Origin of the sequence: Colwellia marinimaniae (genome assembly GCF_002207865.1) — a bacterium.
Classification (GTDB): domain Bacteria; phylum Pseudomonadota; class Gammaproteobacteria; order Enterobacterales; family Alteromonadaceae; genus Colwellia; species Colwellia marinimaniae.
Map to the genome: position 1 here is coordinate 1 of NZ_BDQM01000027.1, position 50,186 is coordinate 50,186.

A 50,186-nucleotide genomic window follows, 5' to 3' on the forward strand; every position below is an offset into this window, starting at 1 on the left:
GTTAAACCGCCCAAACAGCAAGTAATTCAAGCGGTATTATCACTTAACGAAGTGGCGGCGATTATCAATACCACCCGTAAATTCCGCTATCAGGTATTTTACCTCACTACCTACAGCTTAGGTTTACGCTTAAGTGAATCGCTCAACTTGACCATTGCCGATATCGACAGTGAATTAATGCAGGTGCATGTACGTAATACTAAATCTAAACGTGACCGACTAGTGCCTTTACCGCAAACAACCTTATTGGCCTTACGACGCTATTGGCAAACTCACCGCCATCCAAGTTTACTGTTTCCTGGCAGGGTGGACCCTAAGAATAACGCCATTAAACCTTGGCTGATGGACAAGGGGGGCGTACAAAAAACGATTAAAATTGTCGCGAAAGACTGCGGTATTAGTAAGAATGTTCATGTCCATACCCTGCGCCATTCCATTGCGACACACCTGTTTGAGCACGGTTTGAGTTTACGTGCTATTCAAGTGTTCCTGGGTCACGCAAGTCCAATCACTACCGCCAGGTATACCCGCATGACCCAAGAAGCCAAACACAACAGTGCGATAATGCTTAATAGCATTATCAATACGTTGAGTATTCATTGGCAGGAGCAAAACCATGATTAACTTAGCAACCATTGCCAATAAATATCACGTTATGTTTGAACAGCGCTACGGTAAAAAGTTACAAGCCAAACACCACTACGCGCTTAAACAAATTATAGCCTGTCATACACCTGCTGCGGGAGCGATGTTATACCACTGCGGTGATTGCCATGAAGATAAAACCCTTTTGCCCTCTTGCGGTCATCGTCATTGCCCATCGTGTCAACATAAGTGCAACAGTCATTGGTTAGCGATGCAGCAACAAAAACTATTGCCGATCGATTACTACCTCGCCACCTTTACCTTACCAGCACAGTTACGCCCTTTTGTTTGGTCTCATCAAAAGTGGGCGTATCAGGCCATGTTTCTTGCGGCAAAAGAAACGCTGGATGCGTTCTTTAAGAACGATAAAAAACTCGGTGAATGCAACGGCTTAGTCGCGGTATTACATACGCATTCTCGGCAGCTTGATTTTCATCCCCACGTGCATTTTATTGTGCCCGCTGGAGGATTAAGTAAAAACAAAATGTGTTGGCTAACCAAAACAGGTAAATACCTTTTTACTGCGGATAACTTAGCAAAGGTCTTTCGCGGTAAGTTTATAGCAATGATGAAAGATGCCTCGTACTACCTACCAAACAAAACGCCTACCGAATGGAATGCTGACTGCGAATATGTCGGCAAAGGCAATGAAGCATTAACCTACCTCGCTCGGTATTTATATCGCGGCGTGATTAGCGAAAACAATATTCTCGCACTTGAAAATGATGAGGTCAGTTTTCAGTATAAAGACAGTAAGAGTAAAACGTTTAAAACCATCACCGAGCATGCTTGTAAGTTTTTGTGGCGAGTAATACAACATGTTTTACCCAAAGGATTCAGGCGAGCGCGTAATTATGGTTTTTTACACGGCAATGCCAAAGCAACATTAAAACGTTTGCAGCTGCAATTAAACGTTAACTTGCCACCGCTGCAGCCAGTGATTAAAAAACCGGTGTGTTGTGACAAATGCCATCAACCGATGGAGCTTTACCTAATGCGCATTGCCAATAAAATCATCTTAGATGGAACGAGATAAAACAAGGATGTGTATTAACAGAGGGATTTGTGTGCGTAATGCTGTTTATTCACCAGCATCAATATGAATGAATTGAGGGTTAGCGATGTAAAAACAACCAGGTTTTGTACCGAAAATTGCAAAGGGTTATGTTGCGATTGTGGCGGTACTCGCCCTAAAAAAACACCAACAACCATGGCATTAAAAGCCACCTACCTCAGTATTTATATATTTCCTATAAAGAGTACAGCTAATCGACCGAGCTTGTTCAACAACAGGATAAAGTTGCGGCTGCGCGCAACCTATCCTTGTTTATTAGCTGTATATTACGCTGAACCAACTTGTACTAGCAATACCAAAAAAGAATAACCATGACAAGTGCTTACCGCGAGAAAATAATAGAGAAACAATTCCGCTTATAGAAAACACAACCGTAATTGTTATAAGAACTTCTGACCGAAGATCCCCGCTTGGGCTGGACAAAAAATACAATATTGCAGCAAAGCCCCACCAAGCCAATGTGGTTAGATGCCAAGCAAACCTTAAAACTCGTTTAGTAAACCAATCACTACCGTGTAATTTAGGAAGATTATCACGTCTAAATAAACGTATAAGAATATACTTTTCACCGAAATATGAATGAATAAATCCGATGAATATAAGTAGAAAAGAACCGATAAGTAGCATAAGTGCCTCTATACAGCTAACGCCCGCTTAAGCGGAAAAATACAGTTGGCTATAATTTGTAGCGTAGCGGAAAAAGCCAACTGTATTTTTTCCGTTTGAAGCGCTTGTTATATATACATTAACACCAAACTATGAAACTATGAAACTATGAAACTTTAGTGTTTACCCAAGCTTCAAAAGATGGGATTACAATTAGCGAATTTTGGTTTAAAACATTTGCATGTTCTTTTATAGCTGGATGAATCGAGTTGATTTTTGAGGTAAGTAAGCTTCTATCAATAGCATCAGGATCTGTTTCTTGCTCAGGCTCGAACCATTCTCCATATCCGAAGTCACAACCAGAAGCTAAATAACGCAGAAAAAAAGTTAGCGTTTGAGCTACATTAAAGAGCTCTCCCTCGGAACCCAAAAATACAACGGCAGGAGGAAACTCATTAGCATATTGCCACAGTAAAAAAGAAGACCCCGTACCATCGCGACCAAACTTGATAAATATATCAGTCTCAGTTTTCCAATTTGAGTTAAGCCCCCAAGACGATAAATCTTCATCTGCTTCAGATTCTGATAAAGGAGATAATTCAAAATCTATAGGCCAACCAATTATTCCTTTTTCACATAATTCGGAAAGTAATTCATAAGAGCTTTGCGTTTCTGTATCCATTTGAGAATTAAACTCCATACTAGGGATTGTATATATAACGCCCAAATAACGGGCTAAGTAAGACTTGCTAAACTGTGAAACGAAGTGGAACCGAGCAAGTGTTACGTGTCCCAGTTGATTTGCTTGTTAGTTGCAACATACTTTCACCAAGTACAACAATAACTTAAACGCACCGTAATGAAAATACCAAACCGTGAATTTGAGCCATTACACTCACTATTTAGAGTGAATAGTTACGCTAATACACCTTTCAGAAACGTGATAAAAGTGACTAACTTATTCGCGGTAAAACACCAAACAGTGAATTGGTGAAACTGAATTATTTAGCACTTAGACGATATTTTTTATTAGCCAACTAACGCTTTGCTAAGCGGAAAATAATGGTTGGCTATAATCGCGAAGCGATGGCCAACTGTTATTTTTCCGTTTGAGCAACTTGTTATATGCAATTATGCACCTAAATATTAGATGTGTTTTTATTTGAAACATCATTTTTAAGCGCCAATACTGCAACAAATATTAAGCCTAATGGCGGCATAAATGACAGTAGAAAACCAATAAAGGTTGTTGTTTTAACATTTTGGGTTTTACGTTTACCGAGATAGTAACTTAAGCCACTTATTACGATAACTGATAGTAAAATGAATTGGCCGAGCAATGTTGCATTGATATTCATACGAAACTCCTTTTTGCATATAACGCCCAATTAACAGGCAAAAAATAGTTGGCTAAAATAAGCGACGAAGGAGCAAAAGCCAACTGTTTTTTGTCCTTGTTTAATTTCTTGTTATGTTTTGATCGCCTCGGTGCGTGAACACCGAGGACTTGGTTTACAGTAATCCGATAAAGTGCAAGGTATCTAGAAGTTCGGAAACAGCTAGGATAACCAAAGCAACATTAAAAGTTACTTTTACAGTGGTTTGCTTTTTCATGGCATGAGCCTTAAAAATGCAGCCACATCAGCGCTGAGTGACTACGTTATTAACGTGATCGCTCTTTGGTGGTTACTACAATGCGCATTCATTACCATATGCGGCTATGGCTCGTTCGCTATATATTGGCCACCTAACGGAGTATGTGCCCATGCTCCGGGGAGTTTTTCTAGTCTGATTTCTGCGCCGCACTCAGATTGTTCAGGCTAGATTCTCCCAATACTTTTAAAAACATAACGCCCACTTAAGCGGACAAAAATTGTTGGTTATAATGTGTAGCGAAGCGGAACCTAACCAACTGTTTTTGTTCCGTTTGAAGTGCTTGTTAGCACTACTTACCCTTGTTCTTATGCTTTTCTTTGCTGTTTGTAATAATTCCTCTGCGATCAGATGTTATCGGTTTTGATGGTGCAGGTACGCTTGGTTTTTTATCAGTCATGTTTAAGCCTTTAAGTAATAATTAAATGAAAATATAATAAATCCGATACCAGCAAAGGTAGCAGACAAAATGGTTAGAATTGAAGATATACGTAGTTTTAAGCCTCTTGCAGCATTTGTGGTATTCCCTTTAGAACAAGCGGCATCTAAATTGGTTAATAAGTCATTTAACGTGTTCATATAAATAGAATCTTGACCACTTAGCAGTTTTTCATGTGCGGAGTTGGAATAGTCAGCCCAGCTATTATTGTATAGAGGTTTATAGCCCCCGAATGCAGGTATTGCAATTGCTGAAAACGCAAAGGCTAGGACACCAAAAATAATAGAAAAAATAACAAAGAAATAGCAAGGTGTAAGGATAGGGACAAGATCGGGTAACTTTGAGGCCTTAGTATAAGCCCATTCAATTATCGCTATATCGAAACCAATAAGAATAACCGCAAGCCATAGTAATGTTCTAGCAACGACTACTTGATGCCTATTTATGTCAACGAGATGAACGTAATACTCCTTCTCTGACATAGCAACAAGCTTATCAAGAGATTTTGAATATCCATCTGAGTCATAACTTATAGATTTTTCATTGCACAAAACTCGAAACCTCCTTGTAGTGCTAACAGCTTAATAGAGAGAATAATTCCGTGTTTAAACACGGACTTTTTCCGTCTATCATGATATTTAATGCATACTAAAATACTCTCTTTAATATTTAATATCAAAGACTTTAATAAAACTTTAACTTTTTCATTATTGCGTGCATTACGGAAATATTCCGTCTATCAAAGACACATTTACAATTCCAACTATACTGTATACAAACACAGCCATTAAATATTTATTTTTACTATGTCTGAATCGTTTTTTTAAATAGCATAGGTGAATTTTTGAACACACGTAGATTTGCTAAAAGGACTATTCAAACTTACATTTATTGGATCAAGCGATATATTATTTTCAACCAAATATAACAGACACCCACTAAATGGAAATAATGAGTGGGTGTCTGGTGTTTTATCCAACTTAATTTCACATAGTGAAAATCGCTACTAAACGTAGTGGCTAACAAAACGGCCTGAACAAAAGCATTTTTTTATCCAACGGAACTTGGTTGAAAGCGCTGTATTGCAAAGAATTCATTGCTAAAAAGCAACTATTTATCGCCATTTTAAAAAGTAAAAGACAAGCATAAGTTCACCTGTACCAATAACACAGTAACAAAAAAATCAAACCTGACACTTGTGTCAACTATTCATTCTGCTATAGTAAAATCATACGAATATTCAAATCGACACTAAAAATCAAAATTAAAGCGGAAAGAATAATGGTAGAAAATACAATAAAATTCCTGTTAAACAATAAGCTAGTAAATATTGAAAACCTAGATCCTAATACCACAGTTTTACAATACTTACGTGAAGAACAATTTAAATCTGGCACAAAAGAAGGTTGTGCTTCAGGTGATTGTGGTGCTTGTACCGTAGTTCTAGCCGAGCTTGATACTGAGAATAGCGGGCAACTTAAATATAAATCAATTAACTCATGCATCACCTTTGTCGGTAACTTACATGGCAAGCAATTAATTACCGTTGAAGACTTGAAAGACGGCGCTAAATTACATCATGCCCAACAAACTCTGGTTGATAACCACGGTTCACAATGTGGTTTTTGTACACCAGGTTTTGTTATGTCTTCCTTTGCTTTACATAAGCACAACAAGACGCCAAATCGGGCCGAGGTACTTGCAGCCTTAGCCGGTAATTTATGTCGTTGTACCGGTTACCGTTCAATTATTGCCGCTGCCATGACCTCGAGTGAAGCTGTTGCCGAAGATTCATTTGCTCAGCACTACCAAGAAACTGTGGCCGCACTGAGCGAATTAGAAAAATTACCAACACCTGCTTTAACGGGTAATGGTCATAATTTTATCGCGCCAAAAAATATCGATGAATTAGCCACTGCCTTAATCAATGAGCCTAAATCTACCTTAGTTGCTGGTGGTACCGATTTGGCACTTGCGGTTACGCAAAATTTAGCAATAATCGATAAGCTTGTTTACCTTGGTAATGTGGCCGAATTAACCACTATCAAGGAAACAGACACTGAAATAATTATTGGTGCAGCACTACCTTATAGTGACTTCATTGATACCTTACATCACTACTACCCTGAATTGGGTGAGATGATTGAACGTATTGGTGCTAAGCAAGTACGTAACACCGGAACTTTAGGTGGTAATATTGGTAACGCTTCACCCATTGGTGATATGCCGCCAGCGCTGATTGCTTTAGGCGCGACCATGACACTCCATGTTAATGGTCAAGAGCGTACTATCCTAGTTGAAGACTATTTTGTTGATTACAAGAAAACCGTACTTAAAACCTCTGAATTTATTAAATCTATTCAAATTCCAAAACCTACCGCGGGCCAAACCTTAAAGATTTATAAGATTTCTAAGCGTATTGATGACGATATTTCTGCGGTATTAGCTGCATTTTTTATCGAACAAGAAGTCGATGGCAAGGGTCAGAAAATTATTAATATCCGTTTAGCTTTTGGTGGTATGGCGGCTATTCCTAAACGTGCACCTGCTGCTGAAGCTGTACTGCTAGGAAAGAGCTTATCTAAAGAATTAGTAGCGCAAGCAAAAGCAGCGTTAGCGACCGACTTCCAACCCATGTCTGATGTTCGTGCTTCGGATAAGTACCGCATGACAGTGGCGCAAAACCTTATTGAGAAATGCTATTTAGAGCTACAAAGCGCCAATGCAAGAGCAGTTATTGAAACACGAGTGGTAAATTATGCGTAGCCTTATTAATGTAGAAAAGTTTGCTGTAAAGAAAGCCGATACCCTAAAAATACAAAGCAATACCAATAAAAGCCTTATTGATGGACAAAAAAATGTTGGCTTAGGTGGCGTAGGTCGCTCGAAAAAGCATGATAGTGCTGATAAACACGTCGCCGGTGAAGCTATTTATGTTGATGACCGTCCATCACTGCGTGGTGAACTACATGCGGCAGTTGGGCAATCGGCTTATGCACATGCCAATATAATTTCTATGGACTTATCAGCGGTTAAAGCTGCGACAGGTGTTATCTCAGTCATTACTGTTGAAGATGTACCTGGACATACCGATATCGGTCCAGTATTTCCTGGTGACCCAGTACTTGCTATAGGTAAAGTTGAATTTATCGGACAGCCACTTTTTGCCGTGGCAGCAACAAGCTTCGATTTAGCCAGACGCGCAGTTAAATTAGCAAAAATTGACTATGAAGAACTTGAAGCGGTACTAACGGTAAAAGATGCGCTAGCAAAACAAAACTTTGTCCGGCCACCGTTTACCATGAAACGTGGCGACTCTGATGCGGCCATTAAGGGTGCTACCCATCAATTATCGGGTGAAATCAACGTTGGTGGTCAAGAGCATTTCTATTTAGAAGGTCAAGTATCAACCGCCGAGCCAACTGAAGATGGCGGCATGAATATTTTCACCTCGTCACAACATCCCAGTGAAGTACAAAAATTAGTGGCTGAAGTTTTAGCTATTCCACTAAACAAAGTTTTAGTTGATATGCGCCGTATGGGTGGTGGTTTTGGTGGTAAAGAAACTCAAGCGGCTCAATGGGCTTGTATTGCGGCCTTACTTGCCAATGAAACTAAACGCCCAGTTAAATTTAAATTAGCTCGAATGGACGATATGATCATGACAGGTAAACGTCATCCATTTGAAAATAATTACACCGTTGGTTTTGATGCTCAGGGTCAAATCAAAGGTATTAACATCGAAGTTAATGGTAATTGTGGTTACTCACCCGATTTATCAGATGCCATTGTTGATAGAGCTATGTTCCACTCAGACAATGCTTACTACTTAGACCAAGCAACCATTACCGGTAATCGTTGTAAATTAAACACAGTGTCACACACTGCTTATCGTGGTTTTGGTGGCCCTCAAGGCATGATGACCATTGAAATGATTATGGATGATATCGCCCGTCATCTTGGTAAAGATCCCTTAGAAATTCGTAAAATTAATTTATATGGTAAGGATGATCGTAACGTAACCCACTATCATCAGACCGTTGAGCATAACAATTTAAGCGAGATCATTGATTCGTTAGAGACCAGCTCTGATTATCAAGCCCGTCGCCAAGCGATTACCGAGTTTAACGCCAATAACACTATATTAAAGAAAGGACTGTCATTAACGCCGGTTAAATTTGGTATTTCATTCACGGTACAGCATTTGAACCAAGCCGGTGCACTGGTTCATATTTACACCGACGGTACCATTCACTTAAGCCATGGCGGCACTGAAATGGGTCAAGGTTTGAATATTAAAGTGGCGCAAATTGTTGCCGAAGAATTTCAAGTTGATGTTGATACTATAGCCATATCTTCGGCCCGTACCGATAAGGTACCAAACTCATCACCAACCGCAGCCTCTTCAGGTACTGACTTAAATGGTAAAGCGGCACAAGCGGCGGCTAAAACCATCAAACAACGTCTAATTGATTTTGCTTGTGAGAAATATCAAGTCGAAGCAGGACAAGTTCACTTTGAAAATAGTAATGTTATTGTTGGTGAACAAAGCTTTAGCTTTGCTGAATTTACACAACTTGCTTATATGGGCCGTGTTTCCTTATCGTCTACTGGTTTCTATAAAACCCCTAAAATTCATTTTGACCGTGCTACCGGTAAAGGGCGTCCGTTCTTCTATTACGCCACGGGTGCTGCGGTATCAGAAGTTATCATTGATACCTTAACCGGAGAATATAAAACCTTACGTACCGATATCTTACAAGATGTCGGTCACTCCATTAACCCCGCTATTGATATTGGCCAAATTGAAGGCGCATTTATTCAAGGCATGGGCTGGTTAACCACGGAAGAATTAGTGTGGAATGAGCAAGGTCGGTTACTTTCTAACAACCCAGCGACCTACAAAATACCCGCAATTAATGATACCCCTGCAGATTTCAGAGTGGCATTAGTACCTGACGCACCAAATCGGGAACATACTATCTACAATTCAAAAGCCGTAGGTGAACCACCATTTATGTTAGCTATTTCAGTTTGGGCCGCACTTAAAGATGCCATCTCAAGTATAAATGATTACAAAACTAGCCCAGCACTCGATACCCCCGCAACACCAGAGCGCGTCTTGTTTGCTGTTGCAGCGGTTAAAGCACAAGCAGCTGCTGCGGCGAAGTAATTCGCCCTGTGAACCTGTAATAGCTATAGCTAGGAATAAATAGGAATATCATCATGAAAATAAATTGGACTGGTGCAGTACACCAACTAAACAAACAAGGCAAAGCCTATGTTGTCGCGACAATTGTCGGGGTAACCGGTTCAACGCCGCGTAATAGTGGCACCAAAATGGTGATAACCAATGACGATATTTTTGACACTATTGGTGGTGGTCACCTTGAACATAAGGTGATTAAACATGCCCATCAACTGTTAACGTCCGGTGAGGCTTGTCAACAACTAGAACATTTTCAATTGGGTGCTCAACTAGGCCAATGTTGCGGTGGTGATGCCAGCGTATTATTTGAATGTTTTAGCGCCAGTGGTGCCAATATCATCTTATTTGGTGCCGGTCATGTTGGTAAAGCCCTTATCCCTATCTTAGCGGGTTTGCCTTGTAGTATTACTTGGGTGGATAACCGCGCGGAGCAGTTTCCTGATGATATCGATAGTTACGGCAATGTCACTGCTGTTATTAGTGAAAACCCGGCGGAAGAAGTGGCGGCTATGCCGACAAACAGCTACTACATAGTGATGACACACAACCATCAGCTTGATTTTGACATTAGTCATAATATTTTAAAACGCGCTGATTTTAGTTATTTAGGTTTAATAGCCTCGGCTACCAAATGGCGTCGTTTTCAACAAAGGTTTCAACACCGAGATATCGAAAAGAGCTTAGTCGAAAAAATGAATTGCCCTATTGGCTTAGCACAAGTACAAGGGAAATTACCCATGGAAGTAGCGGTATCAGTGGCGGGTGAAATAATTGAGCTTTATCAAGCACAATTGACTGCCAATGCCATCGCCAACCCCAGCGCCAATAAACAAAAAAATGCCAAGCCTCAAAGCACTAAAAAAGGTATCGCTTGGCAAGAGCTGAAAAGTTTAATCAACGAAGAAGTTAACTAATTAGCTCTTGCCAATCAGTTAGCAAAGAAAACTTAAAGACCATGGCTCTTCGATCAGTAACCTCGAAGATACGCTACATGGATGTAGTTTATTAGACAATGCAGACGGTACAGGAAGTACCTTATACGGATAATGCAGGAGCAATTATCCTGAGCATATTGTCCTGACGTTTATCATGAGCTTCTGAGTAAACTGCATAGAGATAAATAAAGATATGCTCGCACATATTTAGCAATAAAAACACATGCCACACGTTCACGTTTATCAAATTTAGAGGAGAAGCAAGGTGTCCCATTTTGCCCTGCAAAGTAAAAAAGTAATTGTCCATGCTGGTGAAAAAAGCGAAATGATCGCGGCCTGCATCGAAATTAAAGATCAATTAATCCATGCCATTCACCCCTATGGCCAAGCCCTTACTTGTCCAATCACGGATGTCGGCGAGCAAGTGATCATGCCGGGTTTGGTCGACTCTCATGTGCATATCAATGAACCTGGCCGTACCGAGTGGGAAGGTTTTAATACCGCGACACAAGCTGCGGCAGCCGGTGGTATTACTACTTTAGTTGATATGCCACTTAACTGTATTCCGGTAACAACGACCAAAGCAGCCTTTGAAGAGAAGCTTGCCGCAGTGCATGACAAACTTTGGGTTGATTGTGGTTTTTGGGGTGGCGTTATTCCTAGCAATATCGATGACCTTGATGACTTACTTACCGCCGGTGTTTTAGGGGTTAAATCTTTCTTAATAGATTCAGGTATTGCCGAGTTTCCACCGGTGGAAGCCAAGGACATGCTGGCGGCTATGCCTATCTTAGCCAAACATGATGTGCCTTACCTTATCCATGCCGAACTAGATTGTGGTGGTTTTCATGATGTTGAAATAACCAAAGAATATAACTCTTTCTTAGCGTCGCGGCCAAAAAGCTGGGAAAACGATGCTATCTCGTTAATGGTAGAGATGGCGCGTGCATCTAAAAAAGCCGGTGATAACTGTAAAATTCACATTGTGCATTTATCTTCTGCTGAAGCCCTTGCAACGATTGCTCAAGCAAAAGCAGAAGGTTTACGCTTTAGCGCAGAGACTTGTCCACATTATTTAACGCTGGCGGCAGAAAACATTCCTGATGGCAAAACCTTGTTTAAATGTTGTCCACCTATTCGCGAAAATAAAAACAGAGAACATTTATGGCAGGCCGTTACCGATGGTCGTATTAGCTTTATCGTTTCAGATCATTCGCCTTGTACCCCGCAGTTAAAACATATTGATACCGGTGATATTGAAAAAGCTTGGGGCGGTATTTCAGCATTGCAATTTGGTTTACCCCTAATTTGGACTGAAGCCAAAGATCGTGGTTTCACCCTAGTTGATTTAGCCCGTTTAATGTCGCACGAAACCGCTAAGTTTGCGGGTTTAGATAAAATAAAAGGCCAAATTTCAGTGGGTCATCATGCGGACATATTGGTCTTTGATGACACAGCAAGTTTTGTTATCAGCAATGACATGATCAAACACAAACACAAAATTACCCCCTATGTCGGCCGCAAAGTAAATGGCCAAATAATGCAAACCTTTGTTCGTGGCCAGCAAGTTTACTGTAATGACCAATTTATCAACACGCCTATTGGCAAGCCGTTACTTAAAGGTCAGCTGTAAGCTGCTATCGCCAATGGCGAGAACAAACAAATAACTAAGAAAAATAATTAAAAAAACAAGAAGTCACGCACCTTTGCTACGCCGATAACCAGGCTGAGCAAACCTAGCGTTTACAGGAGATAAAGTAATGATTGAAGATTGGTTAGCACAAAATAAATTATCGGCAGAAGATGCGACTTTAGAACAAAAATTAAAAAATCAATATGTTGATTTAGCCAGCGAACGTGTTGGTGGCGAAACATTGTCTTGTAGTGATGATTTTTTTGCCGAAATGGAAAACTTATTAAAAGTAGGTCGTGGTATTTTTATCGAAGATAAGTTTACTGAACGTGGTAAATGGATGGACGGTTGGGAATCACGCAGAAGTTATGGCCGTAATAATGGTCGTGATTCTGACTGGTGTATTATCCGCTTAGGCATCAGTGGTGTTATTCGCGCCTTTGATATCGACACTAACTACTTCCGTGGTAACGCGCCAGAGAAAGTTTCGGTAGAAGCCTGTGTGAGTGAAGTTCAACCAAATGAAGATACGGTTTGGCAGACTATTTTGACCGCTACCGACGTTAAAGCCCATAGCCAAAACCTGTTTGTGCTCGACTCTGAAAAAAAGCTCAATAATACTGCTTTTACCCATGTGCGTTTAACCATGTTTCCTGATGGTGGTATTGCCCGTTTCCGTGTTTATGGTGAAGCAGAGGTAAACTGGAATGACTTTGTTGACGGTGAACTCATTGATTTAGCGTCGATTAAAAACGGAGCAAAAGCGTTATTAGTCAGCGATATGTTTTTCAGTGATAAAAACAACCTAATCATGCCTGGCCGTGGCGCCAACATGGGTGATGGTTGGGAAACTAAACGTCGTCGTGATCCCGGTCCAGATTGGTCAATTGTTAAACTTGCCGCTACCGGTACAGTAAATAAAGTCATCATAGATACTTGTCATTTTAAAGGTAACTTCCCTGATACCTTTATGCTTGAAGGTTGTATCAGTGATAGCGATGATTTCACCGCAGGCGCAGCACCGGTAACGTGGACCGAAATTATTCCAAGCACTAAATTATATGCTCATAGGGAACATCTATTCACTAAAGAGATCGTAGTGGCAAAAGATCAGCCTTTCACTCACGTACGTTTAAGTATCTTCCCTGATGGTGGTATTTCTCGCATGCGTGTTTTTGGTAAGCGCCAAGGTTAGTTAACAAAAACTAGGGTTAAGCTTTGAACTCCTTAGCCCGAGCTGCAATTGATTAACGGTATTTACTAGAAAGCGATTAAAGGAAACGAAAATGTTATTAAACGATTTAAACCAATTACCAGTAGCAGATGCTAAGCACATGTTTATGCAATGTTGTACTGCAAGTACTTGGGTAAACAACATGGTTGCGGCTCGCCCCTTTGCTAATACGCCAGCGATAAAAAAAGCTGCTGATGATGCTTGGTTAGGTTTAACTGAGCAAGATTATTTTGAAGCTTTTGAAGGTCATCCAAAAATTGGTGATGTCAGTAGTCTGCGTGCTAAGTATGCCAATACCAAAGAATTAGCCGGTAACGAGCAAGGTTTAGTGAAAGAAGCTAACGACGCTGTGCTGGACGTGCTGGCGCAAGGTAATACTGATTACCAAGCAAAATTCGGCTTTATCTTTATTGTGTGTGCAACGGGTAAAAGTGCTAAACAAATGTCTGATTTGTTGCAAGCACGCCTGCCAAATAACAGAGCTCAAGAGCTTGTTAATGCCGCTGAAGAGCAAAGAAAAATATTTCAACTACGCATTACTAAAGCCTTCGGAAAATAATTAGCTGAAGGCTAAGCCACTAAACCCGTTAATAAAAGTTTTAGGCTATTTATTTTAAGGATTTTTAAGGAAAGAATATGAGTCAAATTACTACCCACATATTGGATACTACCCGTGGTTTACCTGCACAAAATGTACCTATTACTTTGTTTGCTCAAGACGGCGAAAGCTGGCAAGAGATAAACGGCGGAGTTACCAACGCTGACGGTCGTTTACCGGGTTTATTAGCTGCTGATGAAAAATTACCAGCAGGTGTTTACCGCATGCATTTTGCCACCGCGGTATATTTTAAAGCGAATAACGAAACAGGGTTTTACCCCTACGTTGATATCGTTTTTGAAATAGATGCCAGCGGCACTCATTATCATATTCCATTATTGCTAACCGCCTATGGTTACTCTACTTACCGTGGTAGCTAATTTCTATTTAACCAATAGATAACAACAGTTTCACGCCAGTAGAAAAATATTAACCGCTAACATTACCAGTAACAGAGAGATTAAGATGACCAGTAAAATCATTAATGTTATACCCCAAGAATTAACGGCAGCAAACTTTGCCGCTTTTGGGGATGTTATTTCAGTGTCCGAAAGTGCTGAACATTTCGCCATTAATGATGGCCACACCATGCGTTATCATAATCTTGCTGACGTTGACGTTGCTGAGCAAGCGGGTAAAACCTTACTTAATATTTTTCGTTCCACCCCGCTGGCTTTTCCTTTACCCGTCAAAATGATGGAACGCCATCCTTTAGGCAGTCAAGCATTTATCCCTATGGGCAATCATCCTTATGTGGTTGTCGTTGCACCAAAGGGTGAGCTTGATACTGCTGCTATTAAAGTATTTTTAGCCCGCTCAGACCAGGGGGTAAATTACCATAAAGGTACTTGGCATCACTTTTGTTTAGCACTTAATGAGGTCAGTGATTTCCTCGTGGTTGATCGCGGCGGCGAAGGCGATAACTGCGATGTAGAAAAGCTCGACGGCTCGCTCGTTATCACCCTTGCAGAATAATCAAAAATTTGATTCAAATTGATGAATCGAATGATAAACAATCAATTAATTTAGTGCAGCTAGTATAAATAGCAGCACAAATACATAGCAATAACATAAGTAATAGGTTTACCAATATGTCTCACAGTACTTCAAACACTCCTTCCACTAGTGAAGTAACAAGCACAGCTACCAAAGCGTTTCGCGGGGAGATACTGCATTTTTTAGCCGACCCAGCAAAAGTCGCGGAAGAAGAGAGTTATCAATACTTTGAAGATGGACTTTTGCTAATAAAAAATGGCTTAGTGGTCGCCGTAGGTAACGCCACTGATTTATTGGCAACATTGCCCGTAGGCCTTGAAGTCACTCAATATGACAATGGCTTAATCATGCCAGGCTTTATCGATACCCATGTACATTACCCACAAACGGAAATGATCGCCTCCTATGGTGCACAATTACTTGAGTGGCTAGAAAACTATACCTTCCCTGAAGAAAAACAATTCTCCGATTTCGAACATGGTAAACGTGTCGCTGAGTTTTTCTTAACACAATTATTAGACGCGGGTACTACCACAGCTTTAGTGTTCGGTACTGTCCATAAAGAATCCGTAGATGCTTTTTTCACTATCGCCCAACAGAAAAAATTACGCATGATTTGCGGTAAAGTTTTGATGAATCAAAATTGCCCAGAGGACCTGCAAGATACCACTGAATCAGGCTATACCGACAGCAAGGCGTTAATTGAGAAATGGCATAACACCGACAGATTACAATATGCGATCACTCCACGTTTTGCACCCACCTGTTCAACGGAACAATTGCACAAAGCCGGTGAGTTATTAAAAGAATATCCAGGTGTTTATTTACATACTCATTTATCAGAAAACAAAAATGAAATTGCTTGGGTAAGCGAATTATTCCCCGACAGTGACGGTTACCTTGATGTATACGATAAGAGTAATTTATTAGGCCGACGTAGTATTTTTGCTCACGGCGTACACTTACACGACCATGAATGTCAGCGTTTAAGCGAGACTAACTCTGCCATTGCTTTTTGCCCCACTTCCAACTTATTTTTAGGCAGTGGTTGTTTCAACCTAAAACAAGCGGAAGAATTTGATGTGAATGTTGGTTTAGGCACAGACATTGGCGCTGGCACTAGCTTTTCAATGTTAACGACATTAAACGAAGCCTATAAAACCCAGCAATTACGTGGCGATAAGTTAAGCCCGTTTAAATCATTCTACCTAGCCACCTTAGGCGGCGCGGTTGCTTTAGATTTAGAGGGGACTATTGGTAACTTTACTAAAGGCGCTGAAGCTGATTTTATCGTACTGGATTACCAAGCAACGCCACTAATGGCAAGACGTATTGCCCGTTGCAAAACCTTAACCGAAAAACTATTCGTCTTGAGCATACTTGGTGATGACAGACATGTTAAAGCCACCCATATCATGGGAGAAAAAGTTTAATCAACAAATTATTTAATAGTTGAAATCTGCGAATACAGCATCAGAAGAACTCATTTATAGTTCTAATAAAAATACCAGTACTACATATAACAGACGGTTGCCTAGCTGGGTCTAAGGCAACATCGCTTAAGAAAGCTAATGTTTAATGAAATTATTAAACAACGTAATTAGCTAGTTAATTATAAAATTATAAAACTTTTACCTTGGGTAAAAGTACAAAAGGAAAGACTATGGACCCGTATATTACTGAGTGGTTAAATTTAATCATTCGCTTCGCACATTTGGTCGTAGGTATCGCTTGGATCGGTGCCTCATTTTATTTTGTTTGGTTAGATAACCATCTGGAAAAACCACCCGAGTGGAAAGCAGAAAAAGGCATTTCCGGTGACCTTTGGGCTATTCATGGTGGTGGCTTTTATGAAATCGCTAAATACAAACTTGCGCCACCAAAAATCCCCACCACATTGCATTGGTTTAAGTGGGAAGCTTATACCACCTGGATCACAGGTTTCTTATTATTATCACTGATGTTTTATGTGGGCGCTGAGTCTTACTTAATTGACCCACGGGTGAAAGATTTAACACAATGGCAAGCGATTGGCTTAGGTATAGGCGCTATTGTTATCGGTGTCGGTAGTTATGAATTATTAGTAAGAACAAAACTTAAAGATCACGGCTTAGTATTAGCACTTATTTTGTTCATTATTGCTACCGCTTTATCTTACGGTTTAACACAAGTATTTAGTGCTCGTGGTGCTTATATGCATATGGGCGCTATCTTAGGTACTATCATGGCTGGCAACGTATTTTTTGGCATCATGCCATCACAACGTGCCCTAGTAAAAGCGGTAGAAGATGGCGTTACTCCTGATTCAAAATATGGCTTAAATGCTAAATTACGCTCTACTCACAACACTTATATCACCTTGCCGGTGTTATTTATTATGATTTCAAATCATTATCCCATCACATATAACCACAGTGCTAACTGGTTAATATTGATGGTAATCATAGTAATCACCGCCGCGGTGCGTCAGTATTTTGTCTTACGTCACGTTGGCAAGCATAAGCCGCTAATATTGGTTGCTACCATTGTTGCCACTGTGGTACTTGCCTATTTAATTGCCCCTAAAACGGTGGAGTTATCAGCAGAGCAAAAGCAGCAAGTTATTAGCCCAGTGCAAGTTCAAAAAATCATTGCCGACCGTTGTGCGGCCTGCCATTCAGTAACACCCACCGATGATGTTTTCACCAGCCCTCAAGGTGGCGTTATTTTCACAGATATCGCTTCTATCAGACAATGGGCGCCAAGAATTGAAGCACGGGTTATTAACTCAAAAGACATGCCCTTTATGAATAAAACCAAGATGACTGACCAAGAGCGCTTAACCTTGTCACTGTGGTTATCCCAAATAAAGTAAGTTTGCATAAACGTATCTACATGGCTATTAAAGCAAGATAAAGACCAAGAAAAAGGATAAAAAATGCAGAAAACAACAATCAAACACGGTTATCAGGTGGCAGGCTGTTTATTTAATTTAGTCAATCATGAAGTGTTACCTGGCCTTAATATTAAGGCCGAGCACTTTTGGGATGCTGTGGCCGAGGTTTTAACTGAGTTTACCCCGCGTAATCAACAGCTATTAGCCACCAGAGCTAGCTTGCAAGCACAAATTGATGTTTGGCATAGTGACTCGGCCAACCAGCCTTTTAACCAAGAGCGCTATGAGTTGTTTTTAAAGGAAATAGGCTATCTGCTAGAAGAAAAAGCTGATTTCACGATTTCCACCAAAAATGTTGATGATGAGGTTGCCCGCATTGCGGGTCCGCAACTTGTTGTGCCCTTAATGAATGCCAGATTTGCCCTAAATGCGGCTAATGCTAGATGGGGCAGTTTATATGATGCTTTATACGGTACCGATGTTATTGGTGATGATAATGGTGCCCAACAAAGCAAAGACTTCAACCCTGTTCGCGGCCGTAGAGTACAGGCCTACGCGCGTAGGTTTTTAGACGAGACTTTACCGTTAACCTCTGGCAGCCATATTGATGCGGTGCTTTACCATATCATCAATAAAAATTTCACCGTGACCTTGTTCTCCGGTGAACAAGTTCAGTTACAAGATAGCGAGCAATTTGTTGGCTACAATGGCGCAACCGATGCACCAACGGAACTACTCTGTCGACATAACGGTTTACACATTGAAATCCAAATCGATAAAGACAATATTGTTGGTAAAACAGATGCCGCGTTTGTGAAAGATGTGGTGTTAGAATCCGCCTTAACTACGATTCAAGACTGCGAAGACTCCATTGCCGCGGTTGATGCCATGGATAAAACTGCGGTTTATCGTAATTGGTTAGGTTTAATGAAAGGCGATCTTGCTGAGATTATTCAAAAAGGCAATAAAACCATCACCCGCACTCTGAACCCTGACCGAAGCTACTTATCACCAAACCGAGAAAAGATTTCTCTCTCGGGTAGAAGCTTGCAATTTATCCGCAATGTCGGCCATTTAATGACCACAGATGCTATTGTCAACAAAAATGGCGACAAGGTACCTGAAGGTATTGTTGATGGCCTTATCACCAGCTTAATTTCATTGCATGACTTAAACGGCAATTCTAAATTTAAAAACTCTCAGCAAGGCAGTATTTATATAGTCAAACCGAAAATGCATGGCCCTGAAGAAGTGAAATTCAGTCATGATTTATTTAGCGCTATCGAGCGTCATTTAGGTTTAGCGGAAAATACCATTAAAATGGGTATTATGGATGAGGAACGTCGTACCTCAGCCAATTTAAAGGAATGTATTCGCGCGGCACAAACTCGTGTCGCCTTTATCAACACCGGCTTTTTAGATCGTACCGGTGATGAAATACATACCAGTATGCTCGCTGGAGCTATGGCTCAGAAAGAATGGATGAAAGATGAGCCCTGGATCAAGGCTTATGAATTGAGAAATGTCAGAATTGGTTTGCAAGCAGGTTTTCAAGGCAAAGCGCAAATAGGTAAAGGCATGTGGGCAATACCTGAGCAAATGTCAGCCATGGTAAACAGCAAAATTGCTCACCCACTATCAGGAGCAAATTGTGCTTGGGTACCTTCACCTACCGCAGCCACTTTACACGTAATGCATTATCACAAAGTGAATGTGCAAGCCGTACAAAATGCTATGCAAGCGGAGTTTGCCTTACCTGGGGCTATCGATGATTTAACCGATTTATTGACTATTCCTTTACTGAAAAACCAAGCTGAATTATCAGCAGCGGCGATTCAAAAAGAATTAGACAATAACATTCAAGGGCTACTGGGTTATGTTGTCCGTTGGGTCAATCAAGGTATTGGTTGCTCAAAAGTACCTGATATTGATAATGTTGCCCGTATGGAAGATAGAGCGACGTTAAGAATATCGAGCCAGCATATCTGTAATTGGCTTCATCATGGTGTTATTAGTGAAAGCCAAGTGCATGAGTCCTTGCAACGTATGGCACCCATTGTTGATCAGCAAAATTCTGCTGATGATGGCTATATCGCCATGTCGAGTGACCTTGAAAATAGCATTGCTTTTAAAGCAGCTGGAGAACTTATTTTCCAGGGAAAAGAACAAGCCAGTGGTTATACTGAGCCGTTATTACATAAAAGACGTCTGGAAGTAAAAGCTGAGTATTTATCTTAATCGTTGAACTGTTAAAGCTGAACATTACCAATATTTGGTGACAGCCAATACTTTCAAAGACGGTAATTGAACACCAAACAAGCAAAATGCGCCGAACCTGCGTGGTAAAACCCTGAAATGATTGAAAGTGCACAGGTGTTTTCATCAGGGATGATGAAAAAGCGGCGTTGTACAAGGACGTACCTTAACGCGACTCCTCGAAGCACTTGATTGAATGAAAGATTAGGCTTTACTCGCAGCGCTGGGAGAGTCCAGAGAGGGTTCGGCGATAGCCCTCTCTGGGTGTAGTCGCCACCGCGACGCGAAAGAAATTAAGAATATAGCTGATTTTAAAGGCTGTAATATATCAAATCATACATAGTAAGGGCTTAAAATGCGCTAGCAGTGCTCCACGCCTCTATTACACAATCACCAGTGATAGCCAATTACTCGCTATATTTCCCATTTACTGCAATTAATTATTCCATTTGCCATAAAGCGATGGCTGTCAGTTAAAACTTGTTATAAAGTTATTCACTCTACTATGAAGAATGAAGTTATGAGGTATTTGTGTCGGTAAAAAAAGAATCTGTCGGACAAGTTCGCCAAAAGAATGTCGCACTTATTTTAACGGCGGCTAAAACAGAGTTTGTTACCCACGGTTTTAAAGGCGCCTCTATTAAGCGAATTGCCGAACGAGCAAATATTCCTCGAGCAAACATTCATTATTATTTCAATGATAAAACCGAGCTTTATCAGCAATTACTCAGCGAGATTATTGTCAGCTGGAATACTAGCTTTGACACCTTAAGTGTTGATGATGATCCTAAAACGATTCTTACCGCCTATATTCATGAGAAAGTAATGCATGCCAAGCATGATCCTGACGGCTCAAAAATATTTGCCAGTGAAGTGATTCATGGCGCGCCCATTCTTAAAAACTATTTGCATACCGAATTCAAACAATGGTTAGATGAAAAAATTTCCGTAATAGAAACCTGGATAGAAAAAGGCCAAATAGACGCCATTAATCCTTATCATTTGTTATTCCTTATTTGGAGTTCTACCCAGCATTATGCTGATTTTAATGTGCAAGTATTAGCCGGTCTTGGTAAAGAAACGATGAACGATGCTGATTTTGATGAGGTCATCCATTCACTGACCACGATTATATTAAAAGGCTGTGGCTTATAGCCTAAGCTAAGTAATGGCGATGGGAATGGCAATGGCAATGGCAATGGCACTGTGCCCGTTTAACGGGCAAGTCGCAGACTTTTATGCACTTTGTTAATTCGAACAATGCTCAGACTGTTGGCTTTTCAGATATCCACAGTTTAATATGCCCCTTAACCACGACAATGTTATTTTCATCATAGGCGGTGATGTTAACGAGCATATCACCAGGCTGCCAGTCTTCTTGCTTTACGTTTGCTACACATCGAATATCACTACCCGCTTTGGCCGTATAAGCAACCGTCATTCCTTTTGGGATCCAGCGAAGATGCTTGGGAATTGAAGCTTCTGCCATGACGCCCATTGCCATTTCTAAACCATTACAAATAGCTATCACATGCACTGTTTTTATATGGTTAAAGACCTTTTTCTTTTTTTTGATTAGACAGGTGCATTGGTTCGGCACTAGTTCTGAAATTTTAGGATTAATCGTGGCGAAGTAAGGTGCGACACGACTGACGATAATTGAGAAGATTTTTTTGCCAAAAGGGTACTTTTCAAGTTTTTGATATATCGATAATGTTTTATTAGTCTGCTTCATAATAGGCTTTAAAGTTAAAGGTTAATGGCTGAGCTAACTTATCATTAGGTTATATTCTGCCCAAACAAATGCTCACTATTTTTAATATTACTGCTGTGAATGGCGTTAATGACGGCTCGTTTTTTCACAAAGCTTTCCGATAAACTATTAGAAAGCAGAGCCAGTATCCACTCCATTTAACCATAATAGTGTTCATTTAAAGCTTCATTCCGCGTAAAACAGTCTTTCACCCGGTAATAAATAGCAGTCTATTGGCTTTTATCATCTAAAAAAACCTTGTATAAATGCCACAGCGGCTATTCCTATGCCACATGATGAAAAAATTAGCCAAAGATTTACCAGAAACGGCGCTTTAGATTTCATCATGCGAAAAAAAAGACCACCAAAAGGTGGTCTTTTTTCATCAATAAAACTATTTATTGAGTTTTATTACGTTTTTAATAAGCCCTTATTGATTCAAGGCATCTTTTAAGGCCGTTAAACATAAGGCCACATTTTCACTTTTAGCGGTATGTCCCATCAAACCAATGCGCCATGCTTTACCGGCAAAGGCTCCTAAACCAGCACCGATTTCCAAGTTATAATGCTCTAGTAAGTAGTTTCTTACTTTAGCATCATCAGCACCGTCAGGAATATAGATAGCATTGAGCTGAGGTAAGCGCTCTTCTTCAGGTACGATAAACTCAATACCTAATTCTTTCAGACCCTTAGCTAGTACTTGGTGTTGTGCTCTATGACGCGCCCAGCTATTTTCTAGACCTTCTTCATGTAGTATGATTAACGCTTCATGTAGTGCATATAAAGAGTTTACCGGCGCGGTATGATGGTAAGTACGTTTACCTTTACCAGACCAATAACCCATGACTAACGTTTGGTCTAAGAACCAGCTTTGTATTTTAGTCTTACGGTTTTGTACCACTGCTACCGCTTTAGGACTGAATGAAATAGGTGACATACCCGGCACACAAGATATACACTTCTGCGTCCCAGAATAGATAGCGTCAATACCCCACTCATCCACTCTAAGCTCAATACCACCCAATGACGTCACCGCATCGACAATAGTTAAACAACCATGTTCCTGAGCCATTTGACAGAGAGTTTTAGCGTCTGACACTGCACCTGTTGAGGTTTCAGCATGAACAAAAGCTAAGAACTTGGCATCAGGGTGGTCGTGCAATGCGGCTTTCACCTTATGTGTTTCCACAGCTCGTCCCCAAGGAGAGTCAACAACTACGGCCTCGGCACCAAGTCTGATAACATTTTCAATCATACGGTCACCAAAAACACCATTGCGACAAACAATGACCTTATCGCCCGGTTCTACTAAGTTTACAAAACAGGCTTCCATGCCGGCAGAGCCCGGCGCTGATAAGGCAATAGTGAATTCATTCTTGGTTTGAAAAGCATATTGCAGCAAGGTCTTAACTTCATCCATCATATTGATAAATAAAGGGTCAAGATGACCTATAGTTGGTCTAGACAGTGCTGAACGTACTCGCGCACTTACATCGGAAGGGCCAGGGCCCATTAAAATTCTTTCTGGTGGATTGAATGATTTAAACGTCATAATTGCTTTACCTTCTATTTTAGTTTTAATTTTTAGTTGTGTTTATAAAACAACCTGATGTATCTTAGTTAATCGCAACCTGACACATGTGTCAAGTTACGATAAAGAGTGAAATATATACATCTTGAAAAAAATTAAAACAAAAATTAATATGACTATTAAATAAATAAATAAAAATAAATTACCTAAGAGAGACACTATGAAAATTTCAGCATCACTTACCGCCCTTGCATTAACAGCCGCATTAAATGCGCCAATGGCATCAGCAGAAATATGGAGCAATACCGAAATTCAAATTCAAGCAGGTGGTGAATTTGAAAGTGCCGGTGCCCCAGGGCAATCAACGGGAACGATTACTACCTTCCAACATGCGGGTGGCTGGGAATACGGCGATAACTTCTTTTTCATCGACCACTCACAGTATTCAGGTAAAAATGGCGCTCCTGATTCAGCCGAATTTTACGGCGAATGGTATTCACACTTTAGCTTAGGTGCTCTGACGGGTAGTGACTTATCTTTTGGTCCAGTGAAAGATATTGGCTTAGTGGCTGGCTTTAACTACGCACCCGAAGTAGACAGCTCTTGGGTATTACCTGGTATGCGTTTATCGTTAGACCTACCTGGCTTTGCTTTTGCCCAATTCGACATTACCGCATTTATCCATGCCAGTGGCGCAGACGTAAACTCTGGCGGTTTTGGTATTATTGATGAAGATACCAGTTTTATGGTCGATTTTTCGTGGGCTTATCCCTTTAAAATTGGTTCAACGAGCTGGAGTATTGAAGGTCATTTAGAGTATATCGACGGACGTACACAAACACATACCTTCGGCACTACCGAGCTAGAATCTTGGATTCTATTTCAACCACAAGTTCGCTTAGATGTTGGTGAATTAATTGGTACGCCATCTAACCGCTTATTCGCCGGTATTGAATACCAATACTGGAAAAACAAGTTAGGTGCTAAAGGTGTTGATGACAATACCGTGCAATTCTTAGCAGTATGGCGTTTCTAAGCAAATAAGTTGATTTCGTCTTTTATTTAAAAATAAGCCGCTTTATTGCTAGGTATTAAAAAATAGCAATAAAGCTTTTACGAGGAGGCACTATGAAGACAGAAAGTAGCGAATATAAACTTTTTCATCGAAGTGGTCTCAGTGCCTTTTGGCCGCTTTTTACCGATAACGTAACCAATGTTATTGCCTTAAGTGCTATCTGTATATTTGTTTTTAATCTGCCCACTGAAATTGTCTTTGGCCGTATCGTACCCAGTGCAGCTATTGCTATCTTTGCACTCTGCATAGGCCGCACCCAACCGGTATGTTGAATACCGCCCATATACCTTTAATCTTAAAACTATAAAAAGTAGGTCACACATGTCTGATTTTAAACAAGCAGCTCTGGATTATCACGCCTTGCCCACCCCAGGTAAAATTGCCGTTGCCATCACTACCCCCGCCGAAACAAGTGCCGATTTGTCGCTAGCGTATAGCCCAGGTGTCGCCGAGCCTTGTCGAGAAATTGCCAAGAACCCTGACGATGTTTACAAGTATACCGGTAAGGGCAATACCGTTGCCGTTATCTCAAATGGTACCGCTGTACTTGGCCTAGGAAATCTAGGACCAATGGCGTCAAAACCAGTAATGGAAGGTAAAGCGTTATTATTTAAACGTTTTGCCGATATTAACTCCTTCGATATCGAAGTAACCCATAAAACTACCGAAGAGTTTATCAATACCGTTGCCTGTATTGCTGATAGCTTTGGTGGTATTAATTTAGAAGATATCAAAGCACCTGAGTGTTTTATCATTGAAAAAGCACTGAAAGAGCGTTGTAAAATCCCGGTATTTCATGATGATCAACACGGTACCGCTATCGTGACGTCTGCCGCCATGCTTAATGCCTTAGAAATTCAAAATAAAAAAATTGAACACGCAAATATCGTCTGCTTAGGTGCCGGCGCTGCCGCGATTGCCTGTATGGAACTGCTCATTCAATGTGGCGCAATGCGTGAAAAGATATATATGCTCGACACTAAAGGGGTAATTCATACCCGCCGTAGTGATTTATCTGAATATAAAACACGTTTCGCTAATAACACCGACAAAAGAACCTTAGATGATGTGATTGAAGGCGCTGATGTTTTCCTTGGTGTTTCTGGTCCTAACTTACTTAGCCCTGAGCAGGTAAAGAAAATGGCTGATAATCCGATAATATTTGCTTGCTCTAACCCAGATCCTGAAATTAAACCTGAGCTAGCACACGCAGTTAGAAGTGATTTAATTATGGCGACAGGTCGTTCTGATTACCCGAACCAAGTAAACAACGTCCTTTGTTTCCCGTTTATTTTCCGTGGTGCCTTAGATGTACGCGCCAGCACAATTAATAATGAAATGAAATTAGCAGCGGTTCATGCTATTAGAGAGCTAGCCAAACAAGATGTACCGGAAAGCGTGTTAAAAGCCAGTGGTGAAAAGGAATTATCCTTTGGTAAAGGTTATATTATCCCTCGCCCTATGGACCCAAGGTTATGTAAAAACGTCGCCTTTGCTGTGGCTAAAGCCGCAGTAGACTCAGGCGTTGCTGCCCTGCCTTTACCCGATAATTATATGAATGACACTTAATTCATAGCTTAGTAAGTAACTATTCACTTATTGTCAGTAATAGTTACGTACTAATTTAGAAATAACATATAACAGGGCATTTCCTATGGTAGCTTATATCTAATCTGACCGTCGATTTTGAACTGTGCGATAGGCCGTTCCACCGTTGACTAATAAGGCTCACTTGGTGCGCTAAGCGGAAGGCTAGCAACTCGTTAATCCAAACGTCCTCTTTACCGCTCAAAGCTGCCGTTGACTTTCCAACACTTGATGTATTTGAGCCTAAAACAGATCTTTTATTTCTATGGAAAGGCTGACGCTGACGGGCAATTTTTTACCGACAAGTTTTGTCTTCTTAAATTGTTTTAAATAAAAAACTAAACTGTAGGCTGATATATGCAACTTTCTATATCCCTAAATTAAACTAGACTTAGGGAATATTCATTTTTAAGTAAAAATTAATTGTCTAAAAAAATACAATTTACCTTACCTTTTATAACGTTGCTTTTTGTAACGATATTCTTTTCTTCAATTGCTTTTTCTTTTGATGGAAAACCGTCTATTCGCTTTAAGCACATAACCATTGAAGATGGCTTACCCCAAAATTCCGTACATACAATACTGCAAGGTAGCACAGGTTTTTTATGGATTGGCACAGAAGAAGGGCTGGTTCGATATGATGGCTATAGCCTAAAAGTATTTAAACATGAGCCTAATAATAGTCACTCACTGTCTGATAATGACATTCTTAGCCTTATTGAAGACAGCCGAGGGAATCTTTGGGTGGGAACTCGTGGCGGCGGTCTTAATTATTTTAATTCCAAAACCCAGCAGTTTACCCAGTACCGTCATCAGGCAGGTGATTTAAATAGTTTAAGTCATGACACTGTCTATAGTCTTCTAGAAGATAGCCAAGGCAACCTTTGGGTGGGAACTCGTGGTGGCGGTCTTAATCATTTTAATCCCAAAACTCAGCAGTTTACCCATTACCGTCATCAGACAGATGATGCAAATAGTTTAAGTGATGACGATGTCTTTAGTCTTCTTGAGGATAGCCAAGGCAACCTTTGGGTGGGAACTCGTGGTGGCGGTCTTAATTATTTTAATCCCAAAACACAGCAGTTTACCCATTACCGTCATCAGGCAGGTGATGCAAATAGTTTAAGTGATGACGATGTCTATAGTCTTGTTGAGGATAGCCAAGGCAATCTTTGGGTGGGAACTCATGGTGGCGGTCTTAATTATTTTAATCCCAAAACCCAGCAGTTTAGCCATTACCGTCATCAGGCAGGTGATGCCAATAGTTTAAGTGATGACGATGTCTATAGTATTGTTGAGGATAGCCAAGGCAATCTTTGGGTGGGAACTCGTGGTGGCCTCAATCATTTTAATCCCAAAACCCAGCAGTTTACCCATTACCGTCATCAGGCAGGTGATGCAAATAGTTTAAGTCATGACGATGTCTTTAGTCTTCTAGAGGATAGCCAAGGCAACCTTTGGATGGGAACTCTTGGTGGCGGTCTTAATCATTTTAATCCCAAAATACAGCAGTTTAGCCATTACCGTCATCAGTCAGATGATGCCAATAGTTTAAGTGATGACACTGTCTATAGTCTTCTAGAGGATAGCCAAGGCAACCTTTGGGTGGGAACTCTTGGTGGCGGTCTTAATTATTTTAACCCCAAAACCCAGCAGTTTACCCATTACCGTCATCAGGCAGGTGATGCAAATAGTTTAAGTGATGACGATGTCTTTAGTCTTCTAGAAGATAACCAAGGTAATCTTTGGGTGGGAACTCGTGGTGGCCTCAATCATTTCAATCCCAAAACCCAGCAGTTTAGCCAGTACCGTCATCAGACAGGTGATGCAAATAGTTTAAGTCATGACACTGTCTATAGTCTTCTAGAGGATAGCCAAGGCAACCTTTGGGTGGGAACTCTTGGTGGCGGTCTTAATCATTTTAATCCCAAAACCCAGCAGTTTACCCAGTACCGTCATCAGGCAGGTGATGCAAATAGTTTAAGTGATGACGATGTCTTTAGTCTTCTAGAGGATAGCCAAGGCAACCTTTGGGTGGGAACTTATGGTGGTGGTCTCAATCATTTTAATCCCAAAACCCAGCAGTTTACCCATTACCGTCATCAGTCAGATGATGCCAATAGTTTAAGTCATGACAGTGTCTATAGTCTTCTAGAGGATAACCAAGGCAATCTTTGGGTTGGCACACCTGGTGGGCTTAACCTTTTTAATAACAAAACAGCAAAGTTTAAGCTGTTCACCACAGAAAATGACCTAGCCAATAATGTTATTTACCGTATTGAAGAAGATAAACAAGGGAATATCTGGTTAAGTACCAATCAAGGGTTGTCACGGATGACGCTAAAAGCTAAAACGTTTAGAAATTATGATGTTGGCGATGGCCTGCAAAGTAATGAATTTAACAGTGGCGCTTCTTTTAAAAGCAAAAACGGAGAACTATTTTTTGGCGGCATTAATGGCTTTAATCGTTTTTATCCAGAAAATATTATCGATGATAAACAAGTACCCATTGTGCTGATAACTGATATGTTTTTATTAAATGAATCTGTGCCAATAGTGCCATTAGTATTAAGCAACAGTCCAACCTTGGAGCAAAACAGTGAGACAAAATCATTATTGGACTCTTCATCCAGCAATGCCGTTGATGAGGTGGCAGGTTTTAGTCTCACTCAGGCAATTCACGTAACTAAAGCGATAACATTAACCTATAAAGACAATATTGTTGCCTTTGAATTTGCCGCGTTACATTTCTCTAATCCGAAAAAAAATAAATTTGCTTATCAATTGGTCGGTTGGGATAAGGATTGGGTAAGTACCGACTACAAAAACCGAAGAGCTACCTATACTAATCTGCCTAACGGAGATTATACCTTCAGAGTAAAAGCGAGCAATGCTGACGGATATTGGAATGAAGAGGGAGCATCATTAAACATTACTGTTTTACCTCCACCTTGGAAAACATGGTGGGCATATACTTTCTATGGCTTGTTTTTACTGAGCTTAGTTTTGGCGTTCATTGATTCTCAAAGAAAGAAGGTGATTGTTGAACGAGTAATTAATGAGCAATTGGAGCGTAAAGTTGCAGAGAGAACAGCAGAATTGGAGAAAGTTAGTCTTACAGATCAATTAACGGGTGCCCATAATCGCCGTTTTTTTCATAAACACATAGGCAAAGAGATCGCACAAATAAAAAGAGCTTATTTTAAACCCAAAGAAGGTACACCACCTAAAATTGGTTTCATCATGCTTGATATGGATCATTTCAAGCAAGTAAACGATGTTCATGGACACGATGCAGGCGATAGAGTTTTAGTACAGTTAGTTAAAGTAATCACTGATACGTGTAGAGAATCTGATTGGGTTGTTCGCTGGGGCGGAGAAGAGTTTGTTGTGATTGCAAATACTGTTAATTTGCAAGAGATACAAAACTTAGCAGAAAGAATAAGAATTAATATAGAGGCATACTCATTTGATATTGGTAACGGAAAAACGTTAAATAAAACATGTTCTATTGGTATTTCTAGTTATCCATTTATTGAACAAAAACCAGAAGCTCTTAGTTGGGAGCAAACCTTGAGTTTTGCAGATATAGCCCTTTATGCTGTTAAAAATAATGGTAGAAATGCATGGATTAGTTTGTTTGAAAAAGATATCACTAATGTTGACCTGCTTATTGAAGTAACTAACTCAATTGAGACTCTAATAAAAAACGGCCACTTATCTTATGGGACCTCATTACAGCAAGAAGTAGATTGGAGCTGAAATAATTTAAAGGCTATTTAGGCACTAATAGTTCTATAACTTAAATCCAGAGAATGACATCTTTTGCTCTAAATAGCTCCCCCCATTGTTCTGAACGTCAGCTCTGGTGGCGAAGCGGACTATTTATTATGATAAATATCTGTCTAAATTAGGTCGGTTTTGTGGTAACAGTTGACGTTAAGAACTCAAAAGCTATTGTCTTCTTTGTGGTTATAACACCAGACACCCACTCCAAATAATTAATACATAATATCAATAAATCATCGTTACTGATTTACATTGAGCAGAGTTTTACTTTGAGTATTATGATGACAAAGAGGGTATTCAAATTAATTCACAAAAATAGAGGTTTCATCCACTTTAAAGTGCAACTAGCCTTAAGTAAATAAACCACTAAGCCAATCAAACGTTAATACTGTGGTGAATATTTTTAACGCTATTATGCCAAGGCCCAAGACGATTACCGCGACTTTTATTTTTCTGCTTTTAAGGTTATTCCAGTACAGCAGCTTAGCTTTCAGCTCAGTTTTCAGTTCATTCTTCACTTCTGCTATCGATTCTTTCATTGCTGCTTTCATGAAACCTTCTCCGCTAGATTCTTAGTTAGCTTGTTAGCTATCCCCTGCACGACACCTTTAGCCAAGTTATCAGGTGCTCCCCAACTATAGATGAATTCTTTCGCCTTGTTGCCACAAGGGGTATGCCAATAAGCTGTCGCTATATTCGTCGCCCCTTTCGCTTGGTAGAAGCCTATTGCTTTGTTATTACCGGCTAAAACCTCAAGGTATACATCATGGTCTTTATAATTGGCAGCAGCCCAAGATGCCGCAGCCGCTAATAAACGAGAGCCAGTGCCTTGGCCTTTATTAGCTGACATCACATGCAGGTTATCAATGATGGTGCCATATTTAGGATGGTTACCACCCAAGAGACAAATAAAGCCACAGAAAACGCCCTCTAACTCAGCCACTAGCACTAATTGATTACTCTGTGGTGTTGTTAATCTTGTTGTCCATACGGCTAGCCTTTCAGCAAAAACTTTATCATTAAGATAGTCTGCCGACAGTACTTGCTGATAGTTTTCACGCCAGCTTTGTGCATGTAACTCAGCAATATGTTCTAAATCGACTAAACGCGCCGCTCTAATTATCACCATGATATCAATGAGCTCCAATACACCAACAAATACCGACTAAATAACTCACTATACACTTGCTCACATAAACTCCTGGTAACTAGGTAACTAACAAACGACAATCAAACGGTTATTAACCAATCTAACCTTAATAGCTTTATTTTCAAAGTATTAAAATCCCTCTGCTACGCAAGATTTTACTTATGTGCTTACTGCTACTTTTAAGCAAAAAAAATGGCTGTTTAAATGAATAAACAGCCATGATGACTTGTCGCCTCCGATGAGGCTTGCTTTTTAGCCGCACTAACTGGAAAAGTCTTCGTTAAAAAGCACTAACCTTATAGTTTAAAGTAAGTCGCTAAACCTTTAGCTTCGGCTAATTCAGCGGCTAGAGCAGCTACCGCTAAATCTTGTAAACCAACACCAGTACCATCAAAAAGAGTAATATCTTCCGCTGAAGTACGTCCAGGTTTAGTACCATTAATTACTTCACCTATAGGAACGATATCACTTTGTTGAATTAGTTTGCGCGCAATCGCGTGCTGGGCTTCACCTATGGTAATTGATTGTGCTAATTCATCGGTAAATACCTTAGCCACTGTCAGTAATTTAGCATCAACTTCTTGTTTACCTTTAGTATCAGTACCCATACAAGCGATATGAGTACCGGGCTTGATCCAATCTTTTTCAATAAGTGCTTCAAAAGCAGAAGTAATGGTAATAATGACGTCTGCTTGGGCACAAAGCTCTTCACGTGTTACCGACTCAAACGGTAAACCTAATTCTTCAGCGACAGCGGCAAGGTTAGAAATGTGCTCTGGGTGTAAGTTCCAACACACTACTTTTTCAAAATTACGTTGCTCAACCGCAGCACGTAATTGGAAGGTAGATTGATGGCCCGCACCTATCATGCCTAACACTTTGACATCTTTTCGGGCTAAATACGCGATAGAGATAGCAGAAGAAGCGGCCGTACGTACCGCCGTTAAATAGTTACCACCCACTAGAGATTTTAATTTGCCGGTATCCGGATCAAATAAAATCACTGTTGATTGATGGTTAGTTAGACCTTTTGCCATGTTACTCGGCCAGTAACCACCAGATTTTAAACCTAATACCATACCTTCACGATCGAAACCTGACTTAAATCCATATAAAGCATCGGCATGACCAATGGCTTCACGAATTACCGGAAAGTTGTAGGCGGTTTTTTTAGCCATAGCAGAAAAGACATTTTCTACCGCAGTAAAGGCATTGGCTCTACCCATAACTTGTTGGCAAACCTCTTCAGAAATTACTGATACGCCCTTGTTTATTTGTGAATCACTCATAATTAATGTCCTAGAAAAATGGAAACACCCTCGGCGAATACCGAAGGCGATGGGCTACTATTATTTAAGCTGCTATTAAATCAGTGGCTATTAGTACGCTTTACCACGTGCAGAAACTGGCCATAAGGTTTCAACCTTACCGTTACGCACACCAACGTAGTAATCGTGCACGTTACAAGTGGGATCACAATGACCTGGTACCAACTTTAATTTTTCATTAATTTTTAATACGCCGTTCGGATCTGAAATAACACCATGTTCATCAGAACACTTGATGTATTCAACATCATCACGACCAAAGATATAGGGTAAACCACTATCGACTGATTGTGCTTTAAGACCGGCATCACAAATAGCTTTGTCGGCTTTGGTATGGCTCATAACCGAGGTTAAAATGAATAGTGAGTTTTCAAATTCTGAAATTCTCTCGCCATTTTCATCATGAATACGTTGGTAATCAGCATCCATAAATGCGTAAGAACCACACTGTAATTCATTGAAAACACCTGAGTTACCTTCGAAGTAGTATGAACCTGTACCACCACCACCAACGATGTCACACTCAAGGCCTTCGGCTTTAAGCATTGCAACTGTGCGGGCAACCATACCGATAGCAATATCGATTTTTTCTTTACGTGCTTGGAAACTTTCCATGTGCTGCATAGCACCTTGGTAAGCTTGAATACCTGAGAAAGTTAAGCCTGGCGTTGCCGCTATCGCTTTAGCAATATCAACCACCGGTTGGCCTTCAGTAACACCACAACGGCCAGCACCACAATCGATCTCTACTAGACATTCAATTTGTGTATCATGTTTAGCAACGGCAGCCGCTAATTCAGCAACATTATCAATATCATCAACACAAACGATAGTACGGGCACCTAATAAAGGTAAACGGGCTAAACGGTCAATTTTTGCTGGATCACGAACTTGATTAGACACTAAAATGTCTTTAATACCGCCACGCGCAAATACTTCGGCTTCTGATACTTTCTGACAACATACACCACAGCTATCACCAAGCCTCTCTTGTAAAAGAGCAATATCTACCGATTTATGCATCTTGCCATGGACACGATGGCGCACGCCCATGTCTTTCGCGTATTGACCCATTTTAACGATGTTGCGCTCTAACGCGTCTAAATCAACGATTAAACAGGGTGTTTGAATATCGGCTTCATCCATACCCGGAATTGCGGGCACGTCATAACCTACGGCTAAATCATTTATTTTTGTCATTTTATTCTCCAAAATTTTAATTGTTTATATTTATTTAACGTAATATTTTTAACCACCGAGGTGCTACGCACTGCTCTGAGAAAAATATCCTGGTAGGCTGGTAAAGCCCTCGGTGGATAACATTGGCTTTATTTTTTATTTATTCATCCACGGCAGTTTGTCTAAATCGACATTGCCACCGGTTATAATTACGCCAACACGCTTGCCCTTGAAAACTTCGGGATTATTCAAAATACAGGCTACGGCTACCGCTGAACTTGGTTCGATAATAATTTTCATTGTTTTCCAGACAAGTTTCATCGCAGCAACGATTTCTTCTTCGCTACAAGTAAAAATATCGGTTACGTACTTGCTAACAAAGTGCCAAGTTAGATCTTTTAAAGGCACCTTAAGGCCATCGGCCACTGTGTTGGGTGCATCATCAGCAATAATGTGTCCGGCTCTAAAAGAGCGCGCGGCATCATCAGCATTTAAAGGTTCAGCCGCGTAAATTTTAACGTCAGGCGCAACATGCGAAAGTGTTAAACAGGTCCCTGAGATCATACCGCCACCACCGATAGGGGCTATTACAGCGTCAAGGTTGTTAACTTGCTCAAGCAATTCTTTGGCACAAGTCGCTTGACCGGCAATAACACGAGGGTCGTTGTATGGATGGACAAAATCAGCACCTGATTGGGCAACAACATCAGCAAATACTGCTTCACGAGAAGAGGTTGACGGTTCACATTCTACGATTTTGCCACCATAGCCGATCACCGCATCTTTCTTCGCTTGTGGTGCGGTATGAGGCATGACTACGGTAACGGGAATACCGCGTCGTCCCGCTGCATATGAAAGTGATAAAGCATGGTTTCCTGAAGAATGCGTGGCAACACCAATCTTTGCTGCTTCATCAGTTAAACCAAAGACAGCATTACAGGCGCCACGAACTTTAAATGCCGCTGCTTTTTGTAAGTTTTCACATTTGAAAAATAACTCAGCCCCGGTCATTTCGTTCAAACGCGTTGACGTTAGCACTGGAGTTTTGTGGATGTAAGGTTGAATGCGTTCATGGGCAACGAGTACATCTTCGTAGCTTGGAATGATCATAGTCGGTTTGGTTGCACTGCTCATAGGTTCCTCTTAATCTTTTCTTGGCTATTAACCGTGGTATTAGTCGCGGTTTTAGCCGTGATATTTCTCGCGTGCTTAGTCGCGCTATTAGTAGTATTTTTCAATAATTAGTCTCAATGTGAGTGTTAATTAGTAGAATATTTTGTTTTTATCGCTTCAATTTCACCTTATGAAAAATAGCCAAAGCAGGCAAATAAGAGGGGTTTCACCATATGAAATCCAACCTCGCAGCCACCGAATTAAAAACAATAAGCAATTGATTTTATTCAACTTATAAGCCACTAAATTCACTCTGAAATTAATATTCCACAATATGAAATAAGCAAACTGAAATTAATTATGGTTTTTATCGCTTTTAGCTTTATATTTAAATCAAAAGTTGACACAAGAGTCAAGAAAGGAGATGTTAGATGGATGATAAAATTAAGCCTGTAAATAAGCGGTAACATTATGAACAAAACCAAACCAGAATCTCGCATTCAAGTACTCGATAGAGCCGCCGCATTACTCGATGCGATATCACGCTATACCATGCCGGTAACATTAAAAGCGCTCAGTGCAGATACTAACTTGGCGCCATCTACTGCTTTTCGTATCTTACATTCCCTTATCGACAATCATTTTGTTGATCGTGGCAATTCAGGTAAGTATCAGTTAAGCGGCCGACTCATTAGGTTAAGTAATTATCAATATCAAAATGTTGATTTTCGTAAAGTGGCTCTACCTTATATGGAAAAACTGCGTGATAAATTTGGTGAAACCATCAACCTTACCGCTCGTGAAGGTGATGTCGTTATTTATGTAGAAAAAGCCGTGCCCAATAGAATGATGCATGTACAACAAATTATAGGTAGCCGCGCGCCTTTACATGTCACCGGTGTTGGCAAAATGATGTTAGGTATGGAAGGCAGCAAAGGTATTAGTGGCTATGCGCAGCGAACAAACTTACCTACCTATACCCGTAAAACATTTTCACAGATAGAAAGCTTAGAGCGCGAATGTATGCGCTGTGTCGAACAAGGTTTTGCCTATGACAACGAAGAAGCCGAAATAGGCGTAGGTTGTATTGGTGTACTTTTATATGACAGATATGGCGAAGTTGTTGCCGGATTATCGGTGTCAGCGCCGATTGAACGACGTAAAGATGAGTGGATTAAAGACTTGGTTAAAGCGGGTAAGTCAATTTCCATTGAGCTGGGTTATGTTAAAACCGAACCAGTCATTAAAAAAGCCAGTTAAAAGATATTTTGTAATCGTTAAGCAGATTACATCAGCCAAGGTAATAACTCACTGTCAATATAATTATCTTAAGCAAGCTGAACCAGTTTTAAAATTAGAAGAGTAGCAACTATGTTGACAATAAATAGACTAAACCAAACGGAAGCAAAAACCATCATTGACGGCGCAGTACAAAAAGCCACTGAACTTGGCATACCCATGTGTATTGCCGTTGTCGATGAATCCGGTAATTTAATTGCCTTTGAACGTATGGATGGCGGTAAAGTACACAGTATTACCATTTCGCAAGATAAAGCCTTTACCGCAGCATCGGCACGCAAGGGTACCCATGAATTAAATAAAGCCTGTATTCCAGGCGATAAAAATAATTTATTTGGTATTCATACCGCTTTAGGTGGCCGTATGTGTATTGTTGGTGGTGGTTTACCAATAAGCTTCAATGGCAACGTAGTTGGCGGCATTGGCATCAGCTCAGGCTCGCCAGAGCAAGATTTAAGCTGTGCGCAAGCAGGCATTGATAGTTTTAGTAAAACCTATGCTTAGCGGTAAGTTAAGGTGTTAACTCGATAAAAGCATTAAAACGCTAAAGCCATTAGGTTTTAGCATTTTTTATTTTATATACTCTGCTGTTCAATCAGCAAGATATCATAATCAAAAAAATACTGGCACTAGTTGAATCGGCTTGCTAGCTGTTACTTGGCAAAGCTTCAATCGACATAAGTATGTCTCGCACTATCGCCTGCCTCTTGTAGAGATCACTCATGCCGTCTGGGGTATCGATATTTAAGGCAAAGAATACCGGCCCGTTAGGCCATTCAACCCAACCTACCCACCAACCATGCCGGCCTTGCCAGCCAGTTTTAGCTCTTAGTATCCAGGTTCTTTTTGCTGCAATCACCATAAGATCTTTCACTAATAACTGGTGCTCGACTTTAAAAGGCAGCTCATTTTTATAAAGACGCTGCAGAAATTCTATTTGTTCGTGCGCTGACACGGCCAGTTTACCCTCAATCCAATAGCTACCTTGTGCAGTACTTGGGTCGGCATTACCATAGGCTATTTTCTTCAAATAATTGCCAGACTTTTGCTTACCTAGCTGTTTAGCAAAAATATCATACACCCAGACCGCGGAGTTACGCATGGCCGAGCGTAAATTTTGATCTCGATTATGCGGTGAGTAAGCTCTTTTCACCCCATCCCAAGGAAAAACTTGCCACTCATCTTTTACCAAGCCTGCATCCAGAGCAAAAAGCGTGTGCGGGATCTTGTAAGTAGAAGCAGGTGAATAACGTTGCTGTGCTCTTTTTTGATCAAACACCCAGCTTTGCTCTTGATTAGCACGTTGATCAAGGATAACTATAGTGCCTGTAGCATTATACTTTTTGAAATATTTACCCCAGTCTGCACCTAGGTTTTTAGGCGCTTCTGCCTGACTGACAGGGCTTATTGCTAAGCTCGCAATTAGCATAACGGCAGTTATAATAACGGCTTTAATTATTGATGAATTCTTCTTAAACGGCTTCATAAATTACTTTTTATTATTTAGGATAAATAGTACTAGTCAGCCATGATACTTAATGATAAATAACTAGAGAAACACTAATCTGTAACAAAATAATTATTACCACTCGCTAATTTTTTAACCAAGATTTATCCGCAGCAAGTAAGGTGATTTCACCACCAGAGAAACTGGCAACTACCTCGGTGACAATTGGCGCGGCAAAATCAATGCCCTGATGCGGCCTATGAGCTCGAAAATCACTAATATCATCATAACCAGAAGAAATTCGGCCACTACTCACGGGTAAGATGCCGTCAGTATTAAGCTGGTTAAAGCTGTGTAGTGAAAAAAGGGTTAAAGCAAAATAAACAAGCACAAAAACGCCATAAAATAACCGCCTTAGGGTCCTGCCTTTTTATATGCATTAATTCATGGTCAATTAGCAAACGTTGTTGCGCTACTGGCATGGTAAAACAGATTGAGGTAACAACATAGTGACTTGGAAAAAACCAAAAACAAAAGGAGATACACTTTCATCGGTCACCAATATTCGTGTTTTTGTCGTCGCTATGCTCTTTTGCTGTGCTTGAGTGAAAGCCTTTAAATCCGTCACTAGCACCGCTTGTTGAATGAATTACTTCACTTTCCATAAGCCAAGGGCAAAGCGTAGCCGCCAGTATAGTGGTGTAAAGATGACCAAGTTTAATCACCAGATTTAGCTAAACTAGTCTTTTAATAGCCACAATATTTTAATTTCGTGCAGCAGCGCTTTAAGTACCGGCTCTTGTGCTCGGCTTTTAGCAATAACAAAATGCAATGGCGTGGTAAAATCAAGGGTCGGGATAATATGCACGGTTTTATTTTCTTGCGCTAAAAGCGCTTCATCTAAAGTGACGAAACTCAAACCAAAGTTATTTTTCACCAGCTCCAGACGGGTACCATCATCACTAGATTTCAATACCGATGAGATGTTACCACCAAGTTTACTGCTTAACATCTCATCAAAGGGGCAATACTCGCCCATCATTATCCAAGGTTGCTGACTAAGTTCAGACACCGTCAATATTTTTCGGCTAGCAAAGCTTAACGGCGCTATGGTGGTTATTTGTTGCTGCTGCACTGTTACACCAATAAAGTCATCAGGAATATCACCAAAAATATAGCCACCGTCTAGTTGCTTAGCTCTAATATTTTCCAGGATTTTACCTGTGGATTGCTGATGAATAGCTAAACTAATACCTGGACAGTTTTCTTGTAGGTTTTCAGCCAACTCGGCAAGCTTTATCTGCTCAACACTGAGGTTATTACCTAAGTTAAAGCTGCCGATAATTTCATGTTGATTATCAGCAGCTAGATTGACTAAATCGACCGCACTATCTAAGGTTACTTGTGCTTTTTTTAGCAGTAATTGACCTTTTTCGGTTAATGCCATACCCTTGCTTGAACGGATAAATAGCGGTGTTGCCAACTCCTCTTCAAGACTTTTTATATGGGCACTTATTGCCGGCGGTGTAGTATATAAACGCTTGGCCGCTTGAGTTAAGTTGCCTGTTTGCGCAACCGCGACAAATGAACGCAGGTGATAAAATTCCACAGCTTACTTCCTTACATTTTACTCAATACTCTACTCGGAACCTTACTAGCGATTTTACTAAGTTCTTTGCTAGCTAAAGAATGGGTCAACTATACTCGTTAGCCGAAATTATTACCCTTCAGTATTAGCGAATATTGACTTCAGTATTGGTGAATGTAGCAAAAGAATACGCCACGTTAAAGTAATGCTCTTACCAATAAATTAAGAGTATTTATGTCTAGCTATAGTAATGCATTTCCTCAACAAATAATCACAACTCAACAGCTGCATAATTTTTTTGCCGCTAAACTTGCCAGTGAAACCGATTGTTCAGATGTCTATGGGGATATTAAAGCGGCTAACCAAAACTATATATTATTAGATGTACGCGCTAAAGCAGCTTTTGAAAAAAGCCACGCTATTACCGCCATCAATATGCCGCACAGTGAAATAAACACGGATACCTTGGCTAAATTCGATAAAACGACCCTGTTTGTGGTTTATTGTTGGGGGCCAGGCTGCAACGGTGCCGCGAAAGCGGCATTGAAAATTTCAGCCCTAGGCTATGGCGTAAAAGAAATGCTCGGTGGGATTCATTACTGGGAAGATTTTGAAAGATATCCGGTGAATCGTCGAGTGAAAGTCACACAAAAATAGTCACTGCGCTATTAAATAACATCTCCGCTAATGGCAAACAAACGGGGTCGAAGGATTCGGCTAAAACGCTTTTATCTCGAACAAAATTGAACCCTGAAAGATCAACAGCCCCTAATGAAAAAGATTTTATTTTTACTGCAACTTTTTTAAGTCAATGGCGTATAACTAATTGAACCCTGATAAAAATGGACTATAAAAATGAAATCATACCTCTTGATTTTTACTCTAATCACCAGCGCTTGCTTAGTTTTATTATCCGCTTGCGGTGGTGGTGACGGAGGCTCATCTACTCCAGCTGACGGTGGTTATGTTGAACCACCGGTAAGTAGCACTTTCCCTACGCAAGTAGCGTTGCCAAGTATGACCGTTGTTAATGACAATGGCAGCTTACTTTTAGCCGCGTCTGGTTTATCTTTATATACCTTTGATAATGACGCAATGAACGTTTCTAGCTGTAATGGCGCTGTTGATGATACAACAAGTTGTGCTGGACGATGGCCGCCCTTATTAGTAACTAATGGCGCGATAGCTTCGGGGAACTTTAGCTTTATTACTCGCGCTGACAACGCTCAACAATGGGCTTATAACCAACAAGCCTTATATACCTATGCACTAGATTCAGCTCAAGGAGATGTCTTGGGTGATGGTATAGATAATATTTGGCACCTAGCTAGACCTATGCCAATTAAAACCGCCATGATAAATGAGCTTGCTAGTTATGTTGGTAATCAAACCGTGTTGTCTGTCAGCGAAAACAATGCAGTATTAACACCTTTAAGAACTAATAAAAACGGCTTTACTTTATATACTTTTGATATGGACATGGTTAATACCACTAGCTGTACTGGCAGCTGTATTAATGCTTGGCCACCGCTACTGGCCGATACTGGCGCACAAGCACAGCTACCGTTAAGTCTTATTAATGTAACTGCTGGCATGATGCAATGGGCCTATAAGGGCAAACCATTATATTTCTATATGGGCGATGAAGTTGCCGGCGATAACAAGGGGGATGAAGTTAATGATGTTTGGCATACCGCCACATTAGAGCCAGCCATTCAACGTACCGATGTCAATGGTCGTTATTTATCTGCCACTGGGTTGGTTAATGTGTTACTCGCCGATGAAGGCAGTAATACTGAGTTTTCCGTGGTTAAGCAAAGCATGGACGGATTTTCACTGTATACCTTTGCTATGGACTCAGCCAATAGCTCTAGCTGTAGTGGTGATTGTCTAGTCAATTGGCCTGCTTTTGTACCAAGTGCCGCCGATGCCACCATAGGTGATTTTTCCATATTTACCCGAGCAGACGGCACTAAACAATGGGCCCACAAGGGTATGGCTTTGTACTTCTTTGCTGGTGATACCGCTAAAACGGATATTAACGGCGATAACGTCAATGGTGTCTGGCACTTAATTGCGCCAAGTACTACCACCAACTTCGTCGAAGAAACAACTGCCTTAGGGGCCAGTATTACCATCATGGGTATGGTCCATGTAATGTTGAGAGACGTTGATACCATGGATTTTGTTGACCTGCTAATGGATAAGTCAGGTTTCGCCTTGTATACCTTTGATACTGATAGTGCTGGCGTGAGCAACTGCTTTGATGCGTGTTTAGATGCTTGGCCAGCTTTACTTGCCGATGATGGCGATCAAGCCACAGCACCCTATTCAATAATCACCCGTAGCAATGGCATGAAACAATGGGCAATTAATGACATGGCTTTATATTTCTTTAGCCCTGATACCACAGCAGCCGACCTCTTAGGTGAAAACGTTGATCTGACTTGGCATATAGCACGGCCAGCACCGGTTAAAGTAGATAACCATGCCACTAAAGGCGATCTATTTGCCGCCCATGGTAATGTCTTGGCCAGCCAAGGAAAAACATCAGCTCAACTAATGGGACTTACCCTTTATACTTTTGACAGCGATACAGCAAACTCAGGGTTAAGTACTTGTTTTGATAGTTGCGCAATGATTTGGCCGCCATTATATGCCAGCTCTACTGAGCAAGCTTTTGGAAAATTTACTATTATTAGTAGAGCAGAAAACAGCGGCACAACTTATCAATGGCTTTATAAAGGTTTACCACTGTATTTTTACATAGGTGATAGCCTAGTTGGCGATACCAACGGTGATTATCCGTTATGGACAATTGCCCGGCCTTAATTGCACTAAATTAAGTGTTGTAAATGGATATTGAAACCTGACTTGAGCAAAGGCTTTGCTCAAGTCGATAAGAGGTGAATATGAAATTATTATTTATCACTATGATAGGGCTATTAACAGCTTGTAATGCCGGTAATGGTGAAAATCTAGATGGACAAGGACAACCGCTAGAGCCAGTCATAGCGGAAGATATTACCGACGATGATGGCAACGAAGAAAAATCAACACTGTTATGGATTCAAGATAATGTCTTTAGCCCTATCTGCGTTGAGTGTCACGGTGGCGCTAATCCCGCTGCGGGTCAAAACCTGTCGGACTTGGCAACATCGGCCAAAAACTTAATTAATGTTACTTCCGCCAATGCAAATTTCAAGCGGGTTTTGCCCGGCTCGGCACAAAACAGCTACTTATATTTAAAAATCACTGGCGCTAGTCAAGCCGGTGCACGTATGCCTTTAGGTAAACCCGCTTTATCAACTGACGCAATTAACGCCATTAAACAATGGATTACTTTAGGCGCACTGGTGCCGCCAAACAGTAATATTAGCGCCCAGGTAAATTACAGCCATATGGCAACAAGGCAGCTTAATGAACATAAAAGTGCGACGTTAACTTTAAGCTTCAATCAGCCGATGAACTTTAGCAGCTTAGCTAGTGAGCAAATATTGATTAACGCCAGTTCGCCGACCGCGACCTGGTCAATTAGCGATGAAAATATCACCTTATCTGTCATTAACCCACAGACACTAAAGATAACTATCAGCCAGTTACCCCTAGCCGTGACTCAGCTGAAGTTTTCTCTAAATAACAACAGTATCTCTTCTATTATTTCTATCGGTGGGCAACTGCTAGATGGCAATTATAATAATGTCGATGGTGGAGAATTTAACTATGAGCATAATTTTTAAGCAAGCCGCTCTCTTACCAGGGTTAGTGCTAATAACGTTATTATTGAGCAGTTTCACCAGTAAAGCCGAGCCTTATTTAGCTTATAAAAACAATTTAAAATGTATGGCTTGTCATGTAAATCCCGATGGTGGCGGGCAAAGAAATAACTTTGGTCGAGCATTTGGTCAAACAATATTGCCCGCTAAAACTAATAGCTTTGATAGTAATAAACTGGCGCAATTAACGCAGTATTTAACCATAGGCTCAGATGCTCGCTTCAACGCTAATGCTCAAAAAGACAAAAATGAACTAACCAGTAAATCCTTTGAGGTCAGTAGTGTCTTGTTATACGCGAACATTGTCTTTGCTGACACCGGTCTATCTTTCTATATAGATGAACAAATAGCTCCAGGCTCGGCGCTAAACAGAGAAGCCTGGGCGATGATGAGTTTTGCTAGTGGCAACTTGCTCAAAGTGGGTAAAATGTTCCTGCCCTATGGCATCAGAATAGAAGATGATGGTGCCTTTATCAGACAAGTCACCGGTATGAACTTTGACAATGGCGATAACGGTATTGAATACACGGTAAATTATCAAAGGTCGGCGATTAATTTGTTTATGGCCAATGGTACCAGTCAACTAATCAATGATGATGATAACTTTTTATATGGCATTAGAGCTGAACATCTATTCAGTGATTATCGCCTTGGTACTAGTCTAGTATTTAATAATAATGAACAACAAACTAAGATGTTTAATCTATATTCAGGTGCTACTTGGGGAAATTTCACCCTGCTAGCTGAGGTAGATTTAATCACCTTTAAGCCAATAAATAACGTTAGCTCAGCTCAAATAAAGCAGCTAATTACCTTTGTAGAAATCGATTATCAATGGCAAAAAGGCCTAAATTTTAAGATTACGGCTGAATACTTCGACCCTGATCAGGATATTGATGAGAACCAACAAACTCGCTACTCATTTGTCACTGAATACACCCCAATTGCCAATGTGCAGTTACGATTAGGGCTACGGACCAAAGAAGATATACCGCAAAAGCCAAGCCAAAGTTATGATTTGATTTTTTTGCAAAGTCATTTTTATTTTTAGTAAATGGTTAAGACTCACTCAATTAATATATTAAGTTCGACCGATGGAAAACAACAAGTTATGCCATACGAATCAATGAAATATGACCAGCAGCACAACCAAGAAATTAGTGAGCTAATTGACTTGTTATGCCACTGTGGCAAGGGCGACAAGGTCGCCTTTAAGCGGTTATATCAACAAACAGCGCCGCGACTAAATGGTATTGCCTATCGCATTACTCGCAATCGAGATAGTGCCAACGAAGTACTACAAGAAGCCTTCATTAAGATATGGGAAAATAGCAGTCATTATCAAGTGGACAAAAGTGAACCCTTTACTTGGCTCGCGGCTATTGTCCGATATCGAGCCTATGACAGATTAAGGTACGATAAACGTAGGCACCAAGCAGATATGATTGAGTTTCATGAAGACGACATTCAGGCATTAAACTTCAACAGTCAACAACTTGCTTTCAAAGAACATGCGCAAGGTGCGCTCAATGACTGTTTAGCTAAGCTAGCACAGCAACAAAGCCAAGCTATTTTAATGGCCTACCTATACGGTTATAGTCGAGCAGATATCGCGGCATATTTAAAATCTCCGGTCAATACGATTAAGTCTTGGATACGGCGTGGATTAGGGAAATTACAATTATGCCTAAAAAATTAGCGCCTAAGCAATTAACACGTTACACCAAGCCGACCATAGTAGAGCATATTGCTAGCCACTATGTTTTAGGTACGTTATCTACTCTCGTACATAATAGAGCAGAGCAACTTATGCTTGTTCATCCGCAACTTGAAGCCAGAATCAATCACTGGCAACAAAGTTTTATTGCTTTGGACAGACAAACCACAGAATTAGCGCCTAAGGAGTCAACTTGGCAAGCAATAACGGCCCAGGTAGACAATTTAACAACTACCGAGGCTAACAATAACTTAGGACAAGCTGCGGTAAAAGCACAACCAGCAAAACAAAAGCATGCCCGGCAAGAACTAGTCGCGCTAATTAAGCCGTGGTTTACGTTAGCCAGTTCGCGCTTTATCCACGCAGTATCTATTGTCGTTATTTGCCTGCTAAGCTTTGCCTTACTCAACTCTAACCAACAAGGCGGCACAGAGGATTCGTTAAGTTACATTGCCGTACTAACCAACACAGATAATAATGCACAATTCGTTGCCAGCACCTATGGTGAATCAAAGACATTAGTCATCAACATCATACATACCCCTGACATTAGCGCCGCAGAAGATTTAGAGCTTTGGGTTGTCTCCAAAACCGACCAACAAGCACGCAGCCTAGGCATTATCCCCCGAAATGTCGCCATACTTGCACAGCAATTATCGGCAGCGCAATGGCGTTTAATTAAAGACTCAGCAGCACTGATAGTGACCATTGAAGACTTAGGGGGCTCTCCCATAGGTGAGCCCAGTGATATTATTGTTGCTCGAGGCTTATGTATTAGGTTAAAGGAATGGCAGAAAAATGCATAGAACCATGCCTAAAATAATACGTAAGACAATGCGTAAAACAATAAATATAGCCTTAATAACATTACTAGCTGGCTTTACTGGCGTGTCTTTTGCGGAAGCAGAGTCAAAGGAACAAGTAGCTGACAAATACAATGTTGAACTACCAGGTAAACATGAACTGGCTTTTCGTAGTCGTTATCAAAGTACCCATGATGATTGGTGGCAAGATGCCAATGCCTTTACAACTCGGGTTAAATTAACCTCTAGCTTTACCTTAGATGATAATGAGCAATGGCAACTTTTATTACAGCCTAACTATGTTTTTGTTCACAACGATAATTACAACTCAATCAGCCAGTTTAATCGCAAGTCGGTTATTCCTGATACCCAAGGCGGCAGCTTAAGCCAAGGTTATTTAGCTTTTAGCAGTAATAATAATTGGCAGATAAAAGCTGGCCGACAAAGCCTGTCATACGATAATGAACGCATGGTTGGCGCGCTAGAGTATTGGCAAACCCCGCAAAGTTTCGATGCTATTTCAGCGCAATATAACGATCAAATGAACTGGCATATTCAATACGCTTATGTTGATAAAGTGCAGCGAATTTTTGGTCGGCATGCTGATAAAGAGTTACCTGCAGACGACCCTCGTAATGGTTACCTGACTAATAGACCGACAAGTGAATGGGGTGAACACCAGCTTAAAGGCCACTTCATTAATATGGGCTATAAAACAGAGAATAACTGGCAACTTGTTGTATACAATTATCTTATTGATAATAGAGACCAAGCATCATTTTCTAGTAACACTGTCGGCATTAGAATTGCAGATGAATTTAAACCCAATAGTATTAAATATCGTTATAACGCTGAGTTTGCTTGGCAAGAAGATGCTTACAACAACACCGACAATTATCAAGCTTGGTATAACCTAGTTGCAGCCAGTATTCAGTATAAAAGTCATATCTTTCAACTTAGCCAAGAAACCTTTAGCCAAGATCAGGGCATTGGCTTTAAATCTTCACTGGGCACTAACCATAAATTTCAAGGTTGGGCCGATGTCTTTACCAGCTATTCCGGACAAAAGGGCTTACGCGATACGTTCTTTACCTATCGTGGTCGTCATAAAAAGCTGCGTTGGCGCTTTGTTTACCATGACTTCAATACTTACGGCACGGGCCAAGAGATAGGCTATGAGTTCGATTTTGAGTTAGCGTATAGACTGACCAGAAAGTGGCAGATAAAAGCGGTTTATGCGGATTACCGTAGTAAAGATACCTGGACAGCTGAGTACCTCGCCGCCAATTTTGATTTATCGACTTGGTTTATTTCGGTTTCCTATAATATTTAACCAGTGAAAATGATCACATAGTTAATGAGATTGCTATTACTTCCAATCGTCAGCATTACCATCATGGATAATGGTAATGCCTTCCATTTCATCATAACGGTCGTACACTTCATCCGGCATTGGGTTCTGCCTTAACTCGATAAATTTTAATTTAGTTAAACCGGCAAGCACTAGATCTTCAAGCTTGTTATCAAAAAAGTAAGCCTTTTCTAATGAGGTCAGTGCACTGATATTAATATCAACTAACTGGTTATTAGTAATGCGTATTTTTTTTAACTTCCCTAGACCCGTTAGATTTATTGACCTTAATTTATTTTTGAATAAATACAGTGTCGTTAGCTCTGACAAGCCTGACAGTTTTACTTCGACCAGTTGATTATTAGAAATATTAACAAATTTTAATTTTTTGAAAGATGAAATATCTACTACTTTTAATTGATTATTAAATAACGATAAGTGCTCTAAATCCGTCAACACAGTTAAACCATCTAATTGCTTAATATGCTTACCATGACATTTTACTTTTTTTAACTTATGCCATGCAACGGCTGGCGTATCAGCAACTAATTCAGTAAGACAGCGAGCTAAATATTCATCTTTAATAATGTTAGTTATTGACTGCTCAGTTGCCTGACTAGCAAAATTTGTCACTAAACTGAGGGCAATAATAGGCAAAGTGACTGATAAAACTTTACTTAGTTTATTGATGTTTAGCTTGGTCAATGGTTTGATGATATTAGTGATCACAGTGAGCTCTTACGGCAATTATTGATAAAGTCAAAGCTGGTTACTTTGCTACTTATTACTTTAGCCTAGATAAATAATTAATAGCACTATGGCCACTCTTTTTTTACTAAGCAACTTCAAACCCTAATGCTATTACTTTTTCGGTTGATGAAACTCGATAACATTACAGTCGGGATCACGAATGAAAACCGATGTTCCGCTAGGAAAAACTACCGGCCCTTCAGTAATATCAATAGCCAATGTTTTCAGCTGGGCAATAACAGCATCCATATCATTTACTTCCAAAGCAACATGGGTATAACCTGCTTTTTTCACCGCTTCATCCATCAACACATTCGTCTCTGTTGGCGCGGCGGCATTTAGAATAAAGTTAATATTAACGCCACTGGCATGCTCCATAATGGCAACAGGCTCAGGTCCTACCGGGCCGACAATAAATTTAAAACCCAGCTTTTCGTAAAAAGCTCTCGAGCTAGCCAAGCTAAAAACACGAATGCCAAGATGATTTACCCGGGTGATTTGCTGCATAGTAGACCTTTAAGTTATTGTGCTGCTGATTAACAGTGTAATCAATATATCAAATAAGATGAATACCCTGACAGTACAATTATTGTTGCCACCTTCAGTTTAATAAAGCTTGGCAGTAAGGAGAAAAATGAAAGGGCCAGGCATTTAGCCGCTGACGTTTGCTGGTAGGCAATAGTGCCTTTAAACTACTCACAGATTACAAATTGTCATATTCCTTATTATTTCATTTGTTTAAGATAGCTTACTAAGCATCGGTACTAGGAGTTTAGTCCATATCGGCATTACTTAGCTAAGCTATTCTACGCAAATGACTATTAGAAGGTTCAATAGGAACGTAAAAAATGAAGTATTGGTTAAAACAAATCGCTATTTTTGGTGTGATTTTTCTTATGATGAGCTTTGCCGTAGATACATGGCGAACTAAGGATATGGATCGACAAGCGCTGCCCGAATTACAAGGGCTGACGATTCATAACGCAGCAATTGATTTAAAGGCGTTAAGCTTTGAACAGCCCGTATTAGTGTACTTTTGGGGTACCTGGTGTCCGGTTTGTTCCGTAGTGAGTTCTTCGGTCGATACTATTTCGCGGCATTACCCTGTTTACAGCATTGCCATGCAATCTGGTGATAATGAGACACTAAAAACGTATATGAGCACTGAAGATTATCAATTTAAGGTCATCAACGACAATGATAATCGTATAGCGAGATCACTGGGTGTGCAAGTAACACCTTTAGTGATGGTGATTGACCAAGGTGAATTAGTTAATTACACCACAGGTTATGTCAGTTTATTTGGTTTATGGTGGCGCATTGCTTGGGCTAGTTGGTAAGTAATACCTGACAGAAAATTATCGAATATATAGTGTAATAGATATCACCAACATGGCTAAAGTAACCTTAACCATGCCACTTCAGCAACGAGCTTGTAGAATAACTCGTTTATTATGAATTACCCCCTAAAATCGGGGTGGTAAATGCATTACCTATATCGAGTTAATCCTCTGCAGTTCGATACAGGAGCACAAAATTTTAGTAGTTTTGGCTGAATTAGTTATTCTACAGCCTCAACGCCCCAATAAGGGGCTAATAATAGTTGGCTAAAATGTGAAGCGAAGCTGAAGCGAGCAAACGGTTAGCAGTCCATTTTAATTGGCTTATGTGCCATAGTTAGCATCGACAAGTTCACCAATATTAAACTCTGCAACGATATTTTGGCCTTTCAACCAATTAGAGATGCTTGATATGTCCGATTCAGTGACTGAAGCATAGCGTTCCTGAGAAGAAATAAAGCCTGCAAAGGAAGTCAGATCTCCGCCCCCGCCAACACACAAGTTTAGAGTGTCAACATAAACAAAAAAGTCATCCATTATGGTTGCTAATTCAGACTCATCCTTACAAGTTAAATTACAATCTAATTCAACCCCCATTACAGCAAATTCATCTAAATAAAGCTTTTTTCTTAATCTACGGGATTTTCGAGAGTGCATAATTTTTCCTTGACCTAACGCCACAATATGCGGCTAAGTAACAGTTGGCTAAAATAAGTGATACACGAACAAAAAGCCAACTGTTTTTTGTCCTTGTTGAATTGCTTATAGCAGTATATTCACTGCCTTACGCTATTTCTTGTTTATAAAGCTTTAATCCTCTCGCTTTATAATTAGATAATGCTGAATCGTGATCTAATGAACAAGTATGTACCCATACTCTCTTAGTTTTAGTAATTTTCCACGCATTCGAAATTGCTTGTGATAATAAATAACCGCCAAAACCCTTACCAATAAAATTTGGAGCTAAGCCAAAATAAGCTATTTCTGTATCTCCTGATTCGTTAGTATTTAATTCAAAATAACCAGCGATAGTCCCTTCATAATATGCAACCCAAGTACGTAAATCTGGGTTTTCTACATACGCTTCCCATTCTGCCTCCGGGAGTGATAATTTATCTACCCACGCCCATTGCTCTCCGATAAGCTGATAAAGAAATTTATTGAACCTAAATTCGTTAATTTTCGCTTCTACAATGGCAAGCCCACGTGGGTCTGTTTTTTCAATCAACTCTTCAGGAGTATTCATTTCTAAATAATAAGTTCTAACTTTCATATAGCTCCATACTACCGACACTGCTAACGAGCCTGTAGAATAACTCGTTTTTTAACTTTATTTAGAATCGAAATACTTTAACTGGATTATTTTCTTTTAACAATCAAAAACGTTTACGTTTTTGGCGATTTTTATTTTTCATCAATGGGGGGGTAAATACTGGGGAAGTTTTACTGGCTTTTG

General features: G+C 40.3%; 48 protein-coding genes. 29 read left to right on the top strand and 19 right to left on the bottom strand.

Features of this window, described 5'->3' with window-relative positions:
* Both MTCD1_RS13790 and MTCD1_RS13795 read left to right on the top strand, forming a co-directional pair.
* The coding region (locus tag MTCD1_RS13790) for a tyrosine-type recombinase/integrase (protein WP_143760126.1) at window positions 1-624 on the top strand (624 nt) is incomplete at its 5' end.
* Complete coding sequence (locus MTCD1_RS13795) at window positions 617-1,681, top strand: IS91 family transposase (RefSeq protein ID WP_057183656.1); 1,065 nt, start codon at window positions 617-619, stop codon at window positions 1,679-1,681. The genes MTCD1_RS13790 and MTCD1_RS13795, both read left to right, overlap by 8 nt.
* Before the next feature lie 811 nt (window positions 1,682-2,492).
* On the opposite strand, the gene MTCD1_RS13805 is transcribed toward MTCD1_RS13795, so the two are convergent.
* The 3 genes from MTCD1_RS13805 to MTCD1_RS13815 all read right to left on the bottom strand — a co-directional run bounded on the left by MTCD1_RS13805 (window position 2,493) and on the right by MTCD1_RS13815 (window position 4,969).
* Entirely contained in the window at window positions 2,493-3,008 is a 516-nt protein-coding gene (locus tag MTCD1_RS13805) for a hypothetical protein (protein ID WP_057183213.1), read from the bottom strand.
* A gap of 457 nt (window positions 3,009-3,465) precedes the next feature.
* The gene (locus MTCD1_RS13810; RefSeq protein WP_057183215.1) at window positions 3,466-3,684 is read right to left on the bottom strand and encodes a hypothetical protein; all 219 of its coding nucleotides are present in this window, start codon (window positions 3,682-3,684) and stop codon (window positions 3,466-3,468) included.
* 697 nt (window positions 3,685-4,381) lie between these two features.
* Entirely contained in the window at window positions 4,382-4,969 is a 588-nt protein-coding gene (locus tag MTCD1_RS13815; protein WP_057183217.1) for a hypothetical protein, read from the bottom strand.
* Window positions 4,970-5,250: 281 nt separating this feature from the next.
* Here MTCD1_RS13815 and MTCD1_RS22700 point away from each other — a divergent pair, with 281 nt between their 5' ends.
* From MTCD1_RS22700 to MTCD1_RS13875, 13 genes are all read left to right on the top strand, one after another.
* Complete coding sequence (locus tag MTCD1_RS22700; protein ID WP_331456604.1) at window positions 5,251-5,346, top strand: phage integrase N-terminal SAM-like domain-containing protein; 96 nt, start codon at window positions 5,251-5,253, stop codon at window positions 5,344-5,346.
* A 353-nt stretch (window positions 5,347-5,699) separates the two neighbouring features.
* Window positions 5,700-7,184: a xanthine dehydrogenase small subunit gene (gene xdhA / locus MTCD1_RS13820; RefSeq protein WP_057183220.1), complete on the top strand. Its 1,485-nt coding sequence runs from the start codon at window positions 5,700-5,702 to the stop codon at window positions 7,182-7,184.
* Window positions 7,177-9,591: a xanthine dehydrogenase molybdopterin binding subunit gene (xdhB, locus tag MTCD1_RS13825; RefSeq protein ID WP_057183222.1), complete on the top strand. Its 2,415-nt coding sequence runs from the start codon at window positions 7,177-7,179 to the stop codon at window positions 9,589-9,591. The genes xdhA and xdhB overlap by 8 nt, the downstream gene beginning before the upstream one ends.
* Before the next feature lie 53 nt (window positions 9,592-9,644).
* Window positions 9,645-10,541, top strand: a complete 897-nt coding sequence (gene xdhC, locus MTCD1_RS13830) for a xanthine dehydrogenase accessory protein XdhC (RefSeq protein ID WP_057183224.1) — start codon at window positions 9,645-9,647, stop codon at window positions 10,539-10,541.
* Between the two features lie 286 nt (window positions 10,542-10,827).
* On the top strand, window positions 10,828-12,195 hold the full coding sequence (allB, locus tag MTCD1_RS13835; RefSeq protein WP_057183226.1) for an allantoinase AllB: 1,368 nt from the start codon (window positions 10,828-10,830) through the stop codon (window positions 12,193-12,195).
* Window positions 12,196-12,322: 127 nt separating this feature from the next.
* Window positions 12,323-13,390, top strand: coding sequence for an allantoicase (gene alc, locus MTCD1_RS13840; protein WP_057183228.1), 1,068 nt, complete (start codon window positions 12,323-12,325; stop codon window positions 13,388-13,390).
* Window positions 13,391-13,481: 91 nt separating this feature from the next.
* On the top strand, window positions 13,482-13,988 hold the full coding sequence (uraD, locus tag MTCD1_RS13845; protein ID WP_057183230.1) for a 2-oxo-4-hydroxy-4-carboxy-5-ureidoimidazoline decarboxylase: 507 nt from the start codon (window positions 13,482-13,484) through the stop codon (window positions 13,986-13,988).
* Between the two features lie 77 nt (window positions 13,989-14,065).
* Window positions 14,066-14,407, top strand: coding sequence for a hydroxyisourate hydrolase (uraH, locus tag MTCD1_RS13850; protein WP_057183231.1), 342 nt, complete (start codon window positions 14,066-14,068; stop codon window positions 14,405-14,407).
* Window positions 14,408-14,492: 85 nt separating this feature from the next.
* A complete protein-coding gene (locus tag MTCD1_RS13855) occupies window positions 14,493-15,002 on the top strand; it encodes an ureidoglycolate lyase (protein ID WP_057183233.1) in 510 nt (169 codons plus the stop codon).
* Between the two features lie 116 nt (window positions 15,003-15,118).
* A complete protein-coding gene (gene guaD / locus MTCD1_RS13860; protein ID WP_057183236.1) occupies window positions 15,119-16,456 on the top strand; it encodes a guanine deaminase in 1,338 nt (445 codons plus the stop codon).
* 230 nt (window positions 16,457-16,686) lie between these two features.
* On the top strand, window positions 16,687-17,877 hold the full coding sequence (locus MTCD1_RS13865; protein WP_057183239.1) for a urate hydroxylase PuuD: 1,191 nt from the start codon (window positions 16,687-16,689) through the stop codon (window positions 17,875-17,877).
* A gap of 63 nt (window positions 17,878-17,940) precedes the next feature.
* A complete protein-coding gene (locus tag MTCD1_RS13870; RefSeq protein WP_057183241.1) occupies window positions 17,941-20,136 on the top strand; it encodes a malate synthase G in 2,196 nt (731 codons plus the stop codon).
* A gap of 549 nt (window positions 20,137-20,685) precedes the next feature.
* Window positions 20,686-21,309 (top strand): TetR/AcrR family transcriptional regulator, encoded by a 624-nt coding sequence (locus MTCD1_RS13875; RefSeq protein WP_057183243.1) that lies wholly within the window; start codon window positions 20,686-20,688, stop codon window positions 21,307-21,309.
* A 109-nt stretch (window positions 21,310-21,418) separates the two neighbouring features.
* Here the strand turns inward: MTCD1_RS13875 and MTCD1_RS13880 are convergent, their stop codons facing one another.
* Together MTCD1_RS13880 and MTCD1_RS13885 are read right to left on the bottom strand one after the other, a co-directional pair.
* On the bottom strand, window positions 21,419-21,889 hold the full coding sequence (locus MTCD1_RS13880) for a hotdog fold domain-containing protein (protein ID WP_057183246.1): 471 nt from the start codon (window positions 21,887-21,889) through the stop codon (window positions 21,419-21,421).
* Between the two features lie 448 nt (window positions 21,890-22,337).
* Window positions 22,338-23,459 (bottom strand): pyridoxal-phosphate-dependent aminotransferase family protein, encoded by a 1,122-nt coding sequence (locus MTCD1_RS13885; RefSeq protein ID WP_057183247.1) that lies wholly within the window; start codon window positions 23,457-23,459, stop codon window positions 22,338-22,340.
* A gap of 199 nt (window positions 23,460-23,658) precedes the next feature.
* Here MTCD1_RS13885 and MTCD1_RS13890 point away from each other — a divergent pair, with 199 nt between their 5' ends.
* The 4 genes from MTCD1_RS13890 to MTCD1_RS13905 all read left to right on the top strand — a co-directional run bounded on the left by MTCD1_RS13890 (window position 23,659) and on the right by MTCD1_RS13905 (window position 29,862).
* Window positions 23,659-24,474 carry a hypothetical protein gene (locus MTCD1_RS13890; protein WP_057183249.1) on the top strand — a complete coding sequence of 272 codons (816 nt, stop codon included), beginning with the start codon at window positions 23,659-23,661 and terminating at the stop codon, window positions 24,472-24,474.
* A 92-nt stretch (window positions 24,475-24,566) separates the two neighbouring features.
* Entirely contained in the window at window positions 24,567-24,785 is a 219-nt protein-coding gene (locus MTCD1_RS13895; protein WP_057183250.1) for a hypothetical protein, read from the top strand.
* 49 nt (window positions 24,786-24,834) lie between these two features.
* Window positions 24,835-26,082, top strand: coding sequence for a malic enzyme-like NAD(P)-binding protein (locus MTCD1_RS13900; protein ID WP_057183252.1), 1,248 nt, complete (start codon window positions 24,835-24,837; stop codon window positions 26,080-26,082).
* Between the two features lie 441 nt (window positions 26,083-26,523).
* A complete protein-coding gene (locus MTCD1_RS13905) occupies window positions 26,524-29,862 on the top strand; it encodes a ligand-binding sensor domain-containing diguanylate cyclase (RefSeq protein ID WP_057183254.1) in 3,339 nt (1,112 codons plus the stop codon).
* Between the two features lie 377 nt (window positions 29,863-30,239).
* Here MTCD1_RS13905 and MTCD1_RS13910 read toward each other — a convergent pair whose 3' ends face one another.
* The 5 genes from MTCD1_RS13910 to bhcB all read right to left on the bottom strand — a co-directional run bounded on the left by MTCD1_RS13910 (window position 30,240) and on the right by bhcB (window position 34,680).
* The gene (locus MTCD1_RS13910; RefSeq protein ID WP_231733106.1) at window positions 30,240-30,440 is read right to left on the bottom strand and encodes a hypothetical protein; all 201 of its coding nucleotides are present in this window, start codon (window positions 30,438-30,440) and stop codon (window positions 30,240-30,242) included.
* Window positions 30,437-31,018: a GNAT family N-acetyltransferase gene (locus tag MTCD1_RS13915; RefSeq protein ID WP_057183256.1), complete on the bottom strand. Its 582-nt coding sequence runs from the start codon at window positions 31,016-31,018 to the stop codon at window positions 30,437-30,439. Before MTCD1_RS13915 ends, MTCD1_RS13910 begins: the two co-directional genes overlap by 4 nt.
* Before the next feature lie 317 nt (window positions 31,019-31,335).
* Window positions 31,336-32,328, bottom strand: coding sequence for an iminosuccinate reductase BhcD (gene bhcD / locus MTCD1_RS13920; RefSeq protein ID WP_197410309.1), 993 nt, complete (start codon window positions 32,326-32,328; stop codon window positions 31,336-31,338).
* 90 nt (window positions 32,329-32,418) lie between these two features.
* Entirely contained in the window at window positions 32,419-33,567 is a 1,149-nt protein-coding gene (gene bhcC, locus MTCD1_RS13925; protein ID WP_057183258.1) for a 3-hydroxy-D-aspartate aldolase BhcC, read from the bottom strand.
* A gap of 135 nt (window positions 33,568-33,702) precedes the next feature.
* The gene (bhcB, locus tag MTCD1_RS13930) at window positions 33,703-34,680 is read right to left on the bottom strand and encodes a beta-hydroxyaspartate dehydratase BhcB (protein ID WP_057183260.1); all 978 of its coding nucleotides are present in this window, start codon (window positions 34,678-34,680) and stop codon (window positions 33,703-33,705) included.
* 450 nt (window positions 34,681-35,130) lie between these two features.
* Here bhcB and MTCD1_RS13935 point away from each other — a divergent pair, with 450 nt between their 5' ends.
* The gene (locus MTCD1_RS13935; RefSeq protein WP_057183262.1) at window positions 35,131-35,919 is read left to right on the top strand and encodes an IclR family transcriptional regulator; all 789 of its coding nucleotides are present in this window, start codon (window positions 35,131-35,133) and stop codon (window positions 35,917-35,919) included.
* A gap of 111 nt (window positions 35,920-36,030) precedes the next feature.
* Complete coding sequence (locus tag MTCD1_RS13940) at window positions 36,031-36,462, top strand: GlcG/HbpS family heme-binding protein (RefSeq protein ID WP_057183264.1); 432 nt, start codon at window positions 36,031-36,033, stop codon at window positions 36,460-36,462.
* Between the two features lie 142 nt (window positions 36,463-36,604).
* On the opposite strand, the gene blaOXA is transcribed toward MTCD1_RS13940, so the two are convergent.
* From blaOXA to MTCD1_RS13955, 5 genes are all read right to left on the bottom strand, one after another.
* Complete coding sequence (gene blaOXA, locus MTCD1_RS13945; RefSeq protein WP_088568966.1) at window positions 36,605-37,387, bottom strand: class D beta-lactamase; 783 nt, start codon at window positions 37,385-37,387, stop codon at window positions 36,605-36,607.
* Window positions 37,388-37,550: 163 nt separating this feature from the next.
* The gene (locus tag MTCD1_RS13950) at window positions 37,551-37,796 is read right to left on the bottom strand and encodes a M23 family metallopeptidase (protein ID WP_057183268.1); all 246 of its coding nucleotides are present in this window, start codon (window positions 37,794-37,796) and stop codon (window positions 37,551-37,553) included.
* Window positions 37,750-37,887, bottom strand: coding sequence for a M56 family metallopeptidase (locus MTCD1_RS22705; RefSeq protein ID WP_143760128.1), 138 nt, complete (start codon window positions 37,885-37,887; stop codon window positions 37,750-37,752). The genes MTCD1_RS13950 and MTCD1_RS22705 overlap by 47 nt, the downstream gene beginning before the upstream one ends.
* On the bottom strand, window positions 37,878-38,033 hold the full coding sequence (locus MTCD1_RS21255) for a hypothetical protein (RefSeq protein WP_157447821.1): 156 nt from the start codon (window positions 38,031-38,033) through the stop codon (window positions 37,878-37,880). The genes MTCD1_RS22705 and MTCD1_RS21255 overlap by 10 nt, the downstream gene beginning before the upstream one ends.
* A 111-nt stretch (window positions 38,034-38,144) precedes the next feature.
* Window positions 38,145-39,014 (bottom strand): LysR family transcriptional regulator, encoded by an 870-nt coding sequence (locus MTCD1_RS13955; RefSeq protein WP_057183270.1) that lies wholly within the window; start codon window positions 39,012-39,014, stop codon window positions 38,145-38,147.
* Between the two features lie 213 nt (window positions 39,015-39,227).
* Here MTCD1_RS13955 and MTCD1_RS13960 point away from each other — a divergent pair, with 213 nt between their 5' ends.
* The 7 genes from MTCD1_RS13960 (at window position 39,228) to MTCD1_RS13990 (ending at window position 46,622) form a co-directional block, all read left to right on the top strand.
* Window positions 39,228-39,650: a rhodanese-like domain-containing protein gene (locus MTCD1_RS13960; protein ID WP_057183272.1), complete on the top strand. Its 423-nt coding sequence runs from the start codon at window positions 39,228-39,230 to the stop codon at window positions 39,648-39,650.
* 198 nt (window positions 39,651-39,848) lie between these two features.
* A complete protein-coding gene (locus MTCD1_RS13965) occupies window positions 39,849-41,825 on the top strand; it encodes a hypothetical protein (protein WP_057183274.1) in 1,977 nt (658 codons plus the stop codon).
* Window positions 41,826-41,905: 80 nt separating this feature from the next.
* Window positions 41,906-42,733, top strand: a complete 828-nt coding sequence (locus MTCD1_RS13970) for a hypothetical protein (protein ID WP_057183276.1) — start codon at window positions 41,906-41,908, stop codon at window positions 42,731-42,733.
* Window positions 42,717-43,820: a hypothetical protein gene (locus MTCD1_RS13975; protein ID WP_057183277.1), complete on the top strand. Its 1,104-nt coding sequence runs from the start codon at window positions 42,717-42,719 to the stop codon at window positions 43,818-43,820. The genes MTCD1_RS13970 and MTCD1_RS13975 overlap by 17 nt, the downstream gene beginning before the upstream one ends.
* Window positions 43,821-43,880: 60 nt before the next feature.
* Entirely contained in the window at window positions 43,881-44,468 is a 588-nt protein-coding gene (locus MTCD1_RS13980; RefSeq protein ID WP_159459912.1) for an RNA polymerase sigma factor, read from the top strand.
* On the top strand, window positions 44,453-45,292 hold the full coding sequence (locus MTCD1_RS13985) for an anti-sigma factor (RefSeq protein WP_057183282.1): 840 nt from the start codon (window positions 44,453-44,455) through the stop codon (window positions 45,290-45,292). Before MTCD1_RS13980 ends, MTCD1_RS13985 begins: the two co-directional genes overlap by 16 nt.
* Window positions 45,285-46,622, top strand: a complete 1,338-nt coding sequence (locus MTCD1_RS13990) for a hypothetical protein (RefSeq protein ID WP_057183283.1) — start codon at window positions 45,285-45,287, stop codon at window positions 46,620-46,622. Before MTCD1_RS13985 ends, MTCD1_RS13990 begins: the two co-directional genes overlap by 8 nt.
* 36 nt (window positions 46,623-46,658) lie before the next feature.
* On the opposite strand, the gene MTCD1_RS13995 is transcribed toward MTCD1_RS13990, so the two are convergent.
* Entirely contained in the window at window positions 46,659-47,369 is a 711-nt protein-coding gene (locus MTCD1_RS13995) for a leucine-rich repeat domain-containing protein (protein ID WP_057183285.1), read from the bottom strand.
* Window positions 47,370-47,501: 132 nt separating this feature from the next.
* Window positions 47,502-47,897 (bottom strand): VOC family protein, encoded by a 396-nt coding sequence (locus tag MTCD1_RS14000; protein WP_057183288.1) that lies wholly within the window; start codon window positions 47,895-47,897, stop codon window positions 47,502-47,504.
* Between the two features lie 341 nt (window positions 47,898-48,238).
* Here MTCD1_RS14000 and MTCD1_RS14005 point away from each other — a divergent pair, with 341 nt between their 5' ends.
* Window positions 48,239-48,730 (top strand): redoxin domain-containing protein, encoded by a 492-nt coding sequence (locus MTCD1_RS14005; protein WP_057183290.1) that lies wholly within the window; start codon window positions 48,239-48,241, stop codon window positions 48,728-48,730.
* A 324-nt stretch (window positions 48,731-49,054) separates the two neighbouring features.
* Here the strand turns inward: MTCD1_RS14005 and MTCD1_RS14010 are convergent, their stop codons facing one another.
* Window positions 49,055-49,387 carry a YggL 50S ribosome-binding family protein gene (locus MTCD1_RS14010; protein WP_057183292.1) on the bottom strand — a complete coding sequence of 111 codons (333 nt, stop codon included), beginning with the start codon at window positions 49,385-49,387 and terminating at the stop codon, window positions 49,055-49,057.
* Window positions 49,388-49,514: 127 nt separating this feature from the next.
* Window positions 49,515-50,003, bottom strand: a complete 489-nt coding sequence (locus MTCD1_RS14015) for a GNAT family N-acetyltransferase (protein WP_057183294.1) — start codon at window positions 50,001-50,003, stop codon at window positions 49,515-49,517.
* Between the last annotated feature and the right edge of the window lie 183 nt (window positions 50,004-50,186).

Bases quoted from the DNA above. Each gene is read 5' to 3' on its own strand.
- MTCD1_RS13870 (WP_057183241.1), top strand. From the start codon at position 17,941: ATGCAGAAAACAACAATCAAACACGGTTATCAGGTGGCAGGCTGTTTA.
- MTCD1_RS13900 (WP_057183252.1), top strand. From the start codon at position 24,835: ATGTCTGATTTTAAACAAGCAGCTCTGGATTATCACGCCTTGCCCACC.
- MTCD1_RS14015 (WP_057183294.1), bottom strand. From the start codon at position 50,003: ATGAAAGTTAGAACTTATTATTTAGAAATGAATACTCCTGAAGAGTTG.
- MTCD1_RS13910 (WP_231733106.1), bottom strand. From the start codon at position 30,440: ATGAAAGCAGCAATGAAAGAATCGATAGCAGAAGTGAAGAATGAACTG.
- MTCD1_RS13795 (WP_057183656.1), top strand. From the start codon at position 617: ATGATTAACTTAGCAACCATTGCCAATAAATATCACGTTATGTTTGAA.
- MTCD1_RS13965 (WP_057183274.1), top strand. From the start codon at position 39,849: ATGAAATCATACCTCTTGATTTTTACTCTAATCACCAGCGCTTGCTTA.
- bhcD (WP_197410309.1), bottom strand. From the start codon at position 32,328: ATGAGTGATTCACAAATAAACAAGGGCGTATCAGTAATTTCTGAAGAG.
- MTCD1_RS13980 (WP_159459912.1), top strand. From the start codon at position 43,881: ATGCCATACGAATCAATGAAATATGACCAGCAGCACAACCAAGAAATT.
- MTCD1_RS22705 (WP_143760128.1), bottom strand. From the start codon at position 37,887: ATGCCAGTAGCGCAACAACGTTTGCTAATTGACCATGAATTAATGCAT.
- MTCD1_RS13895 (WP_057183250.1), top strand. From the start codon at position 24,567: ATGAAGACAGAAAGTAGCGAATATAAACTTTTTCATCGAAGTGGTCTC.
- alc (WP_057183228.1), top strand. From the start codon at position 12,323: ATGATTGAAGATTGGTTAGCACAAAATAAATTATCGGCAGAAGATGCG.
- MTCD1_RS13960 (WP_057183272.1), top strand. From the start codon at position 39,228: ATGTCTAGCTATAGTAATGCATTTCCTCAACAAATAATCACAACTCAA.
- MTCD1_RS13810 (WP_057183215.1), bottom strand. From the start codon at position 3,684: ATGAATATCAATGCAACATTGCTCGGCCAATTCATTTTACTATCAGTT.
- xdhC (WP_057183224.1), top strand. From the start codon at position 9,645: ATGAAAATAAATTGGACTGGTGCAGTACACCAACTAAACAAACAAGGC.
- MTCD1_RS13885 (WP_057183247.1), bottom strand. From the start codon at position 23,459: ATGACGTTTAAATCATTCAATCCACCAGAAAGAATTTTAATGGGCCCT.
- MTCD1_RS13915 (WP_057183256.1), bottom strand. From the start codon at position 31,018: ATGGTGATAATTAGAGCGGCGCGTTTAGTCGATTTAGAACATATTGCT.
- uraD (WP_057183230.1), top strand. From the start codon at position 13,482: ATGTTATTAAACGATTTAAACCAATTACCAGTAGCAGATGCTAAGCAC.
- MTCD1_RS13890 (WP_057183249.1), top strand. From the start codon at position 23,659: ATGAAAATTTCAGCATCACTTACCGCCCTTGCATTAACAGCCGCATTA.
- MTCD1_RS14010 (WP_057183292.1), bottom strand. From the start codon at position 49,387: ATGCACTCTCGAAAATCCCGTAGATTAAGAAAAAAGCTTTATTTAGAT.
- MTCD1_RS14000 (WP_057183288.1), bottom strand. From the start codon at position 47,897: ATGCAGCAAATCACCCGGGTAAATCATCTTGGCATTCGTGTTTTTAGC.
- MTCD1_RS13855 (WP_057183233.1), top strand. From the start codon at position 14,493: ATGACCAGTAAAATCATTAATGTTATACCCCAAGAATTAACGGCAGCA.
- uraH (WP_057183231.1), top strand. From the start codon at position 14,066: ATGAGTCAAATTACTACCCACATATTGGATACTACCCGTGGTTTACCT.
- MTCD1_RS13985 (WP_057183282.1), top strand. From the start codon at position 44,453: ATGCCTAAAAAATTAGCGCCTAAGCAATTAACACGTTACACCAAGCCG.
- MTCD1_RS13805 (WP_057183213.1), bottom strand. From the start codon at position 3,008: ATGGATACAGAAACGCAAAGCTCTTATGAATTACTTTCCGAATTATGT.
- blaOXA (WP_088568966.1), bottom strand. From the start codon at position 37,387: ATGCTAATTGCGAGCTTAGCAATAAGCCCTGTCAGTCAGGCAGAAGCG.
- xdhA (WP_057183220.1), top strand. From the start codon at position 5,700: ATGGTAGAAAATACAATAAAATTCCTGTTAAACAATAAGCTAGTAAAT.
- MTCD1_RS13990 (WP_057183283.1), top strand. From the start codon at position 45,285: ATGCATAGAACCATGCCTAAAATAATACGTAAGACAATGCGTAAAACA.
- MTCD1_RS13935 (WP_057183262.1), top strand. From the start codon at position 35,131: ATGAACAAAACCAAACCAGAATCTCGCATTCAAGTACTCGATAGAGCC.
- MTCD1_RS13970 (WP_057183276.1), top strand. From the start codon at position 41,906: ATGAAATTATTATTTATCACTATGATAGGGCTATTAACAGCTTGTAAT.
- guaD (WP_057183236.1), top strand. From the start codon at position 15,119: ATGTCTCACAGTACTTCAAACACTCCTTCCACTAGTGAAGTAACAAGC.
- MTCD1_RS13940 (WP_057183264.1), top strand. From the start codon at position 36,031: ATGTTGACAATAAATAGACTAAACCAAACGGAAGCAAAAACCATCATT.
- bhcB (WP_057183260.1), bottom strand. From the start codon at position 34,680: ATGAGCAGTGCAACCAAACCGACTATGATCATTCCAAGCTACGAAGAT.
- bhcC (WP_057183258.1), bottom strand. From the start codon at position 33,567: ATGACAAAAATAAATGATTTAGCCGTAGGTTATGACGTGCCCGCAATT.
- MTCD1_RS13865 (WP_057183239.1), top strand. From the start codon at position 16,687: ATGGACCCGTATATTACTGAGTGGTTAAATTTAATCATTCGCTTCGCA.
- xdhB (WP_057183222.1), top strand. From the start codon at position 7,177: ATGCGTAGCCTTATTAATGTAGAAAAGTTTGCTGTAAAGAAAGCCGAT.
- MTCD1_RS14005 (WP_057183290.1), top strand. From the start codon at position 48,239: ATGAAGTATTGGTTAAAACAAATCGCTATTTTTGGTGTGATTTTTCTT.
- MTCD1_RS13880 (WP_057183246.1), bottom strand. From the start codon at position 21,889: ATGAAGCAGACTAATAAAACATTATCGATATATCAAAAACTTGAAAAG.
- MTCD1_RS13975 (WP_057183277.1), top strand. From the start codon at position 42,717: ATGAGCATAATTTTTAAGCAAGCCGCTCTCTTACCAGGGTTAGTGCTA.